Origin of the sequence: Parafrankia sp. EUN1f (assembly GCF_000177675.1) — a bacterium.
GTDB lineage: Bacteria > Actinomycetota > Actinomycetes > Frankiales > Frankiaceae > Parafrankia.
Genome location: NZ_ADGX01000040.1, coordinates 1 through 56,947 on the forward strand (window position 1 = coordinate 1; position 56,947 = coordinate 56,947).

Genomic DNA, 56,947 nt, shown 5'->3' on the forward strand with positions numbered 1-56,947 from the left:
TTTGCTGGTCGCGCCGGTGTTGGCGGCGACGATTGGTGGCGGTATCGCGATGTCCCAGCCGGCGAGTGCCGCGGCGCGGCCGGATGCGCACAGGTTCCTGAGTGCTGTGGTGCCGTGTGAGTCCGGTGGTAATCCGCGTGTGGTGAACTCGATTGGTGCTGGTGGGCTGTTCCAGTTCATGCCGGGCACGTGGCATGCGGTGGGTGGTAAGGGTCTGCCGCAGAACGCGAGTGTGGCTGAGCAGTGGAAGCGTGCGCATATTCTGTATGCGCAGCAGGGTTCGAGTCCGTGGGTGAGCTCGAAGCCGTGCTGGGGTCACAAGATCTGAGCTGATCGATCAATGCGCTGATCCCGTGTCGCGCGACCTTCGTAGGTTGGCTGTGGCTGGGTGAGGTGTGGATCAGGGTTGGGGCTACCGTCCCAGGCATGACGCCGGTGCGCCCGTGACGTCCACAAGACGTCCGGGCGTATCGGCGTTTCCGCGTCCACGCAGCCGACAGGCGCCGCCCGCTCCCGCTCGGGGAGTCCGAAGACCTGAGGATTCTGGTCGTTCTGGAGCCCGTCGCAGGATCCCGGGCCTCGGGCGTCCGCTGCCGCCACTGCGTCCGAGCAAGAAGTGAGGATTATGGCTGTTGCAGCGACCGAAATCCCCACTTCTTGCGGATTGTCAATGTCCCGGCTGCCGCTATTGGTGTGAATTGTTGGCGCTGTGTGGCGGCGCGGGATGCCCGGCGGGTCGCCGTGCGGCGGGTGGGTGTGGACTGCCCGGTCAATGTCGGTGGGCCCGGATCCGCTACTTCTCGGGATTTTGCTACGCGCTCTCTGGGTGACGAGGATCCTCGGATCTTGCTCGACGGCGACGGCGACGGCGACAGCGGCCAGCGGCCAGTGGTCAGTGGCCATCGGCATCGGCATCGGCGGTGGCGACAGCGGCGGCAGTGGCGGCAGCACGTGGTGCCCGGGTGCCCGAGACGGGTGGACGGGTGATCCGGGGCGAGGTAAAAGATCCGGGAAGCCTCATCCATTAGTTGCTATAAGCTAAACAATTGCCCCCGACGCCGCAAGGGGTGCAGAGCCGCCATCCGCCCCGGAGGTGATCCGTCCGATGGTCGAAGCCGAACTGACCAGGAACCGAAGGCTCGCCGTGCTCGGGATCTGTTCGATGAGCCTGCTCATCGTCGGGCTCGACAACACGATCGTGAACATCGCGCTGCCTTCGCTGCGGCGTGACTTCGACGCGTCCCCCGCCGGCCTGCAGTGGTCCATCGACAGCTACACCATCGTGCTGGCGAGCCTGCTCATGCTCGCCGGCTCGATGGGGGACCGGCTGGGCCGCCGCCGGATCTTCCAGACCGGTCTCGCGCTGTTCACCCTCGGCTCCCTGCTGTGCAGCATCGCGCCCAGCCTGCACTGGCTGGTGGCGTTCCGGATGGTGCAGGCCGTCGGCGGCTCGATGCTCAACCCGGTGGCGATGTCGATCATCACGAACACGTTCACCGACCCACGCGAGCGGGCGCGGGCCATCGGCGTCTGGGGGGCGGTGATCGGTATCAGTATGGCGCTCGGCCCGGTACTGGGCGGTGTCCTGGTCGAGTGGGTCGGCTGGCGTTCGATCTTCTGGATCAACATCCCGATCGGCCTGATCGCCCTGACCCTGGCCCAGCTGTACGTGCCGGAGTCACGCGCGGCGCGGCCACGGCGCCTGGACGCGGTCGGCCAGGTACTCGTGATCTTCATTCTCGCCGCGCTGACGTATTCACTCATCGCCGCGCCCGAGGCCGGCTGGACGTCCGCCAGGACCCTCGGCCTGCTCGCCGGCGCCGGCGTCGCGGTGGCGCTGCTGGTGCGCTACGAGTCCCGCCGCGAGGAACCGCTGCTGGACGTCCGCCTGTTCCGCGTCGCGTCGTTCTCGGGGGCGACGCTGACCGCGGTGTGCGCGTTGGGGGCGCTCGGCGGCTCGCTGCTGCTCAACACCATCTACCTGCAGGACGTCCGCGGCTACGAACCGCTGCATGCGGGCCTGGTGACGCTGCCGATGGCGGCGGGCATCATCATCGGCGCGCCGCTGTCGGGGCGGGCGGTCGCGCGGTTCGGTCCCAGGCCCTCGCTGCTCGCGGCGGGGGTCGGCCTCACGCTGGGCAGCCTCGCGATGGTCGGCTTCGACGCCGGCAGCTCGACCGGGCAGCTGCTGATCGCCTACGTGGTGTTCGGGGCGGGCTTCGGGCTGGTGAACGCGCCGATCACGAACACCGCGGTCTCCGGCATGCCGGTCGAGCAGGCTGGAGTGGCCGCGGCGGTCGCCTCGACGAGCCGCCAGGTAGGCCAGTCGCTGGGCGTCGCACTGGTCGGGTCCGTCGCGGCGGTCACCGTCACGGCGGCGGCAGGTGGGGCTGGGGGCGGGGGCGTGTCGACGACCATGATCGATGCGATGAGCCCGGCCGGCCGGTGGGTCGTCGTCGCCGCCAGCGCGGCCACCCTGCTCCTGGGCCTGACGACCGCGCCTCGTCGCCGGCGCGTCGCCGGCGCGGTGGCGTCAGCAGTGTCAGCAGGGGCAGCAGGGTCAGCAGGGTCAGTGGGGTCAGCAGGGTCAGTGGGGTCCGCGGTGCCAGTGGCGTCACCCGGTGTTGCGAAGGCCGGCGGCGATGCCGTTGATGGTCAGCAGCAGGCCGCGGCGCAGGCGGGGATCCGCGTCGTCGCCGGCGGCCCGGGTGCGGGCCAGCAGTGATACCTGCAGGGCGTGCAGCGGGGCGAGATAGGCGTCCCGGACCTGCAGGGTGTGCCGCAGCACCGGTGCGGTTTCCAGCAGCTCCGACTGGCCGGTGACGCTCAGGACCTCGCGTACCGTGCGGTCGTACTCGGCCCGGATGACGTCGAGCAGGCCTGCCTGCGCGGGGTCCACCAGGGTGGACACGTAGCGGCGCGCGATCGTGAGGTCCGCCTTGGCCAGCGTCATCTGGACGTTGCCGAGGAAGGTGCGGAAGAAGTGCCAGGAGCGGTACATCTCGGCCAGCTCGTCGCCGGCTCCGGCCGCGCGCGCAGCGGCCAGACCGGAGCCGACCCCGAACCAGCCGGGCAGCAGGATCCGTGACTGCGTCCAGCCGAACACCCAGGGGATGGCCCGCAGGTCGGCGAGCCCCCCGGTGCCACCGGGCCGCCGCGCCGGCCGGGAACCGATATTGAGGTTCCCCAGCTCGTCGACGGGCGTCGCGGCGAGGAAGAACGGCACCAGCGCCGGATCGGCCACCAGCGACCGGTAGGCGCCCTGCGCCGCGTCCGAGACGGCGGCCATCGTGTCGTCCCAGCCGGCGAGGACCTGATCGGGCTGCCGCGAGGTCCGGTGCAGCACCGAGGCCTCGACCACCGCGGCCAGGGCGATCTCCAGGTTCTGTCGGGCGAGGCTGGGCAGGATGTACTTGTCCGAGATCACCTCGCCCTGCTCGGTGACCTTGATCGGCCCGTCCAGGGTGCCGTACGGCTGGGCGAGGATCGCCTCCCCGGAGGGGCCACCGCCACGGCCGACCGAGCCGCCCCGGCCGTGGAACAGCCGCAGGACGACGCCGTGGGCCCGCGCGGTGTCCCGCAGCTCGCGCTGCGCCTTGTGGATCTCCCACTGGGACGCGGTGATGCCGGCGTCCTTGGACGAGTCCGAGTAGCCGAGCATGACCTCCTGCACGTCACCACGCGCCGCGACCAGCGAGCGGTAGGACGGATCGGCGAGCAGCCGCTCGAGCAGGCTGCCCGCCGCCCGCAGCTCGGTGACGGTCTCGAACAGCGGGACGAATCCGATGCGCGCCCACGCCCCGCCCGTGCCCGCCCCGGTGCCCGTGCCCGCCCCGGTGCCCGTGCCCGCCGCGGTGCCCGTGCCCGCCGCGGTGCCCGTGCCGGCCGCGGTGCCCGAGCCGGTTTCCGCTCCCGCGGAGCGGCCCGTGCCGACGAGCCCCGCCTCCCGTGCGAGGACGACGACCGCGAGGATGTCGTCGACGCCTCTGGTCATCGACACGATGTAGCTCTCGATGACACCGTCGCCGTACAGGTCCAGCGCCCGGCGCACCGTGGTGAGCAGCTCGAAGGTCCGCGCGGCGCGTTCCGGCAGCGGCGGCGGGACCGCGCCGAGCAGCGGTCGGCGCCCCGCCAGCTCCGCCACCAGCAGCGCGAGCCGGGCCGGTCGGTCCAGGCTGGCGTAGGGGACGTCGAGCTCGCCGAGCTGGTCGTAGATCGCGCCGAGGGTCGCGTGATGGGCGTCGGCGTGCTCACGGATGTCGAGTGTCGCCAACGACAGCCCGGCGGCGTTCGCGGTCCGGATCGCGCGCAGCAGCGGCCCGTTCGCCACCAGCTCACCGTGGCTGGCGGCGAGGGAGGCCCGCATGAGCTCCAGCTCGTCCACCAGCTCGGTGATCCGCAGGTAGTCCTTGCCCGGCACATGCGGGGAGCCGGCGGCGAGCCTGGCCCGGGTGGCGGCCAGCCGGGCCAGGATGTAGCTGCATTTGAGCCGGTAGGGCTCCTCGGCGTTGAGCCGGATGAACCGGTCGTACACCTCGGGCAGCGCCGCCCGGTCCGCTGCCAGCGCGGCCCGCAGCCCGGCACCGATCTCCCCGACGACCCGGGTGGACGCGGTCAGCTCACGGACCAGCCGGTCGAGCGCCGCGGTGAGCACCCTGATGCCGAACTCGTGCTGAAGGTTCAGTACCTCAAGGGTGACCGCCGGGGTGACGTTCGGGTTGCCGTCCCGGTCGCCGCCCGCCCACGAGCCGAACGTCAGCGGGCGGGCGGTGACCGGCAGTTCCACGCCGATCCGGGCCAGCGCCCGGTCCAGGTCCTCCAGCAGGTCCGGAAGGACCTCGGTGATGATCGACCCCAGGTAGTACGTGGCGGACCGGGCCTCATCCGCCGGCTTGGGCCGCTCGACCCGCAGCTCGTCGGTCTGCCACAGGACGTCCACCATCTCGGCGAGCCGCCGGGCCAGCCGCTCGTCGCCGGCGCCGGGGCGGCGCGGATCATCGGAGGCGTCGAGCAGATCCGCGATGCCGCGCAGGGTGTCCAGCACGGAGCGTCGGCTGGCCTCGGTGGGATGCGCTGTGAACACCGGCCGGAGCTCAAGGCGCCGCATCACCTCGGCGGGCAGACCCGGGTCCAGGCTGCCGTCGGCCACGGCGTCGGCGATCTGCTCGGTGAGCGCCTGCAGCCGCCCGCTCGACCGGTCGGAGATCTCCCGTGAGCGGTGCAGCTGCTCGGTGATGTTGGCCAGCTGGAAGTAGGCGCTGAACGCCCGGGCCAGCGGAATCGCCCTGGATGCGTCGACCTCGTCGAGCACCGCGGCGAGCTCGGCGCCGGCGTCCTCACCGCGGGCCAGCAGCCGGACCCGTTCGACCAGGTCAAGTAGCTCGGCGCCCTCGTGGCGGGTGAGCGCCTCACCGAGCAGCGTTCCCAGCCGGCGCACGTCGGCACGCACTGCCGCGTGGCGTGCGTCGGAGGAGACACCGCCGGAGAAACCACCCGGGTCCTGCGCCCGGCTCCGCGACGACGGCGACGAGGCCGGCGCCGTCGGCGCCGCCGGCGGCGGTGACGTCGGCGTTGGTGGCGGTGACGTCGGTTGTGACTTCGGTGGTGGTTGCGACTTTGGTCCCGCCTGCGCGCCGGCCGCGGGGCCGTCTGGTTCCGATGCGGGCGACGACGGGCCGGGGCGACTGGTCAAAGGACGTCTCTCAGAGGATCAGCAACAGGACCGGGGTGAGGAACACCCCCACCGCGGTGAGGTAGGCCGCGCCGGGCAGCCAGATCGGGACCGTCGGGGGGTCGAGCAGCCGGGAGATCCGGGCGACAACAGGTGTGTGCACGGGACTGCGCCGCTGGGCGCCGGGGCTTTCGCCGAGAAAGGTGGTCATCGTGGCGACGAGGCGGCCGGCCCCGCCGACGCCCAGCGCCGCCAGCGACTCGGGAGCGTTGCCCGGCGGCATGCCGGTCACCCCCAGCGTTCCGGCGGGCACCGCGGCACGGGTCACCCCGAGCCGGGCCAGTGCCCGCGCCAGCGTGCGCCCACTGGTCCGCTGCGCGGCGGCGTCATCCGCGAGCATCTCGACCAGCAGCGACACCGCGGCGGTGGCCTCGCGGGCGGGGCGCAGGAACGGGAAGGTGCGCTCCCAGGCCATGAAGGGCTGGATCACCAGGTCATGCCGGCCGGCGACGTGCGCCTCCTCGTGCGCGAGGACAGCGTCAAGCTCCTCCGGCGTCAGCGTCCGCAACAGCCCCTCGGAGACCACGACCCGCGCGTGCCGGCCGCCGGGAACGCAGTAGGCGACGGCGACCGGATGGTCGAGAATGCGCAGCCAGGCGGCGCTGCGGGCCCGGTGCAGGCACAGGGTGCACCCCTCGCCGGGAAGCTCGGCACCGCCCCCTTCAGGCCCATCGGCCCTGCCAGGCCGCCCTCCGGCCCCGCGGGGGCGCCCATCGGCACTGCCAGGTCGCCTTCTGGACCTGCCGGGTCGGCCGGGTTGGCGTGGCCCGCGTTCGGGACGCCTGCGGGCGTCCCTGATCCCGCGGACTGGCCGTGGCCGGAGCTGCGGCCGTGGCCGTGGCCGTGGATGTGATCGTGGTTGTGGTCGCGGTGCCGGTGACCGGCTAGATCGACGAGGTGCCGGTGCCGATGACGTTCACGCAGCGTCGCCGCCGTCGACACGGCCAACACGCCGAACAGCCGGGCGGCCAGCGCGGCCGCGATCGCGAGACCGATGAGATTCATCCGGCCGAGCCCGACGAGTGGCTCGCCGGCCAGGAGATTGGCCGCGTGGTCGGCCATCGCGGCGGGGATGCCCTGCGACAACGGGGCCACAGTGAACGCCGCCGCGGCGAGCAGTGCGGACACCCCACCGGCCAGGCCGATCGCCTGCCACAGCACGATCGCGGCGCGCGGACAGCGGTGCGGCCAACGGGCGGCGGCCAGCAGGCGTGGGGCCGGCCATGCCAGCGCGCACGCGAACAGGGCGAGAAGGGCCGCGGTCGTCATGTCCAGCCTGACGCTACCGCTCTGCACCCGGACTGACTACGATTGCGCGCCGACCGCGAGCCCCATCTGACCGAATGCGCTGGTCATCGCAGTTTTGGGCCGCTGGCGGGTGACTTCGGTGACGTCCGGTAGTCCCCTGACAGTGGTCATGGCCAAAGGTCCCGTGCGGCGAAATGACCAGTGCGGGAGCGCGGGCGTGCGGGCCCGGGCCGGTCGTCGTGCGGTCACGACTGGTGGCCCGTGCCCGGGTCGTACCGCGTCAGGGCCGTTCCCGGCTGCCAGGGCCGTTCCCGGCTGGCTGTAGCTCCTGCCCCTGCTGCCGAGCAAGATCTGAGGATCGTGGTCGTCCGAACGACCAAAATCCTCAACTCTTCGCCTGCGGCCCGGCGGTCGCGGGGCGAGGGAGTGGGGAAGCGCCTGTGTCAGGCGCGCTGCTCGTGTCAGGCGCTCGAGGTCTCCGCGTCGAGGTCGACGTCGGTGCCGGCCTCGGCTCGCGCCGGGCCGCCGTCGGATCCGGCCGCCGCGGCCTTGGTGGACGCGTGTGCCTGCTCGCCGCTGCCGCCCGCGGCGCCGGGTGTGGTCTCGGCATCCGCCCCGGGCGTGCCGGCGGGGCCGGTCGGCTCCAGCGCGCGGCGCAGGATCTCGGCCTCCTCCGCGGAGACCGAGCCGACGAAGCGGACGAGCGCGGAGCCCCGGTCGTCGGCGGTGCCCAGAGCTTCCAGCATCGCCTCGGCGACCACCGTCTCCCGGCTGTCGGCCGCCGCGTAGCGGTGGGCGCGCGCGGCGCGCTGGCGGCGCACGAAGCCCTTGCGCTCCAGACGCTCCAGCACTGTCAGCACGGTGGTGTAGGCGAGGTCGCGTTCGTGGTGCAGGCGGGCCGCGACATCACGTGCGGTCAGCCAGCCATCCGCGGACCACAGGACGTCCATGACCGACCGTTCCAGGTCACCCAGGCGAGCCATAGACCGATCCTACGCCGCGTAGAACTTCCTGCCTGCAAGTTCGGCCAGGTCGCTCGATCTCACAACAAAAAATCTTCTACCGAACGTAGAATCTTCTACATCTCGTAGAATTTTCTACGGGACGTAGAAGTACGCGACGGGCTCGCTGCTACCCACGGTGTAGGAGGCCCCGATGGTCCAAGCCGCCGCAGTTCTCACCGATGTCGCGGTGTTCTCCCACGTCGAGACGCTCTCGCTGGCTGCGGATGTGACCCGCGCGAGCGCACTGTCCACCGACCTGGCGCGCGCGCAGACCGCGATCTCGCTGGCGTTCCACATCTGTTTCGCGGTGTTCGGCGTCGGGATGCCGTGGCTCCTGTTGTTCGTCGAAGGCCGCTGGGTCCGCACCCGTGACCCGGTCTGGCTGGCGCTCACCCGCAAGTGGTCCAAGGCGTTCGCGGTGCTGTTCGCCGTCGGCGCAGTCTCCGGGACGGCACTGTCCTTCGAGTTCGGTCTGCTGTGGCCGGCCTTCATGGCCCGGTACGGCGGTGTGCTCGGACTGTCGTTCACCCTGGAGGGCTTCGCGTTCTTCACCGAAGCGATCTTCATCGGCATGTACCTGTACGGCTGGAAGCGCCTCTCGCCGCGCGCCCACTGGATGACGCTGTGGCCGATCGCCATCGCCGGGACGATGTCGACTCTCTTCATCATCACGGCCAACGCCTGGATGAACACCCCCGGTCACATCACAGAGGTCGATGGCAAGGTCGTTTCGGCAGAGCCGTTCGCCCCGTTCCTGGCCGCGACCGCGCCGCATCAGCTCGTCCACATGCTGCTGGCTGCGCTGATGTGTACCGGCGGCATCGTCGCCGGGGTGTATGCCGTCGGCCTGCTGCGCGGCCGGCGCGACGCGTATCACCAGCGCGGACTGCGCGTCGGTCTGACCGTCCTGCTCGTCTGTGCCCCCCTGCAGCTGGTCGTCGGCGACATCGCGGCCCGGGTGGTCGGCGAGAAGCAGCCGATCAAGCTCGCCGCGATGGAGGGGATCGGCCACACCCAGACACACGCCCCATTGACCATCGGCGGGATCTACGACGAGGAGACCGGCGAGGTCCGGCACGGGATCGAGATCCCCAACCTGCTGTCGTTGATGGAGGGCTTCAGCGCCGATCACGAGATCACGGGCCTGTCGGCGGTGCCCCCGGAGGAACGGCCGGACGCGCGCCAGGTGCACCTGGCCTTCAACGTGATGGTCGGGCTCGGCTGTGCCCTGATCGCCTTCGCCGGCGCCACCGGCATCGCGGTCTGGCGCCGGCGCCGGCGCGGGGAACGGCCGCTGCTGCCCACCGGCAGACCGTGGCTGTGGGCGGCGGTCGCCTCGGGCCCGGCCTCCGTGGCGGCGATGATGGCCGGCTGGGAGGTGACCGAGGGCGGCCGTCAGCCCTGGATCGTCTACGGCCGGATGCGGGTGGACGAGGCTGTGACGACCACCGAGGGAATGCCGGTGATCTTCACCGGGACGGTCCTGCTCTACCTGGGCCTCGCGGTCGCGCTGGTGCTCATCCTGCGCCGGATGGCGACCGGCGGGCCGGTGCTCGGCGGCGCCATCGCCGAGACCACCACCACACCGGACATTCCGGATGCACGGCCCGCGCCGGCGGGCCAGCCCGCGCCGGCGCCGGAAGCCTCTGCCAGGCCGGACGCCTCAGCGTTGCCGGAACAGTCCGCGTTGCCGGGCGGCTCCGCGAGGTCGGAAGCCTCCGGATTCGACGCCCTGACAACCGAGCCGCCCGGCCGTCCCGGCGCGGGCCGTCCCGGCGCGGGCCGTGCCGGGCAGGAGGGGGACGCCCGATGACCGCCGCGGACCTGCTCGCCATCGTGATGGTGCTCGGGCTCACCGCCTATGCCCTTACCGGCGGCGCCGACTTCGGAGGAGGGGTCTGGGACCTGTTCGCCCGCGGCCGTGATGCCGCGGACCAGCGCCGGCTCGTCTCCGCGGCGCTCGGCCCGATCTGGGAGGCGAACCACGTCTGGCTCATCTTCGTCGTGGTGATGATGTTCAGCGGTTTCCCGGCGGCGTTCGGTGTCGTCGGTTCGACCCTGGAGATCCCGCTGATCTGTGCGCTCGCCGGCATCGTGCTGCGCGGCGCGGCCTACGTGTACCGGGCGTACGGCTCAGGCGCCGCCGGGCCGGATCACTGGTGGGGTCACGTGTTCGCGGTCTCGTCGGCGATCACGCCGGTCGCCCTCGGGGTGGCTGGCGCCGCGCTCGCCACCGGTGACGTCGCCGAAGGCGCACCGCTCACCCCGGTGAAGAGCGCCTTCGGGATCCTCTGCGGTGTCTTCGCGCTCGCGGTGACCGCCTTCCTGGCGGCGGTGTACCTGTGCCGCGACGCGGCCGCCAGCGCCGAGACGGCGCATCTGGTCCCGGGCTTCCGGCGGCGCGCGCTCGGCGGTGCGGTCGTGTCCGGGCTGCTTGCCGCCGCGCTGTTGCCTCTGCTGTGGTCCGAGGCGCCGGTGGTCGCGGATCGGTTCGTCGACCGTTCGATCCCGTTCGTCGTGATCTCCGCGATCGGTGGGGTGTCCTCGCTGGTGGCGCTGTGGCGGCACAGGTTCACGACGGCGCGTGTGACGGCGGGTCTCGCGGTCGCCGGCGTGCTGTGGGGCTGGGCCGCCGCGCAGTACCCGGATCTCGTGATGGGCCAGGCGACGGTCGACTCGGCCGCCGCCCCCTCGGCCAACATCGTGGCGATGCTGATCGCGGTCTGCTGCGGGCTCGTCATCCTGGTGCCTTCACTGTGGATGCTGTTCCGCCTGTTCTCCAGCCCGGAGGTGTCCAGCCCCGAGGCCAGGTCCTGACGAGGGACCGGCCCGGGAAGCGGCCCTGCGTCGGCACGCTGCCGGCGCAGGGCCGCGCTGCGTCGGGGCCGCGCTGCGTCGGGGCCGCGCTGCGTCGGGGCCGCGCTGCGTCGGGGCCGCGCTGCGTCAGGGGTGCGTACAGCGCCGCCGGGGCTGGGACTGTTTTTGCTGTCGAGCAAGAGTCGAGGATCTTGGCGCAGAGCCCGTGGCGGAATCCCGAGCTTCGGAAAGTCGTTGCCGGCAGGCAAGAGTTGAGGATCGTGGTCGTCGGGACGACCAAAATCCCATGATCTTCAAGCGGTGACCTCGGGTCGCACCTTGGGTAACCGTTGCGACCGGGCAAGAGTTGAGGATCGTGGTCGTTGGGACGACCGAAATCCCATGATCTTCGAGCGGTGACGATCTCGGCCGCGCCCGCCGGACCAGGGCAGGTGCGGACGGTGGTGGCGGCTCCCGGAGCGGGAGTCGTTTCGGCGGCGCGACTACCTTCGTCAGGTGATGAGGGCCAGCTCCGGTAGCAGTCGAGCGGACGGTTCCGCCGTGCCCACAGGAGCCGCGCCGCCTCCGACGGCGATGACGACGACGAGCCTGCCGGCTCCGGCGTCGGCTCCGGCGTCGGAGCCGGCGCCGGCCCACCAGGGCAGTGCGGAGTCGCTCGGCCACCGGCTGCTGCGCAACGAGGTCCTCCTCGTTCTGGGCGTCTCGTTCGCATCCTCCGGCCTGTTCGCGCTGATCCGTTATGTCGGTGTGCTCACCGCGGAGAAGTCGGTGCGTTCACAGGTCGCGAGCCTGAACTCGTCGGCGGCGCCGGGTCGGCCCTGGCTTGATCTCGCGTTGCAGCTCGCGTCGATCGCCTCCGCGTTGGTGCCGGTGTTCCTCGTGTGCCATCTGCTTGGCCGGCACGGCGGCGGCGCCGCGGCCATCGGGCTCGATCGGCGTCGACCGTGGGGGGACGGCCTGCGCGGGGCGGCGCTGGCGGCGGTGGTGGGAGGGGTGGGGCTCGCCTTCTACCTGGCGGCGTGGCACAGCGGCGCGAACCTCACGGTCTCCCCGTCGAGCCTGCCGGACGTCTGGTGGCGGGTGCCGGTGCTGATCGCCTCCGCGGCCGAGAACGGGCTGGCCGAGGAGGTCGTGGTGGCCGGCTATCTGCTCGTCCGCCTGCGCGAGCTGGGCTGGCGCTCGAACTCCGCCCTGCTGGCGAGCGCGCTGCTGCGCGGCTCTTACCACCTCTACCAGGGGCTGGGCGGGTTCGCGGGCAATGTCGCGATGGGGCTGCTGTTCGGGCGGATCTTCCAGCGCACCGGTCGGGTGCTACCCCTGGTGATTGCACACACACTCATCGACAGTGTTGCCTTCGTCGGATACGTGATTCTTGCCGGAAAGGTCTCGTGGATCCCCGTTCCGAGGTAGCGTTCCGCGCTAAGGTAAACAAAAGACAAACAAAAGTTGTCTAGATCGCAACGTGCCTGCGGCTGCGTTGTGTGTTGTGCCTTGCCGGGTCCCTTCCGTGTCCAGGGGGCTGCCTGGCGGCAGATGCCCGGTGCCGATGCGTCCGGTGTCCAACTGATCGTCCCGGCGAGGGCGACTCACGACGGGGAGGGAGCCGGCATGGGCTCGGTTCGGGAGATCGAACGCAAGTATTCGGTGGATCCGGGCTTCATGCTGCCCAAGCTGGCCCAGGTGCCCGGCGTCTCGACGGCGCGGACCCGCCGTGCGGTGACGCTGGAGGCCATCTACCACGACACCGAGGACCTGCGGCTGGCCCGCAACCGCATCACGCTGCGCCGGCGCACCGGCGGGCCCGATGCCGGCTGGCACCTGAAGCTTCCCGTCGCCCCCGGGGCGCGGGACGAGATCCAGCGCCCGCTCGGCGGTGACGGCGCCCCGGTGCCCGCCGACCTCGTTGATCTCGTCACGGCGTACCTGCGCGGAGCCGCGCTGCGTCCGGTCGCCCGCCTGGTGACGTTGCGGACGGCCCGGCGCCTGCGGGACGACGCGGGTGCGGATCTGGCCGAGGTTGTCGACGATCAGGTGTCCGCCACCATCCTGGGCTCGGCCGCGGGTGCGCAGAAGTGGCGCGAGATCGAGGTCGAGCTCGGTGCGGGCGATCCCGCCCTGCTGGACGAGGTGGAGCGGGTGCTGCTGGCCGCCGGGGCCGGCCGCTCGGCTTCCGCCTCGAAGCTGGCTCAGGTGCTCGGCCCGGCACTCGCCGAGGCGCCAGGCCCGGATGTGCCCGCCGCCGCGGCCAAGCTGCGCCGCCGCACCCCGGCTGGCACCGTGATCCGTGCGTATCTCATCGCCCAGGTCGAGACGCTGCTCGCCACCGACCCGCGGGTGCGGCTGGACGCCCCGGACGCCGTGCACCGGATGCGGGTCGCCTGCCGCCGGACCCGCAGCACGCTGCGGACGTTTGCGCCCTTCTTCCCCGCCGAGCTCGTCGCGCACCTGGACGGCGAGCTGCGCGACCTGGCCGGGGCGCTGTCCGGCGCACGTGACGCGGAGGTGCAGATCGCCTACTTCACCGAGCGGCTCGCCGAGCTGCCCGCCGAGCTGGTCCGTGGCGACGCGGCCGCGGTCGTCTCCGGCCATCTCGCCGCCGACCAGAACGCGGCGCGGGAGGAGGCGCTCGCGATGTTGCGCAGTGCCCGCTATCTGCAGCTTCTCGAGGATCTGATCGCGCTCGTCAACGCGCCGCTGACCGGGTCCGCCCGTAAGCCCGCCGAGAAGATCCTGCCGGGTCTGCTGCATGACGCCGACCGCCGGCTGACCCGCAAGGTGGCCCGCGCCGGTGACCTGCCGATCGGCCTTGAGCGCGACGAGCTGCTGCACTCGGCGCGCAAGCAGGCCAAGCGGCTGCGCTACGCGGCCGAGGCGGTCGGCCCGGTCTACGGCTCGTCCGCGGCGGCGTTCGCGCGGCTCGCCGAGTCGATGCAGGAACTGCTCGGAACACATCAGGACGCGACGATCGCCCGCGGCCTGCTGCGAGGCTGGGGGGTGCGTGCCCAGGAGGCCGGCGACCCGTCCGCCTTCACGCTGGGCGTGCTGCTCGGGCTGGAGGAGCACCGGGCCCGCACGGCCGAACGGGACTTCTTCGATCTGTGGCCGGCGGCCTCCGCCCGCCGCCACCGCCGCTGGTTCCGCTGACGCCCGTGCGACGTTCGCCCGTTCGGTGCTCGTCCGTGCGGTGCTCACCCGTGCGGCGTTCGTCTGTTCGGCGTTCGTCTGTGTGACGTTCGGCCCTCTGACGTTCGCCCGCGCCACGGCCGCTCCTGTGACGTCCGCGTCCCGGTAGGTTCTGGTCCGCGGTAGTTCGTGAGGGCCAGCTCGCGTGTGACTTTCGTCTCGTGGCGGCGCATCACGGGCGTGTGGCCGGCCACCTTGACGGGCGGACGTGGCGCGGGTCGGGCAGCATCGGGCCTGGAGACGTCTGGCGGGCGCGCGGCAGACGTCGGCAGGCGCCAGATGGTGTCGGTGGGCGTCCGGCGAGCGGTGGCTAGGTCCCCGCGTTCCGGCGGCCCGGAGCCACCGGAGCCTGGTCACGCCAGCGCGCAGTCCGGTGGGCGCCCCAGGGTCAGGCGCCGACGTTCACGAGGAGATGCCGAATGACCGCTCATGAATCGCTGCCGACCGTCCGACTCGGCAGGACTGACATGTCCGTCACCCGGGTCGGGTTCGGCGCATGGGCCATCGGCGGGTCGGGCTGGGCGTTCGGGTGGGGGGCCCAGGACGACGCCGAGGCCGTCGAGGCGATCCGCGCCGCGGTGCGGTCCGGGGTGAACTGGATCGACACCGCCGCGGTCTACGGGCTCGGCCACTCCGAGGAGCTGGTCGCCCGCGCGCTGGCCGACATCCCCGCCGACGAGCGGCCCTACATCTTCACCAAATGCGGTCTGGTCTGGGACGAGAGCGACTTCTCCCGGCCGCCGGAGCGGGTCGGTGCGCCCTCGTCGATCCGCGCGGAGGTCGAGGCCTCGCTGCGGCGGCTGCGGACCGAGCGTATCGACCTCTACCAGCTGCACTGGCCGCCGCAGGACGGTACGTCGATCGCCGATGCGGTTGGCACTCTGCATGAGCTCCGCGCGGCCGGCAAGGTCCGCGCGGTGGGTGTGTCGAACCTCTCGGTGGGCCAGCTGGAGGAGGCGGCCACCGTGGGCGGTGTCGACGTCCTGCAGCCGCCGTTCTCGATGATCAACCGGCTGGCCGCGACGGATCTCCTGCCCTACTGTGCGATGCGGGACATCGGAGTGATCGTCTACAGCCCGATGCAGTCGGGGCTGCTCAGTGGCCGCTGGTCGCTGGAGCGCTCGCAGTCGCTCCCGGAGGATGACTGGCGCCATCGGTCCCCGGAGTTCGTGCGGCCCGCGCTTGATCGGAACCTGGCCCTGGTGGACGCGCTGCGCCCCATCGCGGACCGGAACGGGACGACGGTGGCCGCGGTGGCTGTGGCCTGGACGTTGTCCTTCGATGGGGTGACCGCCGCGATTGTCGGGGCCCGGCGTCCGGACCAGATCGAAGCCTGGCTGCCGGCCGGTGGCGAGGTGGTTCTCAGCGGCGGCGACCTGGATGAGATCGCCACCGCGATCGAGCGTCATGGCGCCGGAGAAGGCCCCGCGCGCCAGAGCCCCGCGTTGCCCGGCAGCGCACTCGTGTGAGTTGGGAGTCCTTACTTCGGCGCTCGGTGAAGGGCTGCGAAGGCCTGCGAAGAGCTGTTCCGGTAGCTGCTCGACTTCGATCGAGTGCGCTGTGACACACCGCCACGGTGAAGTGGATGTTCGTAATGCCGAGCCGTGAAGTGGACTTCTTCTGCCGGAGGACTCCCGTCCGGGGCCGCGTACGTGTAGCGTCAGGCGTGGCCGGGGTTCGTCAGTTCGTGTCTCAACCGAGACACAGCGGAACAACGCGGCGGCGAATCCTATCGCCGAAGCGTTCCGGCCCGGGGCCCGCGCGGTGCGGGTCCTGACTGCACCAGCAGGGAGAACGGCACGTGGCTCAGGGCACGGTGAAATGGTTCAACTCGGAGAAGGGCTTCGGCTTCATCTCCGTGGACGGCGGCGGGTCTGACGTCTTCGTCCACTACAGCGCAATCGTGATGGACGGCTACAAGGCACTCGAGGAGGGCCAGCGGGTCGAGTTCCAGGTGACCCAGGGCCAGAAGGGCCCGCAGGCCGACGCCGTCCGCGTCGTCTGAGCCACGAGTAGCAGTAGAACCAAGGTCGGTCAGCCCGCTCGTCGGATCACTCCGGTGAGCGGGCTGACCGCTTTTTGGTGATGTCAGGGCGATGGCGTCGCTCTTGCCGGTGGCGTTCTGATCTGTCCGGGTGGCCCGCCTTGGGGCTTCCGCCGGCTGCGGCGGTCGTTCACCAGAAGGCGTACCGACCCGGTGTGATCCAGGTGCAGGATCCGTCCTGATGTAGTTGCGGGATCTGGCGTCATCTCGTTGCCGGAATCGGTATGCCGTGGCGGGCAGACGAATAACGGATGTCATTCGTTCCCAGCTGGGTCGATCGATTCGCGGAGTAGTCGGCAAGCATCTCGCTGATTGGTCGGAACCGAAAAAGATGATGTCGGGAATACTTCCTGACGCAAATATCGCGTTCCGAGGTGCGGCCCGGTGCTGCTCCATGCTGGGTTGATGTCACGTTCCGTGACAGCCCCGTGTCCGGTGGTGCGTCGCGCCGACCGGGTGGTGGGAGCGCTGAAGCGTCGATCCTTCATGATTCATAGGATGTTCACAGGATCATGATTGGACCGGGCGCGTGCGCAATTCGCATCGCGCCAATCGCGTGCAGTGACGTTCAGTGCTGATCGCTACCGCCGGCGGACCGGTGGCCCGGACCGGTAGCCCCGCGCCGGCGGGGCCGACCGACCTCAGCGGGCAGCGAGCAGTTCGGCGATCTGCAGCGTGTTGAGCGCGGCGCCCTTGCGTAGATTGTCCCCGCATACGAAAAGTGCGACCTCATGCGGATCATCCGGCGACTGACGGATACGCCCGACCCAGGTCGGGTCCGTGCCCACCACATCCGCCGGGGTGGGGAACTGGCCGGCGGCCGGATCGTCCAGGACGGCCACGCCCGGAGCCGACGTCAGGACCTCCCGCGCCTGCTCACCGGTGACCGGCTGGGTGAAGCGGGCGTGCACCGCCACGGCGTGCGTGGTCACGACGGGAACCCGCACACAGGTCGCCGACACCCGCAGCCCCGGCATGCCGAGGATCTTCCGCGACTCGTTGCGGATCTTCAGCTCCTCGGAGGACCAGCCGCCGTCCTTCAGCGACCCGGCCCAGGGCACCACGTTGAGCGCGAGCGGCGCCGGGAACGGGCCGAGGCCGTCCTCACCCACGGCCTTGCGCACGTCACCGGCCGCCTGCCCCAGCTCCCGGGTGCCGCCGACCAGCTGGAGCTGGTCGTACAGCGTGTCGATGCCGGACTGCCCGGCCCCGCTCGCGGCCTGGTAGGAGGTGGCGAAGAGGGACTCGAGGCCGAAGGCCCTGTGCAGCGCGCCGACGGCCACGATCATCGACAGGGTCGTGCAGTTCGGGTTCGAGATGATGCCGCGCGGGCGGTCCGCGACCGCGGCTGCGTTGACCTCCGGCACGACGAGGGGGACGTCCGCGTCCATCCGGAACGCGCCGGAGTTGTCGACGGCGACGGCTCCCCGCGCCGCGGCGACGGGAGCCCACTGTGCGGACACCTCGTCCGGCACGTCGAAGACGGCGATGTCCACGCCGTCGAACACCTCCGGTGCCAACACCTGGACCGGCACGTCCTGGCCGCGTACCCGAAGCGTGCGCCCGGCCGAGCGGGCCGAGGCGACCAGCCGGATCTCACCCCAGACGTCCGGGCGCTCGGACAGCAGGCCGAGCATCACGCTGCCCACCGCCCCGGTCGCACCCACCACGGCCAGCGTGGGGCGCTGGGGGATGTCGCTCATTGCCTGCCTCCGCTTGTCCGTCCACTGCTGCTGCTGTCACCGCTGCCGTCGCTGCCGCCGCGGCGGCAGCTGCTGCCGCGAGGAGCGCTCATCGACCCGTTCCCGCGTACACGACGGCGCTCTCGTCCGGGTCGCCCAGCTCGAAGGCGCTGTGCACGGCGCGCACGGCGACGGGCAGGTCCGTGTCCCGCACGACCACCGAGATCCTGATCTCGGACGTCGAGATGATCTCGACGTTGACCCCGGCGTCGGCGAGGGAGCCGAAGAAACGAGCGGACACCCCCGGATGCGACTTCATCCCGGCGCCGATCAGCGACAGCTTGCCGATGTGGTCGTCGTAGAGGGTGCGCTCGAAGCCGATCTGGTTGTGCACCTTCTCCAGCGCCTCCAGCGCGGTCTTCCCGTCCGTCTTCGGCAGGGTGAACGAGATGTCCGTCCGGCCGGAGCCGGCGACCGAGCCGACCTGCACGATCATGTCAAGGTTGACGTCGGCGTCGGCGACCGCGCGGAACACCGCCGCGGCCACGCCCGGCTTGTCCGGGCAGCCCACGACGGTCACCTTCGCCTCGCTCAGGTCGTGCGCGACGCCGCGGATGATGGCCTGTTCCACGAGCTGTGCCTCCGGAGTCTCGGTGACCCACGTGCCCGGCTTCGACGAGAACGAGGAGCGGACGTGCACGGGGACGCTGTATCGGCGGGCGTACTCGACGCACCGCAGCATGAGCACCTTCGCCCCGCACGCCGCCATCTCCAGCATCTCCTCGTAGGAGATCCGCTCGATGCGGCGGGCATCGGGCACGATGCGCGGATCGGCGGTGAAGACGCCGTCCACGTCGGTGTAGATCTCGCAGGCGTCGGCGTTCAGCGCGGCGGCGAGCGCCACCGCGGTCGTGTCGGAGCCGCCGCGGCCCAGCGTGGTGATGTCCTTGGTGTCCTGACTGACGCCCTGGAAGCCGGCGACGATCGCGATCGCGCCCTCGTCCAGCGCGGTGCGGATACGGCCCGGGGTCACGTCGATGATCCGGGCCTTGCCGTGCACCGAGTCGGTGATCACCCCGGCCTGGGAGCCGGTGAAGGAACGCGCCTCCGCGCCGAGCTTGGTGATCGCCATCGCCAGCAGCGCCATCGAGATCCGCTCACCGGCGGTGAGCAGCATGTCCAGTTCCCGGGCGGGCGGGACGGGGCTGACCTGCTCGGCGAGGTCGAGCAGATCGTCGGTGGTGTCACCCATCGCGCTGACCACGACCACCACGTCGTTACCGGCTCGGCGGGTCTCCACGATCCGCTCGGCGACCCGTTTGATGCGATCCGCGTCCGCGACCGAGGAACCGCCGAACTTCGCGACCAGGAGCGCCATGCGTGCCAGATTACCGAGGTCGGGGGCACTTCCGCCCGGTCGCGCTCCGTGACCTGGGCGGCTTGGACGTCCCGGGTGGCATCGGTGTCATCCGACCGACGGCCTGCCGGCTGTGTTCGTACTCCTGTGCAAGGGTGGCTTCGGAAGCGACCATGTTGGACCGATGGTCCTCGCTGCGGAGGATCGTCGCCGTTAGAAGCATTCCTCAGGAAGGACATTCGTCATGGCGATCAGCCTTGCCAAGGGCGGCAACGTCAGCCTCACGAAGCAGGCCGCCGAGGCGGGAACCGGAGCGCTGACCGCGCTCACCGTCGGCCTCGGGTGGGACGCCCGGACGACGACCGGCACCGACTTCGACCTGGACGCATCCGCTATCGGTGTCAAGAGCGACGGCAAGGTGCTGTCCGACGGTCACTTCGTCTTCTTCAACAACATGAAGAGCCCGGAGGGCGCCATCTCGCTCTCCGGTGACAACCTGACCGGCGCCGGCGAGGGCGACGATGAGTCGATCAACATCGCCCTCGGCTTGGTCCCGCTGGAGATCGACAAGATCGTCGTGCCGGTGTCGATCTACGACGCGGTGAACCGGGCGCAGAACTTCGGCCAGGTGCGCAACGCCTACATCCGCGTGGTGGACCAGACCGGCACCGAGCTGGTCCGCTACGACCTCTCCGAGGACTACTCCACCGAGACCGTGGTGATCTTCGGTGAGGTGTACCGCAACGGCGCCGACTGGAAGTTCCGCGCGGTGGGCCAGGGGCACAACGACCTCAGCGGCCTCGCCCGCGACCACGGCGTGAACGTCTGACCGACGTCTCGCCAGGAGCTGACCGGCGAGGCCGGGCCTGACCGCGAGGCCGGGCCTCGCAGGTAGGGCCGGGCCGATCCGTGGCCGCGGGCGATCCGTGGGAGCGGCTGGGCCGGGCGACGGAGGTTGATGCGCGGTGTTGGCCTGGCAGGTGACCAGCCCGGGGCCCATGGCCTCGGGCCCGTTGCGGGCCGTGGAGCTTCCGGTGCCCGAACCGGGGCCCGGCCAGGTCCGGCTGAAAGTCGCCGCCTGCGGTGTCTGCCGGACGGATCTGCATCTCGCCGAGGGCGACCTCACTCCACGCCGCCCAGGCACGGTTCCGGGCCACGAGGTCGTCGGCTACGTCGACGCACTCGGGCCCGGGATCGAGCCCACCGGCGCACCGGAGACCCTCGCCGACGGGCCCACCTCCGCCACCTCCGCGGCTCCTGCCACCTCCGCCGCTTCCGCCACTTCCGCCGCGATCCAGCTCGGTGACCGGCTCGGCATCGCCTGGCTCGGCGGTACCGACCAGACGTGTGCCTACTGTCGACGCGGGGCCGAGAACCTCTGCCCGGCGTCGATCTACACCGGCTGGGACGTCAACGGCGGCTATGCCCAGTACGCCGTCGTGAACGCCGCCTACGCCTACCACCTGCCGGCCGGCTACAGCGACGGCGAGCTGGCTCCGCTGCTGTGCGCGGGCATCGTCGGCTACCGGGCACTGTCACGTGCGGAACTACCGCCTGACGGGCGGCTGGGCATCTACGGGTTCGGTGCGTCCGCGCATCTCGCCGCCCAGGTTGCCATCGCCCAGGGCGCCCGCGTGCACGTCATGACGAGGTCCGAGCGGGCCCGTCAGCTTGCGCTCGACCTCGGCGCCGCCTCGGTGACCGGCGCCTACGACGCTCCCCCCGAGCCGCTCGACGCGGCTGTCCTGTTCGCGCCGGTAGGTGATCTCGTGCCGGTCGCGCTGGAGGCGCTGGACCGCGGGGGCACCCTGTCGGTCGCGGGAATCCACCTCACGGACATCCCGCGGCTGAACTACCAGCGGCATCTGTTCCAGGAACGGTCCGTGCGCAGCACGACCGCGAACACCCGGGCGGACGGCCACGAGTTCCTGGCCGTGGCCTCCCGCCACCACCTCGAGGTGACCGTAACCCCCTACCCGCTGGCCTCGGCCGCTCAGGCGCTCACCGATCTGGCCGGCGACCGGGTCGACGGCGCGGCAGTGCTCTTTCCCGACGCCGATGTGACCCCCGACGCTGGTTGAGAGTTTCCGTCGCCCGCATGAGTGGCGGCGGTATACGGGGTGCCGGATTGTGATGCTTGCGTCGCTACGGTCGGATTGCGGCCCGCCGGCGTTCTGATGGCTCCCGAGTGGAGTATCTGGCGTGTTACGGGTTGTTTCCGGCTGTGGCTCCTATGATCGGTTGTGTGCGCGTACGGCTACTGGGCCCGGTGGACGTCGTGGACGCGGCCGGGACGACGATCACCATCGGCAGCCCGACGCAGCGGCTGCTGCTGGCCGTGCTGGGCTCCCGGGTGGGCGATGCGGTGCCACAGGCCCGCCTGGTTGACGCGGTGTGGGGTGAGTGCCCTCCGCCGACCGCGGAGGCGACGCTGCGGTCCTACGTCTCGCGGCTGCGGCGGGTGCTCGGCGACGCCGTGGCGACCTGTCCCGGCGGCTGGTCTCTGCGGCTGGCGCCTGAGCAGGTCGACATCGTGGTCTTCGAACGGCTGCTGAGGCTTTCCCACGAGGTGCCCGAGGCCGCCGAGCAGCTCGTCCTGCTGGAGGACGCGCTCGCGCTCTGGCGCGGTCCGGCCTTCGGAGAACTGACCGACAATCCGACACTGCGGCCGGCGGCGGTCCGCCTGGCCGAGGCCCGGGCCGCCGCGCGGGAGTCGCGGGCGGCCCTGCTGCCGCGGCGCCCGGTGCTGTCGGCACCCTCCGGCTTCTCGGCCCCGTCCCCCTTTTCTGCGCCGTCCGCCTTCCCTGCACCCTCCGCGCGCTCGGCACCTTCCTCCGTCTCGGCGAAGGGCTCACCGACGCTGCTGGGCCGATCCCGGCACGGCCGCCCGCCCGCCGCCGCTCTGCTGGGGCGCGCCGCCGACCTGGCCGCGGTGAGCGACCTGATCGGCTCGGCCAGGATCGTCACGCTCTTCGGACCGGGCGGCGTCGGCAAGACACGGCTCGCGCTGCACCTCGCGGACAGCATCGCCGGCCAGTTCACGCACGGCGTCCGGCTGGTCGAGCTGGCCGGTGTGCGTGACCCGGCGGCGGTCGCCGCCACCGTCGCCGACGAGTTCGGCGTGGGCTGCTTCGGTGGATCCGGTGGATCCGGTGGATCGGTCGGGTCCGGTGCGGGCGGGATGGACGGCGAGGCCATGGCGGTCCTGGCAGGCGCCACCGGCCTGGAGGCATTGCTGATCCTCGACGGCTGTGAGCACGTCGGCGGGCCCGCCGCGGCCGTCGCGTCAGCTCTTGTCTCCGGTGGGCCCGGGGTACGGGTGCTCGCGACCAGCCGTGAGCCGCTCGGCCTGGATGGCGAGCACTGCTGGCCGGTGCGTCCGTTGCGGGTCGACGGGCCGGACGCCCCCGCTCTCGCGCTGTTCCGGGCGCGGGCCACGCCCGACGGTCCCGCGTCTGCGCCAGCCGAGCTTGCACCGGCCGAGCCTGTGCCAGCCGGCGCGGCGTCAGCCGGCGCGGCGTCAGCCGGGGTGGTGGCGGACAGTGCGGCGGCGGGCGACGCGGCGGTCGAGCGCATCGTCCGCAGGCTCGACGGGCTGCCCCTCGGAATCGAGATGGCGGCGGCGCGAAGCGGCGCGATGCCACTGGCCGAGCTCGCCGACAGCCTGGATGAGCATCTCGACTTTCGCCGGGGCACGCGTCGGGCAAGCACGGCGCGCCACGGCACCCTCACCGACGTGGTGGCGTGGTCGGTGTCGATGCTGGACCGCCCGCACCGGGCGATGCTACGGATCATGGGTGCCTTTGCCGGCCCGGTCGTCGCCATGGACGTCGCCGCCCTGGCGGGGCTGCCGCAGGCAACCGGCCCGGACATGCTCGACGCGCTGGTCGCGCGTTCGCTGGTGGTCGCGGATCCGGCCCACAGCCCGACCCGATATTCGTTACTGGAGACCATCCGCGACTACGCGCGGCGGGAGCTCGGGGCGGCCGACGACACGCTGTCCGCGGCGCACGCGCGGTACGTCCTCGGCCAGCTGCGCGTCGCGGACGGGCTGCTCCGTACCCCGCGTGAGGCCCAGGGGCAACGCCGGTTGGCCGACCTGCTCATCGAGTCGAGGGCGGCGCGGGCCTGGGCGCTGGCGAACGATCCGCCGCTCGCGGTCGAGATCGCCGCGGCGGTGCACGTCTACGCGATGAGCCGGCTGCGGATCGAGCCGTTGTCCGCCGCGGTCGAGCTCATCCGGGCGTTCGGCCTGCACCCGCCGGCCGGGGTGGAGCCCCACCGGTTGGCGGATCTGGTCTCGGACCTGTCGGTGGCCCTGCCGCCCGGGGTGTCCGCCGGTGCGCTGTCGATCGCCCTGGCGACCGCGGCGGCCTGGTACGTCAGCGCCGGTGACCTGGAGATGGCCGGAGCCTGCGCGCAACGCGGCCGCCTGGTCGCCGGTGACGCGCCCGAGCGCAGGTTCTCGCTCGAGCTGCTCGGCGACCTCGCGTTCTACCGCGGTCGGATCGGCGAGGCCGTCGACCACGGCTGGGAGCTGGTCGCCGCGGCCAGGTCCTGCGGCGACCGGCATGCCGAGGTGGCTGGGCTGCGCAACGTCATGCTCGCCCATGCCCACGCGGGCAACCTGGAAGCCGGGCGGGTCGTGCGGACCCAGACGCCGCCGGGACCGCTGGCCCCGTCCGACATCGGCTGGCTGGCCTACGGCGAGGCCGAGCTCGTCGTCGGCCGCGACCCGGACCGGTGCCTGCTGCTCCTGGACCGCGCGGTCAGCCTCGCCGACTCGGTCGACAACTGTTACCTGGGCGGCGTGGCGCGGTTCTCGGCGCTGTCGGTCCGGGCCCGGCGGAGCCACCCCCGCCCCCGACCGTGACCTCGCCCCCGACGCCCCCGACGCCCCCGACGCGGCTGACGCGGTTCACTCCGTCTGGCTGGAGGCGGAATCAGCCGCGCCTCAGCGTGGGCGGGCGGCCAGCAGCCGCAGGGCGACCGTGCCCGCGACGGTCAGGCAGGCGGCCGTCGCGACCTCCCGGGGCAACCGGTGCCGGGCCTCGTTCTGGATGGCCTCGTGGAACCGGTCGAAGCGGGCCGGCCAGGGGCTGGTCCCGACGAAGTAGCGGCCGATCTTGTCGGTGTCGGGTAGGCAGGCACCGATCATTCCGGCCAGCACCCCGACGCGCCGGTCCGCGGGGGCGGCGGCGGTGAGCAGGGCCATCGCGGCGAGGCCCGCCACGCCGTCCTTGCGCGCGATCGGCAGCCACTCGGCTTCGGTGTTGGGCCCGGTGCCCCAGTGCGGCATCGCGTCCATGGCCAGATGCGACAGAAAGCCCAGCGCCAGAGCCGGCCCCGGCCTCGACGCGGCCATGCCGACGAACGCCCCGGCACCGACATGGGAACTGATGATCATTGAGCCTTCTCCGTCGTCGACGCGGACCTGCGGCATCCCTGACCATGCACCTTGAGATGGAAAAGCCTCATTGCGGGCAGCTCCTCCTCGGTGGATCGAGAGACGGTTACCGGCCTGGATTCCCCGGCATGGTTCCACCTTGTCCGCAGGTCGACGCGATGCCGCACCGGGGTCCGGTGTTCCGCGGGGCCACAGTCCCGGCCGGCATCCATTTGTGTGGTGTTGTCATTGAATTGTGGTGACAGCAAGGTGTCGACGAGAAAGGTGTGCCCGAGGGACTCCGGACAGTCCGCATGCCGCGTACCATCTGCATGCATAGTGCAGTGTTTCGGTGTCGGAGTTCGCAGATTCGGCCGGCGCCGGGCCGAAGCTGGCGACGGCCTGTGATGCGTCGACCGTAAACGGCTGATCGTCCGGGCCGATGGTAGGGCGGGGGTTGGAAGGTGAGGCGTGGGCCGTCCGTCGCGGGCGCGGGTTCACTGGCACCCGCACGTGCAACAGCAGAGGTACGTGCACTGGCCTCTGCACCCCATTCTACGGTCCGGGGTGTCGGGCACCGCGCGACCGTGCGGCCTGGCCGGGGCGTACCGCCCGGGCGTCCGTCCCGCATGCACGTGAACACGAGCGCAACCGGTGCGCCGGAGGGCCCCGAGATGCCGGCCGGGGCGATCATCTCCGTCGTCTGGCGCCTCGAAGGTGCCGGTCGGGTGGTCGGCGGGCTCCTGCCACGCGGGCATCCCGACGGCGGCGTGCTCGGCAAACGGTTCGTGTGCGGCGAGCAGGTCTGGGCCGCCGAGATGCATCCCTGGGAGCAGGAGATCTCCGCGGAGGCCAGCCTCGTCGAACCCGGCCCGCCGGCCAGCCCGGCGCGCATAGTCGTGCACGGGCCCGGCGGGGACATCACCGGCTACCTGGACCAGCCCGACCTGCCATCGGGGCGGCTGGCACGGTTCACGACCGGGCTGCGCCGCGACGCTCGGCGGGTGCGGGTGCGGGTGGGCGGCCGGGTGTGGTGGGTCCGGGCGACGCACATGTTCGGTGTGCGGGTGACGCGGGACTCCGACGTTCTGGTCTACACCACCCACGGTAGGCACGCCGAGTTCGGTGCGGGCGCCGACCAGCTGGATGTCAGCGTCGTCCTGCTGACCCTCGCCTCCATCCCCAGCTCGGCCTACGCGCCGATCCTGGGCTTCTGACGTCCGCCGGCGGCCAGGCACCAGAGATCAGGCACCCGGCCCCAAACGCCCGGCCGCCCCAAACGCCCGGCCGCGCCGAGCGGTCACGCGCGCCGGGCGGTCAGGCGTTGACGATCCGCCGGCCCTCGAAGGCACGGCCGAGGGTGACCTCGTCGGCCCATTCGAGGTCGCCGCCCATCGGCAGCCCGCTCGCCAGCCGGGTGACCGTGAGGCCCATCGGCGCGATCTGGCGCGCCAGATAGGACGCCGTCACCTCACCCTCGGTGTTCGGATCCGTCGCAAGGATGATCTCGGTGACCACACCGTCCGCCAGCCGGGCGATCAGCTCCCGGATGTGCAGATCATCCGGGCCGACCCCGCCGATCGGGTTGATCGCGCCGCCCAGAACGTGGTACCTGCCGCGGAACTCGCGGGTCCGCTCGATCGCGACGACGTCCTTCGACTCCTCGACGACGCAGATGGACGTCTGGTCGCGGCGCGGGTCCACACAGATCCGGCACAGCTCCGACTGGGCCACGTTGAAACAGGTCCGGCAGAACTGGACCTTCTCCTTGAGCTCGGTCAGCGCGCTCACCAGCCGACGGACGTCCGCCGGGTCGGCGGCGAGCAGGTGGAACGCGATGCGCTGCGCGCTCTTCGGCCCGATACCGGGAAGCTGGCCCAGCTCGTCGATCACGTCCTGGACAACGCCTTCGTACATGGCGGCGACAGACTCAGCCGAGGCCGGGGATGCCCAGGCCGCCCAGCGCGCCCCCACCCGGCAGCGCACCGGGTGCCGGGGCACCGCCACCGAGACCGGCCGCCCCGCCCAGCCCGCCGAGACCGCTCAGCGCCCCGCCGAGGCCACCGGTGGCCGCGTTCATCTTCTCCGCGGCGAGCCGGTGCGCGTTGGTCGTCGCGTCCCGCACGGCGGCGAGGACGAGATCCGCGAGGGTCTCGGGGTCGTCCGGATCCATCGCCGCGGGCTTGATCACAAGATCGACGAGCTCGCCGCCACCGTTCACGGTCGCGATGACGAGCTCACCGCCGGCCGAGCCCTCGACCCGGGTCTCGGCCAGCTCCTGCTGGGCAGCGAACAGAGCGGCCTGCATCCGCTGTGCCTGCTCGAGGATCTGCCCCAGGTTGGCGCCACTCCCGGCGGGGATCTGTGGGTTCGACATGACCGTGAGCCTACGTGCCGGGCGATGCCGATCCGACGCCAGCCGCCGCCGGATCGCCCGGTCAACCCGACTGGTCGATGACCGTCGCGCCGAGGCTTGTGCGCAGCAGGGCCACCGCGGCCTCCTCGCTGCTCCTGGCATCCCCCGGATGGGTGGGTACGTCCTCGTCGTCGAGGGACGCATCGTCCACCCCGGAGATGTCGCCGACAGCCGCCGGCCCCGCGGTGGCCACCGAGGAGCCAGGCGATCGACCGGCCGCGGCGTGCCCGGCGCGGGCGGTCATCATCGCGGCGCGTGCCGCGGCAGCCCCGCTCTGAGGCCGGCCGCCGCCGGTCGCGGGTGGGACGGCACCACCCGGCTGAGCCGGATCCTGCCGCGGAACCGATCCGGCCGGTGGCGACGCGAGCGCTGTGCCAGGGCCGGATCCGGGTCCGGGTGTGGTGCCGGGTCCGAATGTGGTGCCTGGGCCGGGCGCCATGCCAGGGCCGCCGGGTGCGCGGCCGTGACCGGCTACGACGCCGTGGCCGGGTGCGGTGCCGGGGCGCACGGCGGGCGGGGGCCCACCCGAACCGTTGCCGGCGAACGGATCGGCCGGCGGGTACGCGCCGAACGCTCCGGGAGGCCCGGCCGTCGCGGACCCGGGTACGGCCGCCCCGGCGCCGCCAGGTCCGACGCCACTGGACATCTGCGGCGACGTGCTGACGGACATCTGCGGCGACGTGCTGACGGCAGGGGGCGCTGTGGCGACGGCTGACGCGACCGCCGCCACCGGCGACCCGAAGGAGCCGCCGGCCGGCGTGGCAGGTGCCCCGGGGGCCGACCAACCGTCGCTCGAAGGCCCGCCTGCACCCGGAACGCCCGGAACGCCCTGCCTCTGCTCAGGGCCGCTGTCGTGGGGGACGCCCGGGCCGCCGGGCATGCCTGGCCCCGCTGTGCCGTTGACGGCCCCGCTGCCCGGGTGCGCCTCGGCGCCACCATAGGCCGCGGACGCGACCCGCGGACCAGACCCGCCAGACCCGCCGGAGACGCCGGAGCCGGCATACGGACCTGGACCGGCGGGGGCGGGAGACCCGCCATACGCGCCCGGTGGCACCGGGCTGAACCCGGCCGGGGGCGCGCCGCCGCTACCGGGCTGCCCGGCTCCGCCCGACCCGCCGGTGCCCCGAGGAGCCTGGGGGCGACCACCCGACGGGCCGGGACCACCGCCTCCGATGGTGACCCGCCACGTTCCACCGAACCGGTCGGTGAGCGCGGAGGCCAGGATCTCGGCGTTGTTCCCCTGACCGAACATCTTCCCCATCGCCGGCGCGGAGAACGAGAGCACGACCTCGTCCCCGCGGACCTCGACGACCGAGGCGTAGTCCTTCAGGATCGCGTGGGTCCGGCGGCTGCGGCGGCCGGCGAATGCGAGCACCTCATCCCAGACGGCGGTCAGCCCCGCGGCATCAAGGCCGCCGGAGCCGGCGCCCGGAGACGACGCCGTCGCTGCCGGGTACGCGGGCGCGGGCGCTGCCGGGTACGCGGGCGCGGGCGCAGCCGGGTACGCGGGGCCTGCTGGAGCCGCGGCCGTGGGCGCGGGCGCGGGTGGGTAGGCGGGTGCCGGCCCTGAGGCCGGAGGCCCGGTGACCGCACCCGCGGGACCCTCGGCGGTGGCTACTGCTGCTGGCGCGGGCGGGCCGGCGTGCGGCGGTGCCTCCATGTGGGCGTTCGCGGCGGTGGCCGCCGGGCCCGCGAGCGGAGCCGCTCCGAGCGCCGGCGCCGGCCGGCGTTCCAGCCGCTCGAGCCGGACGGCGAGCGCGGCCGGGTCCGCGGAGGCGCTGGGGAGAAGGGCGCGCGCGAGGATCAGTTCCAGCAGCAGCCGGGGGCTCGCCGTCCCGCGCATCTCGACCAGGCCGGAATGCAGGACGTCCGCCGTGCGGGAGAGCTCCGCCGGCCCGATGCGGCCGGCCTGGGCCCGCATCCGGTCGACCTGGTCGCTGGAGAACGACTCCAGCAGGCCGCGCTCCACCGCGTCGGGCACCGCGGCGACCACGATGAGATCACGGAGCCGGTCGAGCAGGTCGGTCGCGAAGCGGCGCGGGTCGTGGCCGGACGAGACCACACGATCGACCACGGTGAACAGTGCCGCGCCGTTGCGCCCGGCGAGGGCGTCCACGGTCTCGTCGAGCAGGATTCCGTCCGTCATGCCCAGCAGCGCCACCGCGCGCTCGTAGCTGAGCCCGCCCTCCCCGGCACCGGCGAGGAGCTGGTCGAGGACGGAGAGCGAGTCCCGGACGGAGCCGGCACCCGCGCGCACCACCAGCGGGAACACCGCCGGGTCGACGACGACCCCCTCCTGCTCGCAGATCGACTCCAGATGCCCGCGGAGGACACCAGGAGGCACAAGCCGGAAGGCGTAGTGGTGCGTCCGGGACCGGATGGTGGCGATCACCTTGTCCGGCTCGGTGGTGGCGAAGACGAACTTCAGGTACGGAGGCGGCTCCTCGACCACCTTCAGCAGCGCGTTGAACGCCGCCGCCGTGACCATGTGCGCCTCGTCGACGACGAACACCTTGAACCGGGCGGACGCAGGGGCGAAGAACGCGCGTTCACGCAGGTCACGAGCATCATCGACAAGACCGTGCGAGGCGGCGTCGATCTCCGTGACGTCCATCGACGAGCCGGTACGGATGGAGACGCACTGGTCGCAGACCCCGCAGGGCTCCGGTGTCGGGCCCTTCTCACAGTTCAGCGAGGCGGCCAGGATCCGGGCCGACGACGTCTTCCCGCACCCGCGGGGGCCGCTGAACAGGTAGGCGTGGTGTAGCCGCCCACTGCGCAACGCGTGACCAAGCGCGTCGGTGACGTGCTCCTGGCCCACCACCTGGCCGAACGTCGCAGGGCGGTACCTGTTGTACAGCGCAGTGCTCACTCGTGTGCTCCGGATGCTCGCGATGCTCGCCCGAACGAGGAGGACCCCTCGCACACCCGCCAGAGCCCGCTTACCCTTGCTGCCTTCCGGCCCTGGGGGGGTTCACGGGGTAACGCCGCACGAGGGGTCTGCTGTGCAGTCTAGCCGTCTCCCAGCGATCATGAGCGTGCGGGTCCGGTGGCCGGCTGTGAGCCCGTTCGCGCCCCCCGGCGCCCCACTACGCCCCGCCGTCAGATAGGCTCCCCCACGGAGGATTCGCCTAGTGGCCTAGGGCGCACGCTTGGAAAGCGTGTTGGGGGCAACCCCTCGAGAGTTCGAATCTCTCATCCTCCGCAACGATCGTCCCGCCCTATCAGGGCAAGTGCCGCAGGCCGGTCCATCCCGGAAACCGACCCGCGATCCTGCGGTCTCAGTTCTGGTCTCGTTCGTCCTGCGCTGCGGGCTTCACCGACGGGGACGGCTCCCACAAGCTGCCGGCCGACCTAGTCCGCTGTGTCGCGCAACATCGGGTCGGTCATGTGCTGGCAGCGACGCCGCATGTCCGAGGACCAGCCCATGATCCCCATGACGATCCGGTCGGGCACCCCCAGCAGGAGAAGCCTGGTGGCTGCGATGTGCCGGGCGTCGTGCAGCCGCGCGTCACGCAGTCCGACGGACCGCAGCAGCGCCTTCCACTCGTGGTGGTTCGGTGTCCGGGTTCAGCAGGTGGCCCGTCTCGTCGGTGAACAACCCGCCCTCCCTCCTGCCACAGCGATCCAGCCAACGCCCATTCGGTGTTCTGACCTATACGGCTGGGTCTGTGACGGTTCGTGGTCGGCCGGTTAGGCTTGCCAGCCATAGCTCGGGATCGGGAGGCGGGCGTGTCGGGTTCTTACGGCCGATGATCATTGACCGAGAGCAGGTCGCGGCGGCGCTGCCCGACTACACGGTGGGCGTCCAGCTTGGGCGCGGGGGGTTCGGGCTGGTACTGGCCGGCGAGCATCGAAAGATGGGCCGACCGGTCGCAATCAAGGTGATGGCGGCGGACAACGGCGAGGGCGTGACCGTGGCCGGGTTCACCGACGAGGCACGGGTGCTCGCCCGCCTGAACCATCCGCACGTGGTGCAGGTCTACGACTACCGTGAGACCGGCGGGCTGTGCCTGGTTGTAATGGAACTGCTCGCCGGCGGAACACTGGGCAAGCGCCGCGCGAATCTCACTCCCCAGCAGGGGTGCGCGGTCGGCTTGGCGGTGGCCACCGCGCTTACCCACGCCCACACCCGCCGGGTGCTGCACCGCGACATCAAAGCCGGCAACGTTCTGTTCGCCGCCGATAGCACCCCCAAGGTCAGCGACTTCGGCATTGCCAAGATGTTCGAACGTTCTGCCGTGACCGTCAGTGGGATGGCAGGCACTCCGATGTACATGGCGCCGGAGCAGATCGAAAGGGGGCGGATCGGCCCGGCCACCGACCTCTATGCACTCGGCGTCATGCTTTACCAGCTCCTCACCGGCAGGCACCTCTTCAATCCTCGCCAGGACAGGCAGGCCCTGTGGCACCAGCACCTCAACGACCCGCCGCCTCCGCTGGTCGGTGTGCCTGACCCGCTCGCCGCCGTCGTCCTGCGTGCACTGGCCAAACGTTCCGCCGACCGCCAGCCCGACGCCCACACCTTTGCCATCGATCTCGCCCACGCTGCCACGCGTTCCTACGGACCTGGCTGGATCAGCGCCACTGACCTGCCTCTCCACCTGTCTGATGATGTCCGCCACGCTCTCCAGACGGCCTCACCACAGCTAGCCCCACCAGCGACCGAGGCTGGGACAAGCTCCCCCGTGTCTGCACTCGTGGACGGCGCCACAGAACTGGCACCGACGGCCGCCCCACGAACAGCCCCGCCACCCCTCGCCGGGAACGAGAGCACCTCCCGGCGGCCCTCCAGACGGCGCCTGCTGGCCGCCGGCGCCACAGCCCTCACTGTCACAGCTGTCACACCATTCCGTTACGCACCCTCCTCAACTCCGGCCCGCCAGCTATCTGGTCCCATCCGGCCTCCCTCGGCGAATTGCCGATTGGGCAGGGCGAGAATGTGAACTCGGTGGCCTTCTCCCCAATCGGTCGCATTCTGGCTATCAGCTCCAGCCCTCCCGGTGAGAGCGGCGTGGTGTGGTTGTGGGATGTGTCCGATCCGGCCCGGCCGGCCCAGCTGGGACAGCCACTGACCAGCCGGGACGGCGGAGTCGGGGCGGTGGCGTTCTCCCCGGACAGGCGCACCCTCGCACTTGGCCTCGGCGTCGACAGCGCGGTGCAGTTGTGGGATGTGTCCGATCCGGCCCGGCCTGCCCAGATGGGCAACCTGCCGACCGACGATTATGGATCGGTGTTCGATATGGCGTTCTCGCCAGACGGACACATCCTGGCCACTAGCAATTATGAGCAAGATTCGGTGCGGTTGTGGGATGTGTCCGATCCGGCCCGGCCAGCCCCGCTGGGTCATCCATCGACGAATGTGAAGAGGAGTTGGGCCTCACTGGCATTCTCGCCAGACGGACACATCCTGGCTATCGGCAGCCAAGCAGTGTGGCTGTGGGCAGGGGGATGACCGTCCAGCTCGCCCTCATCGCCCAGTGCATCGAGCCGGCGTCCGGGTGCCGGCTCGATACGCGGTTGCCGGGTGAGGTCAGCTGACGGAGCGGGCAGGTGCGGGTGTCGAGACCACCGGCGGGGTGGTCGCCGGATCTGTGGCACCGTCGAGGGCGGGCAGGCCGCGGCGCAGGATCGTGATGGCGCAGGCGGCGAACCCGACGAGCAGGATCACGTTCGCGATGGTCCCGACGACCCCGCCACCGCCGCCGGCGAAGTTGACCGGCTCGTAGACGACGAACAGCGCCGCTGCCCAGCGCGGCACGGCCCGTGACCGCCACAGCGCGATGCCGAGGCACATCATCGACACCAGGCCACCGACCAGGCTTAGCAGGACGAACGCCTGGAACTGCGCCGAGCCGCTCAGGTGGTGCATCAGCGTGGCGCCGGCAGCGTGGTCGGTCTCGGCGGCCGCGGCGCGTACATCATCGGTGCTGATCAGGCCGATCCAGGCGCTGCCGGAGATGATCCCGAGCCAGCCCGCGACGGCGGAGAGCCGGGGCGAGCGTGCGAAGGCCAGTAGCGCCGTGAGTGCCGTGGAGGCCCCGAGCAGGACGACGAAGATCTCGGCGACGAGCGCCGCGTCGACCCTGTCGGAGTGGGCGGCGAACGTCTCGACGGCCGCGAGGTCATCGCCCTGCCCGGTCGTGGGGAGGAGCGCCGTCGACAGCACGGCGCTCACGCCCACGACGACCAGACAGGTGGCGGCGAGCAGCCTGCCGATCGGTGAGGTGGACCTGGTGGACATGGCAGGGGCTCCTTTCTCTGGGAGCTGAGGTGGGTCTCGGCGGAAGCTGAGATGGTCGCGGCGCGGCGAGCGGCGTGACCGGGCGACGAGAGGCAAGGGGGTCTCGGCGGCGGCCGTGTGGCCATGGCCGCCGCCTGGAGCCGCCTGGTGCCGACGGGTGGGAAGGGCTCTGGGCACATCCGAGTCCGCGCGGACCACCAGGCGGCCGGTTGCGCGAGGGATCAGCCGGCGTCCGGGGGCCGTTGCCGGCTGCGGCTCATCCGACCTCGAAGCCGGCAGCGACGACGCCGCTGAACTGCGGCGGTGTGCCGACGGGCGCGGTGACGACGTAGCGGCCAGCGCTGAGCGTGGCCAGCGCGTACGCCGGCGCGGCACCCGTCGGCTGGGCCACCGCGACGATGTCGGCGATGTCCTCGACGTTGACCTTGCCGGCCTGCACGTCGGCGGCGGTGGCGGTCTGCCCGTCCCGGACCTTGCCGAGCAGCAGGATGAAGCCGGCCTTCGCCGGGTCGGTGCCCGTGTTGGCGAACCTAATCGCGACCGGGCCGGCAGGCAGCGTCGCCGGCACGCCGGACAGGGCGCCCCCGTCGCTGTTCGTCACGTCGAGGGTGGGGTAGTCGCAGGAGTCGTGCGCCCAGGCGTTGACGGCGGTGAGCGCGGCCTGGAGCGAGGCGTCGTCGGTGGAGACCGGCTTTCCTTCCGTCGCGTCCCGCACGGCCGTGGCCAGCGTGTCGACCTTGCTCGTCAGGTCTGCCGGAACACCGGCGCGCAACGCGGTGATGCGGGGTTGCAGCGGTGTCGCCCAGGCGGCCAGTTCGGCTGCTGACGCCGGCGGCCCGTCCGGATCGATCCCGGGGATGTTGACCCAGTCGCTGGCCAGCGCGGCGTCGCAGGCCGTCCGGGTGGCGTCGGCCGTGGCCGTGGCCGTGGCGGTGGCCGACGGCGTGCCCGCGGCGGCGGGCGAGTCGGAAGAGCCGGAGCAGGCGGGGAGCAGGACGAGGGCGCCGATGCTGACGGCACCGACGACGACGGTCCATCGGCGGGTGGCCAGGCCGGTGATGCTGTGAGTCTTCATCGTTGTCTCCTGATCGGACCCTGATCGGACCCTGGTCGGACCGGTCCGGCTGACCGGTCGTGGCGGCAGGGCGATCATTCGGGCGGTTCGTTCCCGCCGGCACCGGTGCGCTGTCCCGCGATGACCGGGAGGATTTCCCGGCACGAACGGGAACCGCCGTGCCCCACACTGGTCCGACCGGATGCGATCACACGGTTGCACCGAGACAAAAGGCACGGGGAGCTGGCGTGGATGTGACTGGTGGGGACCCGCCGCGGTCATTGCAGCCACGGGCACGGTGGCGCTGGCTCGCGCATGCCCTCGCCCTGACCGTGCTGGCGCTGGTCGCGGTCGGCGTGCTGCTCGTCGTCGCCACCCCGAGCGGGGTCACCACGCCGAGCGGGGACTCGGCGAGCAGACACGGCTGGAGCCAGCTCATGCTCGCGGTCCCGTTCCTGGTCGCAGGATGGCTGCTGGCCGCGCGGCGGCCGGAGGTGCCGTTCGGCTGGCTGGCGCTCACCGCCGCTTTGACCCACGCCGGTGCCGCGGCCGGCACTGGCTGGGCGATGTACGCGGTGTACGGCGGGCACGACCTGCCAGGCGTGGTAACCACGGGGATCCTCAGCGGCGCGTTCGAGGCCACGGCGCCGGTCATGATGGCGACTACCTGGGCGACCTTTCCCTACGGCCGGTTTCCACGCGGGCGAATCGGCTGGCTCGCCGCTGTCAGCATCGGGCTGTGCGCCGTGGGCTGGCTGTCCGGGCCGCTGTGGGATTTCAAGCTCGCCGACCCGCCGCCGAAGTACGCCGACGTCACCAACCCGATCGGTGTTCCCTTCCCCGGCTGGCTGCCGGTGCTCCTGTTCTCGTCGGGACTGCTGCTCGGGTCGGTTGTCATGGTGGTGCGCTGGCTGCGGGCCGAGGGCGAGCTACGCCGGGTGCTGCGCTGGCTCGCCGTCGTCAACGCCGTTGCCATCGTGTCGACGCCGCTCGTCGTGGCGCTGCCCGCCGGCGAGATGATCGCCAACGTCGGCACCGTCGTCGAGCTGGTCGTCGTCGTCGCCGTGGTGCTCGCGAACCGGGTGTACGCCATCGAGGTCGTGCTCAACCGCACGCTGGTCTACGTCCTGCTGACCGCGTTCGTGGCCGCGGTGTATGCGGCCGGCGTGGCCGTGCTCGCCGCGTTCGGGCAGGCGGTCGGCGGCCCCTGGTCGGTGGCGGCCGCTCTGGGCGCCGCCTTCAGCCTGGCTCCAGCCCATTCGCGGGTGCAGCGGATCGTCAACCGCTTCCTCTATGGAGAGCGGGATGAGCCGCACACGGTGGCGACCCGGGTCGCGGCCCGGCTGGAAACCGCCGGAAGCGTCGAGGCGCTGCTGCCGAGCCTGGTGGAGGCGCTCGCCAGAACCCTGCGACTGCCGCGCGCGACCGTGGAACTGCGCGGCGACGACGGGTCGGTTCAGGCCGTCACCTACGCGGACACCGGCGACGCGGGAAACGAGACCGACCGTTCTGCAGGTGCGGCCACCGCTCGTTTCCCGCTTGTGCACCAGGGCGAGGAGATCGGGGCGCTGGTGGTGGGCCTGCGCTCGGGGCAGGGCACCCTCGGTGTGCGGGAAAGCCGGCTGCTGACCGACATCGCCCGCCAGGTCGCCGTCGCGGCGAGCAACGTGCGGCTCACCGAGGCGCTGATGCGCTCCCGGGAACGAATTGTCAGCGCCGCCGAGGAGGAACGCCGCCGGCTGCGCCACGACCTGCACGACGGTCTCGGGCCGGTCCTCACCGCCGCCGCGACGAAGCTGGATGCCGCCCGCAACATCGCGGGCCGGGATCTGCCGCGGGCGACGAGCCTGCTCGCCGACGTGCGCCGCGACCTCACGTCCGCGCTCGCCGACCTGCGCCGACTGGTCTACGCGCTGCGCCCGCCCGCCCTCGACGAGCTCGGCCTGCTGGCGGCGCTGCGCGAGACGCTGCGCGGCGCCGCGCTGCCGGTGACGCTGACCGCCCCGGACACGCTGCCGCCGCTGCCCCCGGCGGTGGAGGTCGCCGCCTACCGCATCGTGACCGAGGCTGTCACCAACGTCGCCCGGCATGCGGGCGCCACCCGCTGTGACGTGACGATCGACTGCGCCGAGGCGCTGACCATCGAGATCCGCGACGACGGCCAAGCCCGCCGTTCCGAGGGGCGCACGGCCAGCACGGCCTCCTGGACTCCCGGGGTCGGGCTGACCTCGATGCGGGAACGGGCGACAGCGCTCGGGGGAACCTGGAGCGGCGGGCCCACCGCCGCCGGTGGCCGGGTCGTGGTCGAGCTGCCACGGACGTTGGCCGGCAGTGGCGTCCCGCGGCTGCCGAACACGCCTGACCGCCCGTCCGCCCAACACGATGGGAACGCCAATGACGCGAATGTCGAGGACACGGTGAACACCCAGCTGGCCGGGAGCACGGGATGACGCGGACGAACGGCGGCGCTGATCGTCTCGATCCGGAAGCGGCCGCCACCGGCGCTGACTGCGCCGACGGCGCGGCGGCGGGCATCCGGGTGGTCATCGTCGACGACCACCGCATCGTGCTCGACGGTCTGGTCGTGCTCCTCGACTCGATGGACGGAGTCACCGTCGTGGGTGACGCCACCTCCGGTGAGCAAGCGATCGGGCTGGTCGAGGGGCTGCGCCCGGACGTCGTGCTCATGGACATCGAGATGCCGGGGATCGGCGGCGTCGAGGCGACCAGGCGGATCACCACCGCCTACCCGCAGGTCGCCGTGGTGATGCTGACGATGTACGGGGAGGACGAGTTCGTCTTCGCCGCGCTGCGCGCCGGCGCCCGCGGCTACCTGCTCAAGGGCGCCCAGCAGGAGGACGTCGTACGCACGGTCCGCGCCGCCGCCCGCGGCGACGCCGTGTTCGGCCCGGACGTGGCGCACCGCGTCCTGCGCGCCTTCACCGACCCACGACCCGCGACGAAGCCGTTCCCAGAGCTGACCGACCGCGAGCGCGACGTGCTCGGCCTGCTCGCCAACGGGTGGCCGAACGGCCGCATCGCCCGCCACCTCGGCCTCACCCCGAAGACGGTGGCCAACAACGTCTCCAACATCCTCACCAAGCTCCACGCGACTGACCGCGCCGCAGCCATCCTCGCGGCCCGCCGCGCCGGCCTCGGTGACCCCTGACCGCACCCCCAGAACAAACGCTGAGATCCGTCTGCGGTGCCATGAGCTGGCCGTTCTGCGTCGCCAGGCTGCCTGGCCGCGTTGCTCGCGGGGCTCACCGCCATAGCGTCAAACGTCGGCATCGCGGTGGCCGTGCTCGGGGTCTGTTTCTCGCTGGAACCCTCGATCGCCACTCACCCGAGGCCCGAGCTCGACGGCATCGACCACCGCACCGGCCGGGCCGATGCGGTGGTAACAACTCGGCGTGCTCGCCTTGGCGACGTTGAAACCTGCTGGTCAGAGGCCTTTTCCGCCGTGACTGGACAGGTCGGCATTGACCGATCCGGCAATAGCCGCTCCGAACCCAGGGGCAACAGACCACACCCGGGATATTTCGAGGCCTGGGAAACTGGCGGGAGTGTTTCTCAGCAATGCACTCCAGGGATCCCGGCCCCACCGACGTACCAGCGCCCGTTACTGATAGTGTCCTTGTATCCAATTGTCGTGGATACGCCGACACCGCAGACGACGGGCCTTGGCGTGGTGCTGCAGGCCGTACTGCCTACTGCGACATTACATCCGTAGGTATTCTGCCAGTTGTCGTACTGCGCATGGGCTGCTTCTCCGGGCGAGAGGGTGTCGTTCAGCTCGAGATAGGCCCACTCCGTGTTGCAGCTCGAACTGTACTTGACGGACAGCGTGCCGAGATTGCCCGACTGCGTTGGGTAGCTTCGAGACCAGGATGTTGATGAACCGATGACGATCGCATCGGACTGGTCACACGGCGCCGCGGCGGCCGGGGTCGCGGTTGCAACCGCGCCCAAGGTCCCCATACCGACCGCCGTCGCGGCGGCCGCTCCTACATTGAAAAAGTTTACACGCACGTCTTCGACCCATCCTTCGTTTCGACGCAGGTAGGCCTGTCGCAAGGAAAGGCGCCCACGAGGACCTGGCTGTCGGACGACTCGTGAAACAACGTTTTGCGTACCACTGGCACGCGCGCATCTGTCGAATCCACTGGACGGCCGACGGCCGACGAACCCCTGCCTGGAAAGAACACTGAGGACTTTAGCGTCCCATCAAGATCGAGGCGAACGATCGGCCGAAAATCGCCACTCAACGAGTTCCGGGCCCGGATGGTTATCCGGTCACATTCTGTGCCTTCGGAATGGCGGCCGTCCGCGACGGCCTCCGGCAGCAGCGGCTTCGCACCTTCCTGTGCGGCACCTGTGTGAACTGCGGATTCGTTGCAGTAGTCCTGGTGTGCCGTCTGGGCGGCGCCGTCGGCCAACGCACGTCGAACGGCGGCATCTCGCTGCCGCCGTCACCACCTGTTATGGCCGGTGGCCCTTTCGCTACAGGAGCCGCCTACGTGGACCCCGGGCATGTGAGGCAGATCTCACCCTTGTCGTGGGGTAGAAGACTCCCCGGGTGGACGACCGGTCAGTCGATCAGTCGCCGAGGTTCGTCGACGAGCTGACATTCGGGCTGAGCGTCACGATCCGCTCGCCGACTCGGGGCGCCGCCCGGCTGACGTCGAGCAGCGTGCGTCCAAGGGCCGTCTGGGTCGTGCCGACCCCGGTCGGGGTACGGCCCAGGTCCGCCGGCACCTCGAAGGCGCAGGAAGGGTCACCCCAGGAACGGCAGGACCGGCTGGCCGCGGACTCCGACGGCGGCGGCGAAGACCGCGCCCGCGGCCGGGTGGCGCGTGAGGTCGGTGTGGCGCTGGGAGGTGGTGATGTACAGGGTGTCGAGGCGGTCGCCGCCGAAGGTGCAGGCCGTCACCCGGGGCACCGGGAGCGCGACGATCCCGTCGAGGCGGCCGGCGGGGGAGTAACGGTGGACCGCGCCGCCGCCCCACAGCGCCACCCACAGGTAGCCGTCGGCGTCCACGGTGAGCCCGTCCGGCACACCCGAGCCGTCGGGAACGGTGAGCAGGGCTCGACGGCCGTGCAGCCCCCGCTCCGTGTCGTAGTCGAAGACGTCCACCCGCGACGTCGGGGAGTCGACGTAGTAGGCCTGTGAACCGTCCGGGCTCCAGGCCAGACCGTTCGAGATGGTCACATCGGTCAGCACGACGCTGACGGTGCCGTCGGGCGAGAGCCGGTAGAGCGAGCCGGCGCCGGTCGTCTCGGCGTAGGCCATTGACCCGCAGTAGAAGCGGCCGTCCGGGTCGCAGCCGCCCTCGTTCATCCGGACCTCGGTGCCGGCGTCCCACAGATCCCCGAGGTACCGGCGGGTGCCGGAGATCAGCCCGGTCGGGTCGTCCGGGCCGGCGGGGTCGACCAGCATGAAGCCCCGTTCCAGCGCGACCACCGTCCCGCCGGTGCGCCGTGGCCGCAGGGCCGCCGCCACCGCGCCGACATGGTCACGGCGGACGGCGCCGGTCGCCGGGTCGACGGCGAGGACGTCGCCGGCGAGCAGGTCGACGCAGCGCAGCCCGCCCCAGTCCGATCTCCAGTCCTGGTTCCAGACCGGGCCTTCGCCGTGGAAGGCCACCGGGTCGGTGATCTGCTCACTGTCGATGCTCATCGGTCAGACACCGTAGCGGTGGCGGGGGATCCCCCACGGGTTGTCATCGCGCAGCGGCTCGGGCAGCAGGCGCGCGGGCAGCGACTGGTAGGTGACGGGACGCAGGAACCGGGTGATGGACGTCGTCCCGACCGAGGTGTGCAGGGAGGTGGTCGCCGGGTAGGGGCCGCCGTGGGTCATGGCCGGGCTGACCGACACGCCGGTCGGCCAGCCGTTCCACAGCACCCGCCCGACCCGTTCCCGCAGCTCGGCGAGCAGGTCGGCGGCGAGGACGTCGTCGGTGTCCTCACCGTGCACGGTGGCGGTGAGCTGCCCGCCGAGGGCGCGGGCCGCCGTGAGCAGGTCGGCCGGGTCGTCGTAGGTGACGAGCAGGGATGTCGGGCCGAAGCATTCGACGGCCAGCACGCCCGGATCGCGCAGCCAGTCGGCGATGCCCGTGGCCAGCAGCGTCGGCGTCACCCCGTCCGCGGCCGCGCCGTCTGCTGTTACTCCTCCTGGCGTCACGCCGTCCGCTGTCGCCCCGGCCGGCGTCACTGCGCCGGCTGTCGGTCCGCCGGCTGTCGGTCCGGTTGTCGGCTCGGTTCCGGCGACGAGCACCCGCACCGCGGGATGGTCCGCGAGCATGCCGAGGGTGTGCCGGTAACCGGCCGCGATCCGCTCCCCCAGCAGCGGGGTGGCCGGCCGTCCGGTGACCAGCTTGACCAGGTCCGCTTCGGCGGCGCCGGCCGGGACGAACAGCAGTCCCGGCTTGGTGCAGAACTGGCCGGTGCCCAGGGTGAAGGACTCGACGTACCCGGCCCAGATCTCCGGCCCGCGCGCCGCGGCGGCGGCCTCGGTCACGAAGACCGGGTTGACGCTACCCATCTCGGCGTAGAAGGGGATCGGCTCGTCGCGGGTGGCAGCGAGGTCGAACAGCAACCGGCCGGCGTGCTCGGAGCCGGTGAAGGCACCGGCCCGCACCCGCGGGTCGACCAGGGCGGCCCGGGCCTGCTCGTCGCCTTCGAACAGTGCCATCGTCCCCGTGGGTGCGCCGGCGGCAGCCAGCGCGTCGACGACGACGGCGGCGGTGCGGCGGGACAGCTCCGGGTGGCCGGGATGGGCCTTGAGCAGCACCGGGCAGCCGGCGGCGAGCGCGGCGGCGGTGTCGCCGCCCGCGACGCTGAACGCGAAGGGAAAGTTCGAGGCGGCGAAGACGAGCACCGGCCCGACCGGGATCAGCATCCGGCGCAGGTCGGGGCGCGGACCGGTGGGCCAGGCCGGGTCCGGCGCGTCGAGCGTCACCTGCAGGTAGCCGCCGTCGTCGAGGAGCTCGGCGAACAGCCGCAGCTGGAACGTCGTCCGGACCAGCTCGCCGCGCAGGCGTGGTTCGGGGAGCCGTGTCTCGCGCATCGCGACCGGGATCAACGTCTCGGCCGCCGCGTCCAGGGCGTCGGCCACGGCGCGCAGCATCGTGGCGCGTGTGGCCGGCGCGAGCGCGCCGAACGGTCGGGCCGCCGCCGCGGCGGCGGCGAGCAGTCCTTCGATGTCGGTCGTGACGGTGCTCAAGACCTTCCTTCCGTCCTTCCGTTCACGGTGCGGTGCGGTGCGGTGCCGCCGCGATCGGCCGCGGCTGCTTCCTCACATGTGCCACAGGTCTTCACGGGCGCAGCAGGATCTTGACGGCGGCGCTGGCGGCGTCGTCGAGCAGGCGGAACGCCGCGCCGACGTCGTCGAGCGGCAGCTCGTGCGTGACGAGTGCCGCCGGGTCGAGATGGCCGGCGGCGAACGCGCGCACCGCGTGGCTCCAGGCCCGCGACGGCGCCCCGAACACGGTGTGCACGGTGAGCTGGGGGAGCACGAGATCGAGGGCGCGCAGCGGGTGGTCGCCGTCGGCGGCGAGACCGGCGAGCACCACCCGCCCGCCGCGGCGGGCCAGCCCGCAGGCCAGCGCCGCGCTGCCGGGGGCGCCGGCGGCCTCGACCACCACGTCGAAGTGCCGTGCCCACGGGGTGGCGGCGGCCTCGTCCGGTGTGATCAGCGTCGTGGCGCCGCACCGGGCGGCGAGCTCGCCGCGGCTCGCGCGGGGATCAACGGCGACCAGTTCGGCCGGGCCGCCCGCGGCCAGCAGCTGGGTGGCCAGCAGGCCGAGAGTGCCGGCGCCGACCACCGCGACCCGTTCCCCGGAACGGCACCGGCGCGCAGGCACATCGCCGCGGCGCACGCGGCCGGCTCCAGACCGGCGGCGGCACGCAGGTCGGCATCGGGCGGGAGGACGTGCAGGAGATGGCTCGGCACGACCAGGTGGTCGGACCACGCGCCCGGGCAGGTGAAACCGGTCTCGTCGTAGGGGGCGGCGCACAGGTTGGTGTCGCCGCCGCGGCAGGCGTTGCAGATCCGGCAGGAGCGGAAGCCCTCGGCCACCACCCGCCGACCCACGAGCGCGGCGTCCCCCGCCGGGCCCACAGCAGGGCTGACCGCCGGGCCCGTAGCAGGGCTGACCGCCGGGTCTACCGCAGGGCCGACCGCCGTCACCGTGCCGGACCACTCGTGCCCCGGGATGACCGGGTACCGCACGAACCCGGCTGGCCGGGTACCGCGCAGCACCTCCCGGTCGGAGCCGCAGATACCCGCCCAGGCGACCTGGACCAGTACCTCGCCCGGCCCGAGGGCAACCGGCTCGGCCGGACGTGTCGCCAGCTGCCCCGGTGCGTCGATCCACACCGCGCGGCCGGTCATCGTCAGCCGCCGCGGCGCGACGGCTGGGAGCCGCGCAGCTCCCAGCCGTCGGCGTACAGGTCGAAGTGGGCGCCGCGGGAGGGATGGGCGGCGATCACGTCGACGTCCAGCGTGACGCCGAGGCCGGGCTCGGTCGGCAGGGCGAAGTAGCCGTCCACCACCGGAGGCAGGCCCGGGGCGGCGAGCTTGACCTCCTCGTCCGCGAAGTCGTTGAAATGCTCCTGGATCATGAAGTTGGGGGTGCAGGCGGCCAGGTGCAGGTTGGCGGCGGTGAGGACCGGGCCGCCGACGTTGTGCGGGGCGACCAGCGTGAAGTGGGTCTCCGCGGTCGCCGCGAGCTTGCGGGTCTCGCCGATTCCGCCGAGGTGGCCGATGTCAGGCTGGATGATGTCTGCCGCGCCGAGATCGAACAGCTCCCGGTACTCGGTGCGGTCATGGATGCGCTCCCCGGTCGCGACCGGGGCGTCGATCCCGGCGGCGGCCTTGGCCAGCGCCTTCAGGTTCTCCGGCGGCACCGGTTCCTCGACCCAGCCCGGCTCGAACTCGGCCAGCGAGGCGGCGATCCGGATGGCCTCGTGCGGCGCGAACCGGCCGTGCATCTCCACCAGGATCTCCACATCGGGCCCCACGGCGTCGCGCACCGCCTCGACCAGGGAGATGGAGTGGCGGCGCTCGGCCCGGCCCAGCTCCCAGCGGCCGGCGCCGAACGGGTCGAGCTTGAGTGCCCGGTAGCCGCGGTCGACGACCGCCCGCGCGGCGGCGTGGAACTCCTCGGGTGTGCGCTCGACCGTGTACCAGCCGTTGGCGTAGGCCTTGATCCGATCGCGGACCTTGCCGCCGAGCAGCCGCCAGACCGGCTGCCCCAGGGCCTTGCCCACGATGTCCCAGCAGGCCATCTCCACGCAGGCGATACCGGACATGACGATCTCACCGGCCCGGCCGTAGTCGCCGCGCTTCATCCGGTCCACCAGGGACTCGATGTCGAACGGGTCCGAACCGAGCACATGGTTGCGCGCCGCCTCGGCCAGGTAGCCCAGCAGCGCCTGGGTGTGGCCGAGCATGCGGGTCTCACCCACGCCGACCAGCCCGTCGTCGGTGAACACCTGGACGTAGGTCAGGTCCCGCCACGGCGTCCCGTACACGTGTGTCCGTACGTCCACGATCTTCATCGAAGTGCTCCCTCGACAGCGGCGACGGCGGGGACAGCCGCGACGGCGACGGCGGGGACGGCGGGGACGGCGGGGACGGCGGGGACGGCGGGGACGGCGGGGACGGCGGGGACGGCGAGCCCGGCCGGTCGCGGCCCGGACCCGACGGCGTCCGGGTAGTAGCGGCGCAGCAGCTCCAGGCCGATCTCGGCCCGCCGGACCCGCTCCCGCCCCAGCGCCACGGCGGTGGCGGTCAGGTGGGTGCCGCTGGGATAGATGTTCGGCGCGTTGCGCAGCCCGAACTTCAGGTACACGGGCGCGGCGACCCGGACGATCTCGGCGATCTCGAAGTGACGGATGAAGCCGCCGAGGTCGTCGGGAGCCTCGACGTAGAGGTCGATGGGCAGGTCCACAGCCGCCCGGACCGCCGCGAGCTGCGCCAGCGACAGGTCGGTCGGCACGTTGTAGGTGCCGGCTCCGAGCTGCTCCACCAGACGGATCGACGCCGGGTTGGCGCAGCCCATCTGCACGCTCACCTTGAAGATCAGTTCCGGCGGCAGCTCGCCGGCCGCCCGCATCCGGCCCGCGACCGACAGCACCCCGACGTCGGTGACCAGAACGCTGCGGATCCCGGCCTCGGCACTGCGGCGGATGTCCTCCAGCACGTGCACGAGCTGTTCCGTCCCGCGCGCCTGCGCGGCCAGGCCGGCACTGCCGGGAGCCAGTGCGGCGGCCCCGGTGTCCCACCCGGCGAGCGGCCGGGCGAACAGGCTGACCTCGACTCCCGCGGACGACCCGGCGGCCGCCATCGCCGCCAGCTCCCCGCCGGTCAGCAGCATCCCGCCGCTGCCCTGCGAGACCCGGTGGACGGCGACACCGCGGCGGTCCGCCTCGGCCAGCACGGCCGCCACCGCCTCCGGCCCCTCCACACTCGGGATCTCCACCCGGTACTGGGCCCCGTCGGGGAACCGCTTCCCGCTGGATGGGAGATCGGACGGATCAGCGCCCGGAAGCCCGAGCGAGCGGAGGAACTCACGCGTCTGCTGCACCTGCGCCTGCCGTTCTGTGCATGGCCGGACTGGCCGGCGACCGGAGGTGATCTGGATGCGGGTACGTGGCCGCCCGAGCGGGCGACAACGGCTACGAAGGAAATGTTAGCGCTAACATTCGCCCGGTCAAGCTCGGGACGAACGGGCGGAGAGACCCTTTGTGTTGGATCGATTACCGCATGCGGTTGTGGGGTCGGTGTCGGCGTGTGGCGGTCAGGACGCCGGAGGCCCTCCCCGAGCTTCGGCTTCGCGCGGCTGCCGGGGTGCCGGGGGTGCCGGGGTTGCCGCTGCTTCCGAGCAAAATGTGAGGATGTTGGCTGATGCAGCATCCGAAATCCTCGCTTCTTGCTGATCGTCAAGTGACTTCACGCCCTGTTTATGCCGATTGGGGCGAATTGCGCTGGCGCTGTGCGGTGGCGCGGGATCCCCGATGGGTCACCGTGCGGCGGCTGGACACGGATCTTCAGGTCGATGCCGGGGGCCGGATCCGCCACGTCTGTCAGGCGAGCGGCCACGAGCAGGCCGCGGAGGGCACGGAATCACCCGGCCACGGCCTGATCATCCGACCGACCGGGCCGACCGGGCCGACCGGCCCGCGCCTGTTGAACGCCGACGCGATGTGCCCGGCGCTGACGTCCGACAGCAGGGCGGGGCGGGCCGGATATAACGAAGTGACCGGACGGTACCCGGCGAGGGTCGCCGAGGGCACCGGCCCGCCCGGCCAGGCGGCACGACAGCGGCTCACCAGGAGCGACGAAGGTTGGCCACAGTGGACGGACCGGCATCGGACCGGGACGGAGACCCGGCACCGGACCGGGACGGAGACCCGGCATCGGACCGGGGCAGCGACTTGGCACCGGACCGGGACGGTGACGTGGTACCGGACCAGAAAGGCGACCCGGCAACGGGAACGGTCATCGGCGCGTCCGGTCGGCCGCCGGCGCTGACCGACGTGGCCCGCCTCGTCGGGGTCTCCCACCAGACCGTGTCCCGGGTCGTCAACAATCATCCGGGGGTCCGGCCACGGACCCGGGAACGGGTCCTCGCGGGCATGCGGGAGCTCGGCTACCGGCCGAACCCGGCCGCCCGCGCGCTCGCCACCGGCCGCACCCGCACCCTCGGCGTGCTGGCGCCGGCCGGCACGCTGTACGGGCCGACGTCGACGCTGTACGCCGTCGAGCAGGCGGCGCGGGAGGCTGACTACCAGGTCACGGTGGTCAGCCTGCACTCCCTCGATCCGGAGGCCGTCCGGCAGGCCGTCGGGCGCCTGCTGGCCGGTGGCATCGACGGGGTTGTGGCGGTCGCGCCGCTCCTCGACACCGCCGACACCGCCGGCGTGGCCGACACCACCGGCGCGGCCGACACCGCCCGCGTGATCGATACCGCGAGCGTGACCGGTGCGACCGGTGCGACCGACGCGCTGGCCGCGGTCGCGGCGCGCCTGCCGCTCGTCGCCGTCGAAGGGCGGCCCGACGGGGGCATCGCCACCGTCTCGGTGGACCAGGAGCACGGTGCCCGCATCGCCACCGAGCACCTGCTCGCGGCCGGCCATCGCACCGTCTGGCATGTGGCCGGACCGCCTGACTGGTACGAGGGCGCCGGCCGGATCGCCGGCTGGCGTGCCGCGCTCGAATCGGCCGGTGCGGACGTCCATCCACCGCTGGCCGGTGACTGGACCGCCCGCGCCGGCTTCGCCGCCGGCTGCCGGCTCGCCCGCGAGCCCGACCTGACCGCCGTCTTCGTCGCCAACGACCAGATGGCCCTCGGTGTGCTCCGTGCCCTGCGCGAAGGCGGCCGGCGGGTGCCCGAGGACGTCAGCGTCGTCGGGTTCGACGACATCCCCGAAGCCGAGTTCTTCTCGCCGCCGCTGACCACGGTGCGCCAGGACTTCGCCGAGGTCGGCCGTCAGAGCCTGCGTTCCCTGCTGGAGCAGGTCGAGACGGGTGCGCCCGGCGGGACCCATGTGGTGATCCCGCCGGAGCTGGTCCTGCGCCGCAGCACGGCGCCCCCACCCGCACTCAGCTGACGCCCGCACTCAGCTGACGTCCGCGTCGCCGCGGGGCTCCTGTACACCGAGGGCGCGGTCGAGACCGCGGCCGATCGGCGCGACCGGCGCCGCACCCTCGTCCACCTGACCGCGGCGACGCTGGAGCGCGCCCAGGTCCGCCCGTCAGCCGAGATCGACGCCGCCGTGGCCGCGGCGATCGACAGCGCCGACCCGGCTGACGTCGAGCGGGTGAAGGCGGCGCTGCAGGCGCTGGCCGACCTTCTCGCACCCCGGGCCCGGGAGGAGGAAGGGCCGGCCGCGCCGATCACAGAATGATCGGCAGCTTCTCGTAGCCGCGAACGGTGCTGGTGTGCAGGCGGACCGTGTTTTCGTGGTCGATGTCCCAGGCCGGGAAGCGGCGCAGGGTCTCCTCCAGGGCGATGCGCCCCTCCATGCGGGCGAGGGAGGCACCGAGGCAGAAGTGGACTCCGCGGCCGAAGGAGAGGTGCCTGTCGAACGTGCGTCGGATGTCGTAGCGGTCCGGGTCGTCGTACTTGCGGTCGTCCCGCCCGGCGGAGCCGGTGAGCAGCAGAACCTTCGACATCGCGGGGATCTCGGTGCCGTGCAGCTCGACGTCGCGGGTGGCGACGCGGCCCTGGACGGGGGACGGCGCCTCGTGGCGCAGGGTCTCCTCGACGGCGCCTGGCAGCAGTGCCGGGTCGGCGGCCAGGTCGGCCCGTTGGTCGGGGTGGGCGGCCAGCAGCACGCAGGCCCAGCCGAGCAGGCGGGCGACGGTCTCGGTGCCCGCCGAGACGAGCAGCGCGGTGAAGTCCGTGGCCTCGCGCAGGCTCAGGCGGCGGGTGCCGCCCTCGGTCGCGATCTCCGCCTGGATGAGCGCGGTCATCATGTCGTCGCGGGGGCTCCTGGCCCGCTCCTCGAGCTGGGCGGTCAGGTACCCGTGGAACCGGGCGGTGGCCGCCATGGCGGTCTCGTTGAACATGCCCTTTTCCGGGTCCAGGTAGAACGTCCCGTCGATCATCTTTCGGACGTCCTCCCGGTCGGCGGGGTCGACGCCGATGAGCTGGGAGATGACCAGCGAGGGGAGCTGGGCGGCGAAGTCCTGGACGTAGTCGAACCCGCCGCCGCCGATCTGCGGGTCGAGAAGCTCGGCGCACAGGTCGCGGATGACGCCTTCGAGACCGCCGACCCGGCGCGGGGTGAAGGCCCGGGAGACCAGCACGCGCAGGGTGGTGTGCGCAGGCGGGTCCATGAAGATCATCTGCCCGGTGTCCCAGGGCTCCGGCTTCATGAGTTCGAGGACGGTGCCGTACTTGGAGCTGTACGTCGCGGGATCGAGGTGGGCCGCGTCGACGTCGGCGAAGCGGGAGAGAGCGTAGAAGTCGAACTTCTCGTTGCGATAGACCGGCGTCTCGTCGCGCATCCGCTTCCACCGCGGGTGCGGATCGACGTCGATCTCCTTGTCGAACGGGTCCCAGTACAGATCGTCCGTCATGTCGATAAGTCCTCTCGTCGTAAGCGCCGGATGAAGTGCGGACTTTTCCGGGGAAAGATCCTCACCCGGACTCCCTGACAATCAGGTGTGGTCGCAGGGCGGCCTCCAGACCCGGATCCAGGTCCATTCCGTCGAGGAGCCGTCGGATCGAGGAGGCGACCACCCGCGCTATCGCCGGGACGTCGAAGGTGGCGGTGGTGATCGCGGGCCGCAGCGCGGCACCCAGCGGATGGTCGCCCGAACCGACCACTGCGACGTCCTGGGGAACCCGGAGGCCGGCCTCGCGCAGCTTGTCGATGAGCAGGATGGCGAACGGGTCGCTGTTGGTGTAGACCGCGTCCGGCCGGTGCGCCGGGTCGCGCCACCGGTCCACCACCGGCGCGATGCTGTCCGAGGAGAGCTCGCAGTCCACCCGTTCGACGGGCACGTTGTCGGCCGCCGCGACCTCCACGACGGCCTCGTAACGCTGCGTGGGCAGCTCCGCCAGCGGCCCGGTGGGCACCAGGCAGGCGAGGCGCCGAGCGCCCCGCGCGAGCAGGTGCCGGGTCGCGAGACGGGCCACCGCGGCGGGATCGAGCGGCACGGTGGGGGCGTAGGCCACCCGCGGGGCACCCGTGAGCAGGACCGCCTGCACACCCGCCCGCCGCAGCAGTTCCACCGCGGTCGGGGTACCGCGCGACACGTTGACGTACACGGCGGCAGGACGAAGCTCGGCCCAGGCCTGAGCCCCCTGCACCCCGCTGGTGGTGCGGTCGCCGTGCATCAGCAGAACCAGGTCGCGAGTGGCCAGCTCCCGGTCGAGGTTCTCGAGGAACCTGTCCTCACCGGGCACGGCCGGGAACCGTGACATGGGTACCAGGACGATGTTGCTGCGCCCGGCGCGCAAAGCCCGTGCGGACGCGTTCGGGGCGTACTGCAGCTCCCGCGCCGCGGCCAGGACCCGCTGCCGGGTTCCCTCGCTGACCGGGTGGTCAGTGCCGTTGAGGACATGGGAGACCGTCGCCCGCGACACGCCGGCGCGGCGCGCCACGTCGTTGCTGGTGGGCCGGGCCGGCCCCGGCGCCTCGGCCGGCGCGTGAGGCACGGTCGGGCCCGGCGGCTTCTCGCCCCGTCGACCATCGACCGGCATCTCTCGGTCACCCGCCCTCTGCTCGCGGCCCAGCCGCCTCGGCCGCGTGATCAAGTTACACGTGTAACTTGGTGTGCAGTGCCAATGTTACACGTGTAACCTCTGGACGCAAGCGGTGTGTGGTGCCGCCGGACGGCCCAGCTTTCCGGGCGGCGGGAACCGCGACGGCGCCCGGCCGCGGCGCCCTTCTACGAATGGGGTAAACATGGCGTTACGCTGGGGCATTGCGGGGACCGGAGCGATTGCCCGGGGATTCGCCGACGCGCTGGGTCGCCTTCCGGGAGCCGAACTGGTGGCGGTCGGTTCTCGCGGCCGGGCGACCGCCGACGAGTTCGGCGAGAAATACGGCATCACCCCGCACCGCAGGTACGGCTCATACGAGAGCCTGGCCGCCGACGACGATATCGACATCGTCTATGTCGCCTCCCCCCACTCGCACCACCACGAACACACCCTGCTTTTCCTGGAATCCGGCCACGGCGTGCTGTGCGAGAAGCCGTTCGCGCTGAACGCCGGCCAGGCCGCCGAGATGGTGGCCACCGCGAGAGCGCGGGGCAGGTTCCTGATGGAGGCGATGTGGAGCCGATTCCTGCCCGCCTACGTCAGGCTGCGCGAGCTGGTGACTGCCGGAGAGATCGGCACCGTGCTCTCGGTCGAGGGCGACTTCGGATTCCGGCTGCCGATGGACCCCACCCACCGGCTGTTCGACCCCACGCTGGGCGGCGGCGCGCTGCTGGACCTCGGCGTCTACCCGGTGTCACTGGCCAGCATGCTGCTCGGCGAGCCGAGCCGGGTGGCGGCGTTCGGGCAACTCGGCGAGACCGGCGTCGATGAGCACCTGGCCGTCGTGACCTCCTACGACAGTGGCGCGTTCGCCGTCGCCAAGGCGTCTCTGCGGGCCAACCTGGCCTGTGCCGGCCGGGTCACCGGCACCGCCGGAAGCATGGAGCTGCCGGCCTTCATGCACTGCCCCGACGAGCTCGTCGTGCAACGGGCGGGCACGACCGAGCGCCTGCACCTGCCCGCCGCCCGGGACGGCGATGGCGGTGACGGCGCGGCCGAGACGGCCGGGGGCGGCCTGCACCACCAGGCCCGTCACGTGCACGAACGGCTGTCATCCGGGCATCTCGACAGCGACGTCATGCCCCTGGACGAAACCGTCGCGATCATGCGGACCCTCGACGCCGCCCGGGCCCAGCTGGGCGTCCGCTACCCCGCCGACAACGCCTGACGTGACGCCTGTCCGCTGGCCGCGGCGACCTCCTCGTCGATCACCTGCACCGGCACGGCACGCCGCGCTGCGGGGCACGGGACTCAGGCCACCGACTGTTCGTGGCAGTACGAGCGATACGTCGTCGAGGACTGGAGCAGCGAGGCGTGGGTGCCGGCGTCGGTGACCCGCCCGCGTTCCATCAGCACGATCTGGTCGCAGTTGCGGATGGTGGCGATCCGATGCGCGATGATCAGTGACGTCCTCCCGGACAACAGCCGATCCAGAGCGTCGAGAACGGCGCGTTCACTACTGGCGTCGAGCGCGCTGGTCGCCTCGTCGAGCACGACGATGGGGGGATCCTTCAGCATCACCCGGGCGATGGCGAGGCGTTGGCGCTGCCCGCCCGAGAGCATGACGCCGCGTTCGCCGAGCTCGGTGTGAATCCCGTCCTCCCAGGTGCGGACGAACTCCCACGCGTTGGCGGCCTCGAGCGCCGCCTCGATGTCCTGGTCGGTGGCGGTCGGCTGGGCGAGCCGCAGGTTGCGCGCCAGCGAACCGCTGATCAGGACCGATTCCTGGAAGACCACGCCCACCGCGGCGCGCACCGAGGCCTGGGCGACCTCACGGATGTTCTGGCCGTCGATGGTCACGCGGCCCTCGGCGGGGTCGAACAGCCGGAGCAGCAGCTGGGCGACGGTGGACTTGCCGGCGCCGGAGGAGCCGACGAGCGCGACGCTGTGCCCCGGGGCGATCGTCAGGTCGAAGCCGTCGAGGACCAGGTGTGACTGGCGCCCCGGGTAGGCGAACGAGACCTGCTCGAAGGCGATGCCGCCCCGGGTGACGGCCAGCGCGGGGGCTCTCGGGAGGTCGCTCACCGCAGGTCGTTCCTCGAACAGTCTCGCGGCCCGTTCGCCGGCGGCGAGACCGGCCAGCACCTCGGGCAGGCTGGTCATGACGACGGTCAGCGAGCTCGATCCGCGCAGCCAGAAGCCCCAGACGGCGACGACGTCGCCGATGGAGAGCGTCCCGGAGGCGGCCCGCCACGCGCCGGCGAACAGGAGCAGGAACGGCGCGACGAACGAGAGGTGGAAGCCGAGCGGGTCGGCGTAGCGGTGCTGGAGCCGCGCGAGGGCCTCGGACCCGGCCCGTACCCGGTCGGTGCCGCCGCGCACCTGGCGCAGGGCGTCCTCCTCCGCGTTGAACGCCTTGAGGAGCGTGTTCACGCCGAGCATCTCGGCGAGCGTCCCGGAGGTGCGGCCGAGCTCGTCGCGGATGTCGCGGCTGTGGCGGCGAAGCCGCGGGAGCACCAGGAGCGTCCACCCGACGGCTACCGCGAGCAGGGCCAGCGCCATCAGGGCCATCCAGGCGTCGACCCAGGCGATGAGGCCCACCGAGATGAGCAGGACCGCCAACGCCCACCACACCGTCAGGCCCTGCCAGACCGTCACCTCGAGGCGTTCGATGTCCTGGTTGATCGCGGCGGCGACGTCGCCGACCCGCGAACGGTGGAAGAAGTCCATCGACAGCTGCTGGACGTGCTCGTACAGGGCCCGTCGCAGGTTGTTCGCCCATCGCGTCGCGCCGCGCCGGCACCAGGTGTGGGCGAGGCAGGCCGCCACGAGGAAGGTCGCGGAAATGGCGGCCGCGGCGACGACGGGGCCCTGCCAGCCGTCGTGCAGGAACCGGCGCGGGTCCTGCTGGATGCGGTCGAGCACGACTCGGAACACCGCGGGCGTGAGACTCTGCGCGACCGCGTCGACGAGGATGAGCGCGTAACCGCCGATGAGCAGCGTCCGCCCGTCGCCGGCGTGGCGCAGCAGTGTGCGCAGGGCGTGCGTGCCGTGCCCCGAGGACTTATGCGCCATGAATACGCCTGTTGCCCACCGTCATGTACGGCTCGTCTCGTCGAGGAGGATCCGGGAGATCCGTTCGCGTAGTGCCGCCAGGGCCTGGCCGCCTCCGCCTCCGCCTCCGTCACCGTCACCGTCACCGTCACCGGCGCCGGCGGCGTCGTCCGCGCGCGGAGCGAGGGAGAGCCCGGTGTAGATGACGCGGCGTTCCTCGACGAGGGGTGGAGTCGACTCGTGGAGGGTGCAGGTCAGGTGCACCGTGACGTCGCCCGGCTCGGTCGGTACGGCGACGACGGGCAGGTAGGGCCGGGACTTGGCGATCTCCACCGGCATCAGGACGCGATGGGACCCGGCGATGACGCGGAGCTGGCCGTTCGCCTCGCCGCTGCCGGTGACCGCGATCCCGGTGACCATGTTCGAGCAGTTGTAAGCGTGGCGGCCGAAGTGGCAGTCGCGATGAAAGCTCACGTCGGAGGCCCCGACCGTGACGCCGATCGGCTTGATGAGGGCTTCGGGACCACGACCGTTCACCGGCGGTGGCCCAAGGAGATCGTCGCCGGCCAGAACGCCGCGTAGCTGCTCCCAGCGTTCGCCCCGCAGGATGGCCGAGGTCGCCGGGGAGCGGGCGAGGAACTCCTGTAACCGCACGCAGCGGCGGCTGCCGTCCGCCAGGGTCGCCCACCAGGAACGCCCGTCACCCTCACGGTAGTCGGGCAGCGCCCGGTCGATGTCGGAGCTGACCTCGTTCATGTCCGCCGGGTCCAGCCAGCCCCGCAGGTGAAGGTAGCCGGCCTCGCGCAGGAAATGGGCGACGTCCGCCGGATCGTCGGCCGGGGTGAAGACGCGACCGAGGTCGAGCGGAGCCCGATGGCGATCGATGAAGTCGATCGTGTCGTCCACGACCGGCCAGCCTTCGAGCAGTGTCAGCCAGAGCGAGTCCCACACGGAGATGTCCGCGATCGACCCGCCACGGTGGCGCAGCTCGCGTGCGGTCAGCATCGCGTTGAAGGAGCGCTGGTTCTGCGCCCAGTCGGAGAACTCGGTCTCGTCGAAGGTCACGACCAGAGCACCGCTGACGGTGCCTCGGGAGACGACCAGGGTCGCACCGTCGCTCGAGAAGGACCAGGAGGAGTCGCCGATCTCGATGGAGAGCGGGGGCGCCTGCAACGAGGCGATTCCCCGTGCCACGAGAGGACCATGGCGCGAGACGAGGCCCGGGAAATCCCGCGCGAGAAAACTCTCCATGTCGACGTGGCGCAGGTCGGCATCGCGGCGTGTACGGCGATCCAGGCGGATGGGCATGACGATTCTCCCGTCGGAATGCGCCACCGGCGAGCATTTTGTTGATCTTCTGCGCTCAGGCTGCTTTGTTCGGGCCGGTCCGTGTCGTGAAAAGCCCGGACGCAGGGAAGGACGCTCGACACACGAGGTCGTCAGGAAACGGCCGGCGGCAACCCGAAATCCGCATCCACTGCTCATCAGCGCGGCCCGGTGGCACGGCTCGACAATCGACATGTCTGTGGGACTGAACCGTGGCCTGTGCACCCGCCGCGAACACGCAGAAGCCTAACGCAGAGGAACTAGTGCGCGCAAGTGCTTAGCTGGCCCGGCCTTGCCTCCGGTCGTGGCGGAGTGGGTCCAGGACAGGGCGGTGATCCGCTGCCGGGTGCTCGATCCGCGCGCCCTGGGATCAGCGGACGACGCCGTCCGCGCAGAGGCGCTCCTGGGGGACGTCGAAGGCGCTGCCTGCCGGGTTGACCTGGACGAAGGCGTGGCATTCAGGCGGACGACCGGCGTTGTCGCGCAGGTCGACGGGTGCGATGAGGCCACCGGCGTCGTAGTCGGGGACGGCCCGCAGGGCCTTGATGAAGCCGGCGCGGGTGGGGCAGGGGCCGGCCAGTTCGAGCCCGCGCAGGAACATGTCGGCCGAGATGTAGGTGAACATCGCGAACTGCTGATCCGGGTTCAGGGCCTCCGGTGCATAGCGGGCCATCGCCCCGCGGTATCGCTCGATGGCCGGCCCGCCGGATTCGAAGGGGCGGAAGAAGACCGGGATCGAGACTCCGGCGAGTGCCGGGCCGGAGGTGGCCAGGAGGCCGCGGTCGTAGCCGGACAGCGCGACGCTGACATTGAGATGCAGGCCGGTTCTGCGCGCCGCCTCGACGATGGTGGCGAAGTCGCTCGGCGCGGTGACGCCGAGCAGCGCGTCGGCACCGGAGGCGGCGATCTCGCGGGCCACCCGGTCGGGGCTGTCAGCGGAGGCGGAGTAGGGGATGACCGCGACGGTGGCGAGGCCCAGGGCCTGCAGGCTCTGTGAGTAGGTGGCCACGGCATCGGAGCTGAGGGTCGACTGACCCGAGGTCACCAGCGCGACCTTCCTGCCGCGGCTGTCCCGGATGTACCGGCTGATGATCTCGGGTGAGGATGAGTACATGTACGAGAACATGTTCGGGTGCGCGGCCCAGGCCGTCTCGGCCGCGAGGCCGGTGACCGGAACCCCCGCATCGGTCAGGTAGTCCAGCGAGCCGCCGGTGACAGCGCTGCTCATCACCAGGCCGAACACGGAACTGTCGCGGATGAGACTCCTGATGACCTTCGTGTTGACCGTGGTCGTACTTTCGTCGTCGCGCTGCTGGAAGGCGATCCGCCGGCCGTGGACACCGCCTTCGGCGTTGGCCAGGCCGATTCTCGCCTCGAAACCGGAACGAGCGGAGGAGAACGCGCCGCTGGCCCCTCCGGAGTCGGAGTACACGAACCCGAGCGTGATCCGGTCGGGTGTCACTCCGGGCGAGTCGCACGGGGCGGCTGTTTTGGCGGAGTTTCCCGGTGACGAACAGCCGGTGGCGGCGAGGAGGATCGCGGCCGCCGCCACTGCCGCCGGCCATCTCGCCAACGTGCGTAAATGCATGCGGATTCCTTCGGCGGTTCTTCAGACGAGTCCGCGGGCGCGGGCGATTCTGCCGAGCCACTGGGCGGAGGGCTTGACGGTGCGGGTGAAGGTGGTGCGGTCGACGGCGACGAGCCCGAAGGTCATCTGATAGCCGGACGTCCACTCGAAGTTGTCGAGCAGCGTCCAGTGCAGGTAGCCGCGGACGTCGACTCCGTCGGCGATGGCGCCGGCCAGCCCCTCGAGGGCGGCGGTGGTGTAGGCGATCCGGGCGTCGTCGTCATCGGTGGCCATACCGTTCTCGGTGACCAGGACGGGCACGCCGGTGTGCTGTGCGGCGAGGCGGACGGTGTGCCCCAGCGCCTCGGGGTAGACCTCCCATCCGGTCTGGGTGGTGGGGGCCCCGGTGGGAACGGGCAGGACGCCGTCGGGGCCGATGCGTTCGCGGGTGTAGGTCTGGACGCCGATGAAGTCGTCGTCGCGGGAGACGTCGAGCCAGTCGAGGAGAGCGGCCTGGCGCACGGCCTGCCAGCGTTGTTCGCCGCCGTCGGCCGGCTGGAGGTCGATGAGGGCCAGCGTCCAGCCGACGGCGGGATTGCCGGGCCCGGACCTGATGGCCTCCACGGCCTTGCGGTGGGCCTCCGCCATCACCTCGACGCTCGGTGCCGGCCATGCCGCGCTCGGCCCTTCCTGCCCGGACGCCGGGTTCTCGTCGGTTCTCGACAGGCCCAGGTACTCGTCGCGGGACGCGGCCGGGATGACGCCGAGATGCACCATCAGGGAGATGGCGTTCGGCTCGTTGAACGTGCACACCCACGGCACCAGGTCGCCGATGTGCTCGGTCACCCGGGCCGCGTACCGGGCGAACCGGTCCGCCGCCGTGGGGTTCGTCCACCCGCCCGCGTCGGCGAACCACCGGGGGGTCGAGAAGTGGTTGTAGGTCACGACCGGGGTGACCCCGTGCTCGAGGCAGGTGCCGACCATCCGTCGGTAGTGGTCGAGGGCGGCACGGGAGAAACAGCCCTCCTCGGGTTCGATCCGCGCCCACTCGACCCCGAACCGGTAGGCGTTCAGGCCCAGAGCGGCCAGGGTGGCGATGTCCTCCGGGTACCGGTGGTAGTGGTCGCAGGCGTCGCCCGACGGCTCGGCGAACCTCGAGTTCTTCGCCCGTTCGCTGCGCCACATGTCGGAGTTGATGTTCCCGCCCTCCACCTGGTGCGGTGCGGTCGCCGCACCCCAGAGGAAGTTCTCGGGGAATGCACTCATGGATGTCGGACCTTCCGGGTCGGGGGACGTGATGTCTGCTCTAGCCCGTGCACGGCAGCACGGGTAGTCCGCGCATCCCCACGGCGAACCTCAGGTAGCCCCGGCGCCGCGACAGGACCTGCGCCAGCGAGAGGTCGGTCGGCACGTGTCCTCCGCGCGGGAGAGTCGGTTGGCGCAGCGATCCCGCGGAGCCGACGGGCCGAGGCTTCGCGGAGCGGGCGGCGATCGTGCGGGCCACGGCGATCCGGCCGATGCCGTCGCACGATCGAAGATCTGTTCGAGGTGGTCGAGCTTCGCTAGCGCCCGCTAGCGAAGCTCGACGTAAAGTAGCAAGCATGAACTAG

At 71.7% G+C, this 56,947-nt stretch carries 44 protein-coding genes, 1 tRNA gene, 1 other RNA gene and 1 pseudogene; 20 read left to right on the forward strand and 27 right to left on the reverse strand.

Annotated elements, in window-relative coordinates; all coding sequences use genetic code 11:
- Position 1 precedes the first annotated feature (1 nt).
- Both FREUN1FDRAFT_RS14270 and FREUN1FDRAFT_RS14275 read left to right on the forward strand, forming a co-directional pair.
- Entirely contained in the window at positions 2-328 is a 327-nt protein-coding gene (locus FREUN1FDRAFT_RS14270; RefSeq protein WP_050795867.1) for a transglycosylase family protein, read from the forward strand.
- 777 nt (positions 329-1,105) lie between these two features.
- A complete protein-coding gene (locus FREUN1FDRAFT_RS14275; RefSeq protein WP_006540788.1) occupies positions 1,106-2,725 on the forward strand; it encodes a DHA2 family efflux MFS transporter permease subunit in 1,620 nt (539 codons plus the stop codon).
- Here the strand turns inward: FREUN1FDRAFT_RS14275 and FREUN1FDRAFT_RS14280 are convergent.
- The 4 genes from FREUN1FDRAFT_RS14280 to FREUN1FDRAFT_RS14295 all read right to left on the reverse strand — a co-directional run bounded on the left by FREUN1FDRAFT_RS14280 (position 2,615) and on the right by FREUN1FDRAFT_RS14295 (position 7,962).
- Positions 2,615-5,449 carry a phosphoenolpyruvate carboxylase gene (locus tag FREUN1FDRAFT_RS14280; RefSeq protein ID WP_006540789.1) on the reverse strand — a complete coding sequence of 945 codons (2,835 nt, stop codon included), beginning with the start codon at positions 5,447-5,449 and terminating at the stop codon, positions 2,615-2,617. The genes FREUN1FDRAFT_RS14275 and FREUN1FDRAFT_RS14280 overlap by 111 nt on opposite strands.
- Positions 5,450-5,702: 253 nt before the next feature.
- Positions 5,703-6,257, reverse strand: a complete 555-nt coding sequence (locus FREUN1FDRAFT_RS48000) for a M56 family metallopeptidase (RefSeq protein WP_006540790.1) — start codon at positions 6,255-6,257, stop codon at positions 5,703-5,705.
- Positions 6,227-7,000: a hypothetical protein gene (locus FREUN1FDRAFT_RS48005; RefSeq protein WP_006540791.1), complete on the reverse strand. Its 774-nt coding sequence runs from the start codon at positions 6,998-7,000 to the stop codon at positions 6,227-6,229. Before FREUN1FDRAFT_RS48005 ends, FREUN1FDRAFT_RS48000 begins: the two co-directional genes overlap by 31 nt.
- 440 nt (positions 7,001-7,440) lie before the next feature.
- Entirely contained in the window at positions 7,441-7,962 is a 522-nt protein-coding gene (locus FREUN1FDRAFT_RS14295) for a BlaI/MecI/CopY family transcriptional regulator (RefSeq protein WP_006540792.1), read from the reverse strand.
- Between the two features lie 172 nt (positions 7,963-8,134).
- On the opposite strand from FREUN1FDRAFT_RS14295, the gene FREUN1FDRAFT_RS14300 reads away from it, so the two are divergent.
- The 6 genes from FREUN1FDRAFT_RS14300 (at position 8,135) to FREUN1FDRAFT_RS14325 (ending at position 15,988) form a co-directional block, all read left to right on the forward strand.
- Positions 8,135-9,796, forward strand: coding sequence for a cytochrome ubiquinol oxidase subunit I (locus tag FREUN1FDRAFT_RS14300; protein WP_006540793.1), 1,662 nt, complete (start codon positions 8,135-8,137; stop codon positions 9,794-9,796).
- Positions 9,793-10,800 carry a cytochrome d ubiquinol oxidase subunit II gene (locus tag FREUN1FDRAFT_RS14305; RefSeq protein WP_006540794.1) on the forward strand — a complete coding sequence of 336 codons (1,008 nt, stop codon included), beginning with the start codon at positions 9,793-9,795 and terminating at the stop codon, positions 10,798-10,800. The genes FREUN1FDRAFT_RS14300 and FREUN1FDRAFT_RS14305 overlap by 4 nt, the downstream gene beginning before the upstream one ends.
- A gap of 573 nt (positions 10,801-11,373) precedes the next feature.
- Entirely contained in the window at positions 11,374-12,210 is an 837-nt protein-coding gene (locus FREUN1FDRAFT_RS14310) for a CPBP family intramembrane glutamic endopeptidase (RefSeq protein ID WP_006540795.1), read from the forward strand.
- Positions 12,211-12,408: 198 nt separating this feature from the next.
- Positions 12,409-13,944, forward strand: coding sequence for a CYTH and CHAD domain-containing protein (locus FREUN1FDRAFT_RS14315; RefSeq protein ID WP_006540796.1), 1,536 nt, complete (start codon positions 12,409-12,411; stop codon positions 13,942-13,944).
- A gap of 458 nt (positions 13,945-14,402) precedes the next feature.
- Complete coding sequence (locus FREUN1FDRAFT_RS14320) at positions 14,403-15,452, forward strand: aldo/keto reductase (protein ID WP_006540797.1); 1,050 nt, start codon at positions 14,403-14,405, stop codon at positions 15,450-15,452.
- Between the two features lie 332 nt (positions 15,453-15,784).
- Positions 15,785-15,988 (forward strand): cold-shock protein, encoded by a 204-nt coding sequence (locus FREUN1FDRAFT_RS14325; RefSeq protein WP_006540798.1) that lies wholly within the window; start codon positions 15,785-15,787, stop codon positions 15,986-15,988.
- Positions 15,989-16,668: 680 nt separating this feature from the next.
- Here the strand turns inward: FREUN1FDRAFT_RS14325 and FREUN1FDRAFT_RS14330 are convergent.
- On the reverse strand, positions 16,669-17,730 hold the full coding sequence (locus tag FREUN1FDRAFT_RS14330; protein ID WP_006540799.1) for an aspartate-semialdehyde dehydrogenase: 1,062 nt from the start codon (positions 17,728-17,730) through the stop codon (positions 16,669-16,671).
- An 88-nt stretch (positions 17,731-17,818) separates the two neighbouring features.
- The gene (locus FREUN1FDRAFT_RS14335) at positions 17,819-19,087 is read right to left on the reverse strand and encodes an aspartate kinase (RefSeq protein ID WP_006540800.1); all 1,269 of its coding nucleotides are present in this window, start codon (positions 19,085-19,087) and stop codon (positions 17,819-17,821) included.
- Between the two features lie 223 nt (positions 19,088-19,310).
- Here FREUN1FDRAFT_RS14335 and FREUN1FDRAFT_RS14340 point away from each other — a divergent pair, with 223 nt between their 5' ends.
- The 3 genes from FREUN1FDRAFT_RS14340 to FREUN1FDRAFT_RS14350 all read left to right on the forward strand — a co-directional run bounded on the left by FREUN1FDRAFT_RS14340 (position 19,311) and on the right by FREUN1FDRAFT_RS14350 (position 23,939).
- On the forward strand, positions 19,311-19,895 hold the full coding sequence (locus tag FREUN1FDRAFT_RS14340; RefSeq protein ID WP_006540801.1) for a TerD family protein: 585 nt from the start codon (positions 19,311-19,313) through the stop codon (positions 19,893-19,895).
- Between the two features lie 136 nt (positions 19,896-20,031).
- A complete protein-coding gene (locus FREUN1FDRAFT_RS14345; protein ID WP_006540802.1) occupies positions 20,032-21,147 on the forward strand; it encodes a zinc-binding alcohol dehydrogenase family protein in 1,116 nt (371 codons plus the stop codon).
- A 164-nt stretch (positions 21,148-21,311) separates the two neighbouring features.
- Complete coding sequence (locus FREUN1FDRAFT_RS14350) at positions 21,312-23,939, forward strand: BTAD domain-containing putative transcriptional regulator (protein WP_232295193.1); 2,628 nt, start codon at positions 21,312-21,314, stop codon at positions 23,937-23,939.
- Positions 23,940-24,020: 81 nt separating this feature from the next.
- Here the strand turns inward: FREUN1FDRAFT_RS14350 and FREUN1FDRAFT_RS14355 are convergent, their stop codons facing one another.
- The gene (locus tag FREUN1FDRAFT_RS14355) at positions 24,021-24,473 is read right to left on the reverse strand and encodes a hypothetical protein (protein ID WP_006540804.1); all 453 of its coding nucleotides are present in this window, start codon (positions 24,471-24,473) and stop codon (positions 24,021-24,023) included.
- 608 nt (positions 24,474-25,081) lie between these two features.
- On the opposite strand from FREUN1FDRAFT_RS14355, the gene FREUN1FDRAFT_RS14360 reads away from it, so the two are divergent.
- Positions 25,082-25,669 carry a hypothetical protein gene (locus FREUN1FDRAFT_RS14360; RefSeq protein WP_035951598.1) on the forward strand — a complete coding sequence of 196 codons (588 nt, stop codon included), beginning with the start codon at positions 25,082-25,084 and terminating at the stop codon, positions 25,667-25,669.
- 100 nt (positions 25,670-25,769) lie between these two features.
- On the opposite strand, the gene recR is transcribed toward FREUN1FDRAFT_RS14360, so the two are convergent.
- The 4 genes from recR to ffs all read right to left on the reverse strand — a co-directional run bounded on the left by recR (position 25,770) and on the right by ffs (position 29,872).
- Positions 25,770-26,369 (reverse strand): recombination mediator RecR, encoded by a 600-nt coding sequence (gene recR / locus FREUN1FDRAFT_RS14365; RefSeq protein WP_006540806.1) that lies wholly within the window; start codon positions 26,367-26,369, stop codon positions 25,770-25,772.
- Positions 26,370-26,382: 13 nt separating this feature from the next.
- Entirely contained in the window at positions 26,383-26,829 is a 447-nt protein-coding gene (locus tag FREUN1FDRAFT_RS14370; RefSeq protein WP_006540807.1) for a YbaB/EbfC family nucleoid-associated protein, read from the reverse strand.
- 61 nt (positions 26,830-26,890) lie between these two features.
- Positions 26,891-29,740 carry a DNA polymerase III subunit gamma and tau gene (locus tag FREUN1FDRAFT_RS14375; protein WP_006540808.1) on the reverse strand — a complete coding sequence of 950 codons (2,850 nt, stop codon included), beginning with the start codon at positions 29,738-29,740 and terminating at the stop codon, positions 26,891-26,893.
- 36 nt (positions 29,741-29,776) lie between these two features.
- An RNA gene (gene ffs, locus FREUN1FDRAFT_RS40665) (signal recognition particle sRNA small type) lies at positions 29,777-29,872 on the reverse strand.
- A gap of 116 nt (positions 29,873-29,988) precedes the next feature.
- On the opposite strand from ffs, the gene FREUN1FDRAFT_RS14380 reads away from it, so the two are divergent.
- A tRNA-Ser gene (locus FREUN1FDRAFT_RS14380) sits at positions 29,989-30,073 on the forward strand.
- Between the two features lie 149 nt (positions 30,074-30,222).
- Here FREUN1FDRAFT_RS14380 and FREUN1FDRAFT_RS48010 read toward each other — a convergent pair.
- A complete protein-coding gene (locus tag FREUN1FDRAFT_RS48010) occupies positions 30,223-30,405 on the reverse strand; it encodes a hypothetical protein (protein ID WP_198144324.1) in 183 nt (60 codons plus the stop codon).
- Between the two features lie 215 nt (positions 30,406-30,620).
- Here FREUN1FDRAFT_RS48010 and FREUN1FDRAFT_RS14385 point away from each other — a divergent pair, with 215 nt between their 5' ends.
- Positions 30,621-31,814, forward strand: coding sequence for a serine/threonine-protein kinase (locus tag FREUN1FDRAFT_RS14385; protein WP_006540809.1), 1,194 nt, complete (start codon positions 30,621-30,623; stop codon positions 31,812-31,814).
- Between the two features lie 5 nt (positions 31,815-31,819).
- Entirely contained in the window at positions 31,820-32,323 is a 504-nt protein-coding gene (locus FREUN1FDRAFT_RS43795) for a WD40 repeat domain-containing protein (RefSeq protein WP_157474780.1), read from the forward strand.
- Between the two features lie 78 nt (positions 32,324-32,401).
- Here the strand turns inward: FREUN1FDRAFT_RS43795 and FREUN1FDRAFT_RS14390 are convergent, their stop codons facing one another.
- Positions 32,402-33,112, reverse strand: a complete 711-nt coding sequence (locus FREUN1FDRAFT_RS14390; RefSeq protein WP_006540811.1) for a hypothetical protein — start codon at positions 33,110-33,112, stop codon at positions 32,402-32,404.
- Positions 33,113-33,368: 256 nt separating this feature from the next.
- Complete coding sequence (locus tag FREUN1FDRAFT_RS14395; protein ID WP_006540812.1) at positions 33,369-34,187, reverse strand: hypothetical protein; 819 nt, start codon at positions 34,185-34,187, stop codon at positions 33,369-33,371.
- 227 nt (positions 34,188-34,414) lie between these two features.
- Between FREUN1FDRAFT_RS14395 and FREUN1FDRAFT_RS14400 the strand changes: the two genes are divergently transcribed.
- Positions 34,415-36,616 carry a sensor histidine kinase gene (locus FREUN1FDRAFT_RS14400; RefSeq protein ID WP_006540813.1) on the forward strand — a complete coding sequence of 734 codons (2,202 nt, stop codon included), beginning with the start codon at positions 34,415-34,417 and terminating at the stop codon, positions 36,614-36,616.
- Positions 36,613-37,335, forward strand: coding sequence for a response regulator transcription factor (locus FREUN1FDRAFT_RS14405; RefSeq protein ID WP_006540814.1), 723 nt, complete (start codon positions 36,613-36,615; stop codon positions 37,333-37,335). The genes FREUN1FDRAFT_RS14400 and FREUN1FDRAFT_RS14405 overlap by 4 nt, the downstream gene beginning before the upstream one ends.
- Before the next feature lie 404 nt (positions 37,336-37,739).
- Here FREUN1FDRAFT_RS14405 and FREUN1FDRAFT_RS43800 read toward each other — a convergent pair whose 3' ends face one another.
- The 7 genes and pseudogenes from FREUN1FDRAFT_RS43800 to FREUN1FDRAFT_RS14430 form a co-directional block, all read right to left on the reverse strand.
- Complete coding sequence (locus FREUN1FDRAFT_RS43800) at positions 37,740-38,198, reverse strand: hypothetical protein (protein ID WP_157474782.1); 459 nt, start codon at positions 38,196-38,198, stop codon at positions 37,740-37,742.
- Between the two features lie 567 nt (positions 38,199-38,765).
- A complete protein-coding gene (locus tag FREUN1FDRAFT_RS43805; protein ID WP_157474784.1) occupies positions 38,766-38,924 on the reverse strand; it encodes a hypothetical protein in 159 nt (52 codons plus the stop codon).
- Positions 38,925-38,943: 19 nt separating this feature from the next.
- Positions 38,944-39,846, reverse strand: coding sequence for an SMP-30/gluconolactonase/LRE family protein (locus tag FREUN1FDRAFT_RS14410; protein ID WP_006540816.1), 903 nt, complete (start codon positions 39,844-39,846; stop codon positions 38,944-38,946).
- A gap of 3 nt (positions 39,847-39,849) precedes the next feature.
- Entirely contained in the window at positions 39,850-41,391 is a 1,542-nt protein-coding gene (locus FREUN1FDRAFT_RS14415; protein WP_006540817.1) for an aldehyde dehydrogenase (NADP(+)), read from the reverse strand.
- 91 nt (positions 41,392-41,482) lie between these two features.
- A pseudogene (locus FREUN1FDRAFT_RS14420) lies at positions 41,483-42,561 on the reverse strand (zinc-binding dehydrogenase).
- Positions 42,562-42,563: 2 nt separating this feature from the next.
- Positions 42,564-43,730 carry a mandelate racemase/muconate lactonizing enzyme family protein gene (locus FREUN1FDRAFT_RS14425; protein WP_006540819.1) on the reverse strand — a complete coding sequence of 389 codons (1,167 nt, stop codon included), beginning with the start codon at positions 43,728-43,730 and terminating at the stop codon, positions 42,564-42,566.
- Entirely contained in the window at positions 43,727-44,758 is a 1,032-nt protein-coding gene (locus tag FREUN1FDRAFT_RS14430; protein WP_006540820.1) for a U32 family peptidase, read from the reverse strand. Before FREUN1FDRAFT_RS14430 ends, FREUN1FDRAFT_RS14425 begins: the two co-directional genes overlap by 4 nt.
- Before the next feature lie 916 nt (positions 44,759-45,674).
- On the opposite strand from FREUN1FDRAFT_RS14430, the gene FREUN1FDRAFT_RS14440 reads away from it, so the two are divergent.
- Together FREUN1FDRAFT_RS14440 and FREUN1FDRAFT_RS47405 are read left to right on the forward strand one after the other, a co-directional pair.
- On the forward strand, positions 45,675-46,784 hold the full coding sequence (locus FREUN1FDRAFT_RS14440; protein WP_035951622.1) for a LacI family DNA-binding transcriptional regulator: 1,110 nt from the start codon (positions 45,675-45,677) through the stop codon (positions 46,782-46,784).
- A gap of 165 nt (positions 46,785-46,949) precedes the next feature.
- Positions 46,950-47,081 carry a hypothetical protein gene (locus tag FREUN1FDRAFT_RS47405; RefSeq protein ID WP_006540822.1) on the forward strand — a complete coding sequence of 44 codons (132 nt, stop codon included), beginning with the start codon at positions 46,950-46,952 and terminating at the stop codon, positions 47,079-47,081.
- Here the strand turns inward: FREUN1FDRAFT_RS47405 and FREUN1FDRAFT_RS14445 are convergent.
- Both FREUN1FDRAFT_RS14445 and FREUN1FDRAFT_RS14450 read right to left on the reverse strand, forming a co-directional pair.
- Positions 47,071-48,258, reverse strand: coding sequence for a cytochrome P450 (locus FREUN1FDRAFT_RS14445; protein ID WP_006540823.1), 1,188 nt, complete (start codon positions 48,256-48,258; stop codon positions 47,071-47,073). The two genes, FREUN1FDRAFT_RS47405 and FREUN1FDRAFT_RS14445, sit on opposite strands and share 11 nt — an antisense overlap.
- A gap of 61 nt (positions 48,259-48,319) precedes the next feature.
- The gene (locus tag FREUN1FDRAFT_RS14450) at positions 48,320-49,387 is read right to left on the reverse strand and encodes a LacI family DNA-binding transcriptional regulator (protein ID WP_006540825.1); all 1,068 of its coding nucleotides are present in this window, start codon (positions 49,385-49,387) and stop codon (positions 48,320-48,322) included.
- 205 nt (positions 49,388-49,592) lie between these two features.
- Here FREUN1FDRAFT_RS14450 and FREUN1FDRAFT_RS14455 point away from each other — a divergent pair, with 205 nt between their 5' ends.
- Positions 49,593-50,618, forward strand: coding sequence for a Gfo/Idh/MocA family protein (locus FREUN1FDRAFT_RS14455; protein WP_006540826.1), 1,026 nt, complete (start codon positions 49,593-49,595; stop codon positions 50,616-50,618).
- Positions 50,619-50,701: 83 nt separating this feature from the next.
- Here the strand turns inward: FREUN1FDRAFT_RS14455 and FREUN1FDRAFT_RS14460 are convergent, their stop codons facing one another.
- The 4 genes from FREUN1FDRAFT_RS14460 to FREUN1FDRAFT_RS14475 all read right to left on the reverse strand — a co-directional run bounded on the left by FREUN1FDRAFT_RS14460 (position 50,702) and on the right by FREUN1FDRAFT_RS14475 (position 56,603).
- A complete protein-coding gene (locus FREUN1FDRAFT_RS14460; RefSeq protein WP_006540827.1) occupies positions 50,702-52,465 on the reverse strand; it encodes an ABC transporter ATP-binding protein in 1,764 nt (587 codons plus the stop codon).
- 21 nt (positions 52,466-52,486) lie between these two features.
- Positions 52,487-53,752: a phytanoyl-CoA dioxygenase family protein gene (locus FREUN1FDRAFT_RS14465; protein ID WP_006540828.1), complete on the reverse strand. Its 1,266-nt coding sequence runs from the start codon at positions 53,750-53,752 to the stop codon at positions 52,487-52,489.
- 388 nt (positions 53,753-54,140) lie between these two features.
- Positions 54,141-55,358 carry an ABC transporter substrate-binding protein gene (locus FREUN1FDRAFT_RS14470; RefSeq protein ID WP_006540829.1) on the reverse strand — a complete coding sequence of 406 codons (1,218 nt, stop codon included), beginning with the start codon at positions 55,356-55,358 and terminating at the stop codon, positions 54,141-54,143.
- A 21-nt stretch (positions 55,359-55,379) separates the two neighbouring features.
- Positions 55,380-56,603 (reverse strand): glycoside hydrolase family 1 protein, encoded by a 1,224-nt coding sequence (locus FREUN1FDRAFT_RS14475; protein ID WP_006540830.1) that lies wholly within the window; start codon positions 56,601-56,603, stop codon positions 55,380-55,382.
- Positions 56,604-56,947: the final 344 nt, after the last annotated feature.

What these genes read in the sequence shown, in the direction of transcription:
- FREUN1FDRAFT_RS14275 (WP_006540788.1), top strand. Translation starts at nt 1,106, where the DNA reads ATGGTCGAAGCCGAACTGACCAGGAACCGAAGGCTCGCCGTGCTCGGG.
- FREUN1FDRAFT_RS48005 (WP_006540791.1), bottom strand. Translation starts at nt 7,000, where the DNA reads ATGACGACCGCGGCCCTTCTCGCCCTGTTCGCGTGCGCGCTGGCATGG.
- FREUN1FDRAFT_RS14295 (WP_006540792.1), bottom strand. Translation starts at nt 7,962, where the DNA reads ATGGCTCGCCTGGGTGACCTGGAACGGTCGGTCATGGACGTCCTGTGG.
- FREUN1FDRAFT_RS14300 (WP_006540793.1), top strand. Translation starts at nt 8,135, where the DNA reads ATGGTCCAAGCCGCCGCAGTTCTCACCGATGTCGCGGTGTTCTCCCAC.
- FREUN1FDRAFT_RS14305 (WP_006540794.1), top strand. Translation starts at nt 9,793, where the DNA reads ATGACCGCCGCGGACCTGCTCGCCATCGTGATGGTGCTCGGGCTCACC.
- FREUN1FDRAFT_RS14310 (WP_006540795.1), top strand. Translation starts at nt 11,374, where the DNA reads ATGACGACGACGAGCCTGCCGGCTCCGGCGTCGGCTCCGGCGTCGGAG.
- FREUN1FDRAFT_RS14315 (WP_006540796.1), top strand. Translation starts at nt 12,409, where the DNA reads ATGGGCTCGGTTCGGGAGATCGAACGCAAGTATTCGGTGGATCCGGGC.
- FREUN1FDRAFT_RS14320 (WP_006540797.1), top strand. Translation starts at nt 14,403, where the DNA reads ATGACCGCTCATGAATCGCTGCCGACCGTCCGACTCGGCAGGACTGAC.
- FREUN1FDRAFT_RS14330 (WP_006540799.1), bottom strand. Translation starts at nt 17,730, where the DNA reads ATGAGCGACATCCCCCAGCGCCCCACGCTGGCCGTGGTGGGTGCGACC.
- FREUN1FDRAFT_RS14335 (WP_006540800.1), bottom strand. Translation starts at nt 19,087, where the DNA reads ATGGCGCTCCTGGTCGCGAAGTTCGGCGGTTCCTCGGTCGCGGACGCG.
- FREUN1FDRAFT_RS14340 (WP_006540801.1), top strand. Translation starts at nt 19,311, where the DNA reads ATGGCGATCAGCCTTGCCAAGGGCGGCAACGTCAGCCTCACGAAGCAG.
- FREUN1FDRAFT_RS14355 (WP_006540804.1), bottom strand. Translation starts at nt 24,473, where the DNA reads ATGATCATCAGTTCCCATGTCGGTGCCGGGGCGTTCGTCGGCATGGCC.
- FREUN1FDRAFT_RS14360 (WP_035951598.1), top strand. Translation starts at nt 25,082, where the DNA reads ATGCACGTGAACACGAGCGCAACCGGTGCGCCGGAGGGCCCCGAGATG.
- recR (WP_006540806.1), bottom strand. Translation starts at nt 26,369, where the DNA reads ATGTACGAAGGCGTTGTCCAGGACGTGATCGACGAGCTGGGCCAGCTT.
- FREUN1FDRAFT_RS14370 (WP_006540807.1), bottom strand. Translation starts at nt 26,829, where the DNA reads ATGTCGAACCCACAGATCCCCGCCGGGAGTGGCGCCAACCTGGGGCAG.
- FREUN1FDRAFT_RS14385 (WP_006540809.1), top strand. Translation starts at nt 30,621, where the DNA reads ATGATCATTGACCGAGAGCAGGTCGCGGCGGCGCTGCCCGACTACACG.
- FREUN1FDRAFT_RS14390 (WP_006540811.1), bottom strand. Translation starts at nt 33,112, where the DNA reads ATGTCCACCAGGTCCACCTCACCGATCGGCAGGCTGCTCGCCGCCACC.
- FREUN1FDRAFT_RS14395 (WP_006540812.1), bottom strand. Translation starts at nt 34,187, where the DNA reads ATGAAGACTCACAGCATCACCGGCCTGGCCACCCGCCGATGGACCGTC.
- FREUN1FDRAFT_RS14405 (WP_006540814.1), top strand. Translation starts at nt 36,613, where the DNA reads ATGACGCGGACGAACGGCGGCGCTGATCGTCTCGATCCGGAAGCGGCC.
- FREUN1FDRAFT_RS14410 (WP_006540816.1), bottom strand. Translation starts at nt 39,846, where the DNA reads ATGAGCATCGACAGTGAGCAGATCACCGACCCGGTGGCCTTCCACGGC.
- FREUN1FDRAFT_RS14425 (WP_006540819.1), bottom strand. Translation starts at nt 43,730, where the DNA reads ATGAAGATCGTGGACGTACGGACACACGTGTACGGGACGCCGTGGCGG.
- FREUN1FDRAFT_RS14445 (WP_006540823.1), bottom strand. Translation starts at nt 48,258, where the DNA reads ATGACGGACGATCTGTACTGGGACCCGTTCGACAAGGAGATCGACGTC.
- FREUN1FDRAFT_RS14450 (WP_006540825.1), bottom strand. Translation starts at nt 49,387, where the DNA reads ATGCCGGTCGATGGTCGACGGGGCGAGAAGCCGCCGGGCCCGACCGTG.
- FREUN1FDRAFT_RS14455 (WP_006540826.1), top strand. Translation starts at nt 49,593, where the DNA reads ATGGCGTTACGCTGGGGCATTGCGGGGACCGGAGCGATTGCCCGGGGA.
- FREUN1FDRAFT_RS14460 (WP_006540827.1), bottom strand. Translation starts at nt 52,465, where the DNA reads ATGGCGCATAAGTCCTCGGGGCACGGCACGCACGCCCTGCGCACACTG.
- FREUN1FDRAFT_RS14465 (WP_006540828.1), bottom strand. Translation starts at nt 53,752, where the DNA reads ATGCCCATCCGCCTGGATCGCCGTACACGCCGCGATGCCGACCTGCGC.
- FREUN1FDRAFT_RS14470 (WP_006540829.1), bottom strand. Translation starts at nt 55,358, where the DNA reads ATGCATTTACGCACGTTGGCGAGATGGCCGGCGGCAGTGGCGGCGGCC.
- FREUN1FDRAFT_RS14475 (WP_006540830.1), bottom strand. Translation starts at nt 56,603, where the DNA reads ATGAGTGCATTCCCCGAGAACTTCCTCTGGGGTGCGGCGACCGCACCG.